This is a genomic window from Streptomyces sp. NPDC003635, from assembly GCF_053587635.1.
On the sequence record NZ_JBSFOK010000004.1, the window covers coordinates 1 to 56,783 of the forward strand.

General features: G+C 72.6%; 47 protein-coding genes and 1 riboswitch (1 of these 48 running past the window's edge). Of the genes, 32 read left to right on the forward strand and 15 right to left on the reverse strand.

The annotated features are described in order from the left end of the window. Positions 1-91: 91 nt before the first annotated feature. A complete protein-coding gene (locus ACWDRW_RS05295; protein ID WP_451720388.1) occupies positions 92-979 on the reverse strand; it encodes a DUF4429 domain-containing protein in 888 nt (295 codons plus the stop codon). Between the two features lie 272 nt (positions 980-1,251). Here ACWDRW_RS05295 and ACWDRW_RS05300 point away from each other — a divergent pair, with 272 nt between their 5' ends. Together ACWDRW_RS05300 and ACWDRW_RS05305 are read left to right on the forward strand one after the other, a co-directional pair. Then, complete coding sequence (locus tag ACWDRW_RS05300) at positions 1,252-2,535, forward strand: hypothetical protein (protein WP_451720391.1); 1,284 nt, start codon at positions 1,252-1,254, stop codon at positions 2,533-2,535. A gap of 132 nt (positions 2,536-2,667) precedes the next feature. Further along, the gene (locus tag ACWDRW_RS05305) at positions 2,668-3,195 is read left to right on the forward strand and encodes a DoxX family protein (RefSeq protein WP_451720394.1); all 528 of its coding nucleotides are present in this window, start codon (positions 2,668-2,670) and stop codon (positions 3,193-3,195) included. Between the two features lie 34 nt (positions 3,196-3,229). Here the strand turns inward: ACWDRW_RS05305 and ACWDRW_RS05310 are convergent, their stop codons facing one another. Together ACWDRW_RS05310 and ACWDRW_RS05315 are read right to left on the reverse strand one after the other, a co-directional pair. Continuing rightward, entirely contained in the window at positions 3,230-3,484 is a 255-nt protein-coding gene (locus ACWDRW_RS05310) for a hypothetical protein (RefSeq protein WP_451720397.1), read from the reverse strand. Then, positions 3,471-4,919 carry a PspC domain-containing protein gene (locus ACWDRW_RS05315; RefSeq protein ID WP_451720400.1) on the reverse strand — a complete coding sequence of 483 codons (1,449 nt, stop codon included), beginning with the start codon at positions 4,917-4,919 and terminating at the stop codon, positions 3,471-3,473. The genes ACWDRW_RS05310 and ACWDRW_RS05315 overlap by 14 nt, the downstream gene beginning before the upstream one ends. A 180-nt stretch (positions 4,920-5,099) precedes the next feature. Here ACWDRW_RS05315 and ACWDRW_RS05320 point away from each other — a divergent pair, with 180 nt between their 5' ends. Further along, positions 5,100-6,392 carry an ATP-binding protein gene (locus ACWDRW_RS05320; protein WP_451720403.1) on the forward strand — a complete coding sequence of 431 codons (1,293 nt, stop codon included), beginning with the start codon at positions 5,100-5,102 and terminating at the stop codon, positions 6,390-6,392. Then, on the forward strand, positions 6,389-7,099 hold the full coding sequence (locus ACWDRW_RS05325; protein WP_451720406.1) for a LuxR C-terminal-related transcriptional regulator: 711 nt from the start codon (positions 6,389-6,391) through the stop codon (positions 7,097-7,099). Before ACWDRW_RS05320 ends, ACWDRW_RS05325 begins: the two co-directional genes overlap by 4 nt. A 12-nt stretch (positions 7,100-7,111) precedes the next feature. On the opposite strand, the gene ACWDRW_RS05330 is transcribed toward ACWDRW_RS05325, so the two are convergent. Continuing rightward, positions 7,112-8,173, reverse strand: a complete 1,062-nt coding sequence (locus ACWDRW_RS05330) for an NlpC/P60 family protein (protein WP_451720409.1) — start codon at positions 8,171-8,173, stop codon at positions 7,112-7,114. A gap of 415 nt (positions 8,174-8,588) precedes the next feature. Here ACWDRW_RS05330 and ACWDRW_RS05335 point away from each other — a divergent pair, with 415 nt between their 5' ends. Next, positions 8,589-8,942, forward strand: a complete 354-nt coding sequence (locus ACWDRW_RS05335; protein WP_451720412.1) for a hypothetical protein — start codon at positions 8,589-8,591, stop codon at positions 8,940-8,942. On the opposite strand, the gene ACWDRW_RS05340 is transcribed toward ACWDRW_RS05335, so the two are convergent. Further along, positions 8,920-9,927: a tellurite resistance/C4-dicarboxylate transporter family protein gene (locus ACWDRW_RS05340; protein ID WP_451720414.1), complete on the reverse strand. Its 1,008-nt coding sequence runs from the start codon at positions 9,925-9,927 to the stop codon at positions 8,920-8,922. The genes ACWDRW_RS05335 and ACWDRW_RS05340 overlap by 23 nt on opposite strands. Positions 9,928-10,157: 230 nt before the next feature. Next, positions 10,158-11,360 (reverse strand): NlpC/P60 family protein, encoded by a 1,203-nt coding sequence (locus ACWDRW_RS05345; protein ID WP_451720417.1) that lies wholly within the window; start codon positions 11,358-11,360, stop codon positions 10,158-10,160. Positions 11,361-11,368: 8 nt separating this feature from the next. Next, positions 11,369-11,539: riboswitch (cyclic di-AMP (ydaO/yuaA leader) on the reverse strand. 267 nt (positions 11,540-11,806) lie between these two features. Here ACWDRW_RS05345 and ACWDRW_RS05350 point away from each other — a divergent pair. Together ACWDRW_RS05350 and pcrA are read left to right on the forward strand one after the other, a co-directional pair. Continuing rightward, positions 11,807-12,883: a ScyD/ScyE family protein gene (locus tag ACWDRW_RS05350; protein WP_451720420.1), complete on the forward strand. Its 1,077-nt coding sequence runs from the start codon at positions 11,807-11,809 to the stop codon at positions 12,881-12,883. A 63-nt stretch (positions 12,884-12,946) separates the two neighbouring features. Next, the gene (gene pcrA / locus ACWDRW_RS05355) at positions 12,947-15,424 is read left to right on the forward strand and encodes a DNA helicase PcrA (RefSeq protein ID WP_451720423.1); all 2,478 of its coding nucleotides are present in this window, start codon (positions 12,947-12,949) and stop codon (positions 15,422-15,424) included. Between the two features lie 31 nt (positions 15,425-15,455). Here pcrA and ACWDRW_RS05360 read toward each other — a convergent pair whose 3' ends face one another. Together ACWDRW_RS05360 and ACWDRW_RS05365 are read right to left on the reverse strand one after the other, a co-directional pair. Continuing rightward, complete coding sequence (locus ACWDRW_RS05360) at positions 15,456-16,943, reverse strand: M23 family metallopeptidase (protein ID WP_451720934.1); 1,488 nt, start codon at positions 16,941-16,943, stop codon at positions 15,456-15,458. A gap of 215 nt (positions 16,944-17,158) precedes the next feature. Continuing rightward, entirely contained in the window at positions 17,159-18,022 is an 864-nt protein-coding gene (locus ACWDRW_RS05365; RefSeq protein WP_451720426.1) for an esterase/lipase family protein, read from the reverse strand. A gap of 572 nt (positions 18,023-18,594) precedes the next feature. Between ACWDRW_RS05365 and ACWDRW_RS05370 the strand changes: the two genes are divergently transcribed. Then, a complete protein-coding gene (locus tag ACWDRW_RS05370; RefSeq protein ID WP_451720429.1) occupies positions 18,595-19,011 on the forward strand; it encodes a cobalamin B12-binding domain-containing protein in 417 nt (138 codons plus the stop codon). A 68-nt stretch (positions 19,012-19,079) separates the two neighbouring features. Here ACWDRW_RS05370 and ACWDRW_RS05375 read toward each other — a convergent pair whose 3' ends face one another. Together ACWDRW_RS05375 and ACWDRW_RS05380 are read right to left on the reverse strand one after the other, a co-directional pair. Further along, positions 19,080-20,717: a DUF5691 domain-containing protein gene (locus ACWDRW_RS05375; protein ID WP_451720432.1), complete on the reverse strand. Its 1,638-nt coding sequence runs from the start codon at positions 20,715-20,717 to the stop codon at positions 19,080-19,082. Between the two features lie 47 nt (positions 20,718-20,764). Beyond that, the gene (locus tag ACWDRW_RS05380; protein WP_451720435.1) at positions 20,765-22,120 is read right to left on the reverse strand and encodes an SWIM zinc finger family protein; all 1,356 of its coding nucleotides are present in this window, start codon (positions 22,118-22,120) and stop codon (positions 20,765-20,767) included. 133 nt (positions 22,121-22,253) lie between these two features. Here ACWDRW_RS05380 and ACWDRW_RS05385 point away from each other — a divergent pair, with 133 nt between their 5' ends. The 8 genes from ACWDRW_RS05385 to sucD all read left to right on the forward strand — a co-directional run bounded on the left by ACWDRW_RS05385 (position 22,254) and on the right by sucD (position 32,899). Beyond that, positions 22,254-23,384 carry an ATP-binding protein gene (locus ACWDRW_RS05385; protein WP_451720438.1) on the forward strand — a complete coding sequence of 377 codons (1,131 nt, stop codon included), beginning with the start codon at positions 22,254-22,256 and terminating at the stop codon, positions 23,382-23,384. A 97-nt stretch (positions 23,385-23,481) separates the two neighbouring features. After that, positions 23,482-25,842, forward strand: coding sequence for a DUF5682 family protein (locus tag ACWDRW_RS05390; protein ID WP_451720441.1), 2,361 nt, complete (start codon positions 23,482-23,484; stop codon positions 25,840-25,842). Then, entirely contained in the window at positions 25,839-26,000 is a 162-nt protein-coding gene (locus tag ACWDRW_RS05395; RefSeq protein ID WP_451720444.1) for a hypothetical protein, read from the forward strand. Before ACWDRW_RS05390 ends, ACWDRW_RS05395 begins: the two co-directional genes overlap by 4 nt. Further along, positions 25,997-27,160 (forward strand): VWA domain-containing protein, encoded by a 1,164-nt coding sequence (locus ACWDRW_RS05400; RefSeq protein ID WP_451720446.1) that lies wholly within the window; start codon positions 25,997-25,999, stop codon positions 27,158-27,160. The genes ACWDRW_RS05395 and ACWDRW_RS05400 overlap by 4 nt, the downstream gene beginning before the upstream one ends. 142 nt (positions 27,161-27,302) lie before the next feature. Continuing rightward, on the forward strand, positions 27,303-28,283 hold the full coding sequence (locus tag ACWDRW_RS05405; protein WP_451720449.1) for a hypothetical protein: 981 nt from the start codon (positions 27,303-27,305) through the stop codon (positions 28,281-28,283). A gap of 113 nt (positions 28,284-28,396) precedes the next feature. After that, on the forward strand, positions 28,397-30,322 hold the full coding sequence (locus ACWDRW_RS05410; RefSeq protein ID WP_451720451.1) for a hypothetical protein: 1,926 nt from the start codon (positions 28,397-28,399) through the stop codon (positions 30,320-30,322). Positions 30,323-30,805: 483 nt separating this feature from the next. Then, positions 30,806-31,987 (forward strand): ADP-forming succinate--CoA ligase subunit beta, encoded by a 1,182-nt coding sequence (gene sucC, locus ACWDRW_RS05415; RefSeq protein WP_451720454.1) that lies wholly within the window; start codon positions 30,806-30,808, stop codon positions 31,985-31,987. Positions 31,988-32,014: 27 nt separating this feature from the next. After that, positions 32,015-32,899, forward strand: coding sequence for a succinate--CoA ligase subunit alpha (gene sucD, locus ACWDRW_RS05420; RefSeq protein ID WP_451720457.1), 885 nt, complete (start codon positions 32,015-32,017; stop codon positions 32,897-32,899). 70 nt (positions 32,900-32,969) lie between these two features. Here the strand turns inward: sucD and ACWDRW_RS05425 are convergent, their stop codons facing one another. After that, a complete protein-coding gene (locus tag ACWDRW_RS05425) occupies positions 32,970-34,103 on the reverse strand; it encodes a helix-turn-helix domain-containing protein (protein ID WP_451720460.1) in 1,134 nt (377 codons plus the stop codon). A gap of 96 nt (positions 34,104-34,199) precedes the next feature. Here ACWDRW_RS05425 and ACWDRW_RS05430 point away from each other — a divergent pair, with 96 nt between their 5' ends. Further along, positions 34,200-35,783, forward strand: coding sequence for a cell division protein PerM (locus ACWDRW_RS05430; RefSeq protein WP_451720463.1), 1,584 nt, complete (start codon positions 34,200-34,202; stop codon positions 35,781-35,783). 110 nt (positions 35,784-35,893) lie between these two features. Here the strand turns inward: ACWDRW_RS05430 and ACWDRW_RS05435 are convergent, their stop codons facing one another. Further along, entirely contained in the window at positions 35,894-36,739 is an 846-nt protein-coding gene (locus tag ACWDRW_RS05435; RefSeq protein ID WP_451720466.1) for a hypothetical protein, read from the reverse strand. Positions 36,740-37,035: 296 nt separating this feature from the next. Here ACWDRW_RS05435 and purN point away from each other — a divergent pair, with 296 nt between their 5' ends. Further along, a complete protein-coding gene (gene purN, locus ACWDRW_RS05440; protein WP_451720468.1) occupies positions 37,036-37,653 on the forward strand; it encodes a phosphoribosylglycinamide formyltransferase in 618 nt (205 codons plus the stop codon). Continuing rightward, positions 37,650-39,215, forward strand: a complete 1,566-nt coding sequence (gene purH, locus ACWDRW_RS05445; RefSeq protein ID WP_451720471.1) for a bifunctional phosphoribosylaminoimidazolecarboxamide formyltransferase/IMP cyclohydrolase — start codon at positions 37,650-37,652, stop codon at positions 39,213-39,215. The genes purN and purH overlap by 4 nt, the downstream gene beginning before the upstream one ends. A 110-nt stretch (positions 39,216-39,325) precedes the next feature. Here the strand turns inward: purH and ACWDRW_RS05450 are convergent, their stop codons facing one another. Next, the gene (locus tag ACWDRW_RS05450; RefSeq protein ID WP_451720474.1) at positions 39,326-39,922 is read right to left on the reverse strand and encodes a hypothetical protein; all 597 of its coding nucleotides are present in this window, start codon (positions 39,920-39,922) and stop codon (positions 39,326-39,328) included. Positions 39,923-40,197: 275 nt separating this feature from the next. On the opposite strand from ACWDRW_RS05450, the gene ACWDRW_RS05455 reads away from it, so the two are divergent. The 6 genes from ACWDRW_RS05455 to ACWDRW_RS05480 all read left to right on the forward strand — a co-directional run bounded on the left by ACWDRW_RS05455 (position 40,198) and on the right by ACWDRW_RS05480 (position 46,404). After that, positions 40,198-41,055, forward strand: coding sequence for a bifunctional methylenetetrahydrofolate dehydrogenase/methenyltetrahydrofolate cyclohydrolase (locus ACWDRW_RS05455; RefSeq protein ID WP_451720477.1), 858 nt, complete (start codon positions 40,198-40,200; stop codon positions 41,053-41,055). After that, positions 41,042-41,686, forward strand: coding sequence for a DUF3017 domain-containing protein (locus ACWDRW_RS05460; protein WP_451720480.1), 645 nt, complete (start codon positions 41,042-41,044; stop codon positions 41,684-41,686). Before ACWDRW_RS05455 ends, ACWDRW_RS05460 begins: the two co-directional genes overlap by 14 nt. Before the next feature lie 608 nt (positions 41,687-42,294). Then, a complete protein-coding gene (locus ACWDRW_RS05465; protein ID WP_451720483.1) occupies positions 42,295-43,563 on the forward strand; it encodes a DUF2690 domain-containing protein in 1,269 nt (422 codons plus the stop codon). Between the two features lie 341 nt (positions 43,564-43,904). Further along, positions 43,905-44,894, forward strand: coding sequence for a malate dehydrogenase (locus tag ACWDRW_RS05470; RefSeq protein WP_451720486.1), 990 nt, complete (start codon positions 43,905-43,907; stop codon positions 44,892-44,894). 117 nt (positions 44,895-45,011) lie between these two features. Next, positions 45,012-45,779, forward strand: a complete 768-nt coding sequence (locus tag ACWDRW_RS05475; RefSeq protein WP_451720489.1) for a hypothetical protein — start codon at positions 45,012-45,014, stop codon at positions 45,777-45,779. A 61-nt stretch (positions 45,780-45,840) separates the two neighbouring features. Then, positions 45,841-46,404: a DinB family protein gene (locus ACWDRW_RS05480; protein WP_451720492.1), complete on the forward strand. Its 564-nt coding sequence runs from the start codon at positions 45,841-45,843 to the stop codon at positions 46,402-46,404. A 2-nt stretch (positions 46,405-46,406) separates the two neighbouring features. On the opposite strand, the gene ACWDRW_RS05485 is transcribed toward ACWDRW_RS05480, so the two are convergent. Then, the gene (locus ACWDRW_RS05485) at positions 46,407-47,156 is read right to left on the reverse strand and encodes a hypothetical protein (RefSeq protein WP_451720495.1); all 750 of its coding nucleotides are present in this window, start codon (positions 47,154-47,156) and stop codon (positions 46,407-46,409) included. A gap of 230 nt (positions 47,157-47,386) precedes the next feature. On the opposite strand from ACWDRW_RS05485, the gene ACWDRW_RS05490 reads away from it, so the two are divergent. The 5 genes from ACWDRW_RS05490 to ACWDRW_RS05510 all read left to right on the forward strand — a co-directional run bounded on the left by ACWDRW_RS05490 (position 47,387) and on the right by ACWDRW_RS05510 (position 54,561). Further along, complete coding sequence (locus ACWDRW_RS05490) at positions 47,387-48,886, forward strand: aldehyde dehydrogenase family protein (RefSeq protein ID WP_451720497.1); 1,500 nt, start codon at positions 47,387-47,389, stop codon at positions 48,884-48,886. A gap of 78 nt (positions 48,887-48,964) precedes the next feature. Next, the gene (locus tag ACWDRW_RS05495; RefSeq protein ID WP_451720500.1) at positions 48,965-50,494 is read left to right on the forward strand and encodes a GMC family oxidoreductase; all 1,530 of its coding nucleotides are present in this window, start codon (positions 48,965-48,967) and stop codon (positions 50,492-50,494) included. Beyond that, positions 50,494-51,669: a quaternary amine ABC transporter ATP-binding protein gene (locus tag ACWDRW_RS05500; protein WP_451720502.1), complete on the forward strand. Its 1,176-nt coding sequence runs from the start codon at positions 50,494-50,496 to the stop codon at positions 51,667-51,669. The genes ACWDRW_RS05495 and ACWDRW_RS05500 overlap by 1 nt, the downstream gene beginning before the upstream one ends. Next, positions 51,669-53,606 carry an ABC transporter permease gene (locus ACWDRW_RS05505; RefSeq protein ID WP_451720505.1) on the forward strand — a complete coding sequence of 646 codons (1,938 nt, stop codon included), beginning with the start codon at positions 51,669-51,671 and terminating at the stop codon, positions 53,604-53,606. Before ACWDRW_RS05500 ends, ACWDRW_RS05505 begins: the two co-directional genes overlap by 1 nt. A gap of 1 nt (position 53,607) precedes the next feature. Continuing rightward, positions 53,608-54,561 (forward strand): ABC transporter substrate-binding protein, encoded by a 954-nt coding sequence (locus ACWDRW_RS05510; RefSeq protein WP_451720508.1) that lies wholly within the window; start codon positions 53,608-53,610, stop codon positions 54,559-54,561. A 194-nt stretch (positions 54,562-54,755) separates the two neighbouring features. On the opposite strand, the gene ACWDRW_RS05515 is transcribed toward ACWDRW_RS05510, so the two are convergent. Further along, a complete protein-coding gene (locus ACWDRW_RS05515) occupies positions 54,756-55,280 on the reverse strand; it encodes a carboxymuconolactone decarboxylase family protein (RefSeq protein ID WP_451720510.1) in 525 nt (174 codons plus the stop codon). Between the two features lie 46 nt (positions 55,281-55,326). Here ACWDRW_RS05515 and pdxR point away from each other — a divergent pair, with 46 nt between their 5' ends. Next, complete coding sequence (pdxR, locus tag ACWDRW_RS05520) at positions 55,327-56,724, forward strand: MocR-like pyridoxine biosynthesis transcription factor PdxR (protein ID WP_451720512.1); 1,398 nt, start codon at positions 55,327-55,329, stop codon at positions 56,722-56,724. A gap of 39 nt (positions 56,725-56,763) precedes the next feature. After that, a protein-coding gene (locus ACWDRW_RS05525) for a hypothetical protein (protein ID WP_451720515.1) crosses the window boundary here: on the forward strand, positions 56,764-56,783 show its start. It continues 343 nt past the right edge of the window; 20 of the gene's 363 nt are visible here — the first part of the coding sequence; the start codon lies at positions 56,764-56,766; its stop codon lies off the right edge, out of view.

Consider the following 56,783-nt stretch of genomic DNA (forward strand, 5'->3'; position numbering starts at 1 on the left):
AAGTACATCCAGTACGAGGGCTTGCACCCGGCACGCCGAGAGCACGCACCGGACGCCGCTCCTTGACGGGCAAACGTTGCCTGACGCGGCACTAGAAGCCCCTGAGCACCGCCGCCTTGGTCATGGCGAACTCCTCGTCCGTGAGCACCCCGTCGCGGTGCAGCTCGCCCAACTCCCGCAGCCTGCGCAGGAGTACGTCGTGATGGTCGGCCTGGGGCGGCACGGCGGCGGTGAGCGGCCGGGCGCGCTCGGCGTACGCCGCCCCGGCGCGGGTGGAGGGGTGCGGCAGGCGGGCGGTCACCGCGGTGGCGACCAGCGCGGTGAGCAGGTCGCGCCGGGCGCTGCCCCACAGGTCGAGGGCGTAGGGATCCTTCTCGGGCGGGAGTTTGGAGAACGCCGTCTCCCGGGTCACGAACCGCAGGAAGCCGTCCTCGTAGCCGGAGTTGGGCAGCCACTCGACGTCGACGACGTCGGCGATGTTGAGGATCCGGGGCCCGGTGGCCCGTTTGACCCGGTCCGAGGTGTCGTTCCAGTCGACGCGCACCTGGATCCCGTCGAAGGAGACCACGCCGTCGGAGGAGCGCACCGAGACCGGGACCGGGGGACCGGGGAGCAGATAGGCCTTGGTGGGCTCGTTCGGGATCTGGTCCAGCAGCAGGGCATGGCGGATCTCCTCGGCCACGTACTCGGCCACCCCGGCGCGGTCCACGTCCACCGCGAGCCGGTACGGATCCGCGGCCTCCGGCAACCGTCCGCCGGTGGCCTGAAGCAGCGGGTCGGCGCCCTCGCGCAACCGCAGCCGCAGCCGCCCGCGCTTGCGTTCGGGCTCGAAGACGACCCCGGCGACGGCCTCCAGCGGCACGGCGATCTCCCCGTACGTCTGCCGGAACAGCGGCACCGAGCGGTGCAGACCCGGCGTGATCCTGACCGTGGTGCCGTCGAAGGCCCAGGTCCCGTCGCGCTGGATGATCTCGGCCATAGGGGAATTCTCCCAGCCGGGTCAACACGGCGGCCGCTGTGTCACACCCGCTTCGGCCTCGGCGCGCGGGACCTGCCGGGCGAGCGGATGTTCGCTCGGTCATGCTCGCGCTCGTGTGAGCTGGGCGGTTGGTCCGAGGCTCCCCTCGATCCCGTCCCCGGCCCTCCCACGGACCGGACCTGGCGGGCGCGGCCGGGGTGGCGTAGGGCACAATTCGCTGGCGTCGCACTGGAGTTGTTGCGGCACGGAGCGCGGGGAAGGCGGCATCGGACGTGGCGGTGCAGGAGGCGAGACAGGGCACGGACCCGGGTACGGGCGCGCACGCGGGTGGCTGCGCCTGCGGGGACTGTCCGCACGGAGCGCGTGCGGGGCACCGGCGCGCGGTCGCCGAATTCCTGCTGATGCGGGACGAGTTCGCGGCCGGACAGGGCCTTCCCGCGGCCGTCGCGCACTCGGCCTCGGCGTCCCGGCAGTGGGTCTCGGAGGAGCTCACGCAATCCGCCGAACTGGTCGCCGAACGCGGCCGTGCCGAGGGCGAGGCCTGGCTGTCCCGCCTGTGGCGGCACACCGCGTACACGGTGTGGGCCCTGGTGGTCGTGCTGCTTCTGGCGCAGGCGCTCACCGCGATCGGCGCGGGCTGGACGAGCGCCCGTACGGCCGGACTGCTGGCCGGGGCGGTCACGGCGGGCGCGCTGACCGCGGCCTCCTGGTTCCACCGTGCCCGGGGCGGAGTGCTGGCCCCCGTCATCGGTGAGGACAACCGGCTGTCCACCTCCCGCGCGGTCGCGGCGGCCTGGGTGCTGTTCCTGGCGTACGCGGTGCTCGTCCTGGTGGGCCGCCTCGCCGCCGCTTCCGACCCCGCCGAACGCGACGCGCTGATCTCGGGCTTCGAACTGGCCCGCGGCGCCGGGGTCGTGACGGTCCTGGCGGTGGTGTGCGCGGTCGCGATGCTGGTCCGCCGGGTGGTGGGGCTGCGTGTGCTCGGCCAGCGCCTGCAGAAGGCGCGGGCGGACCGCCCCCGCGCCGCCGATCTCCTGACGGACGACGCGGGCCGGGGCACGTTCGCCGATATCCAGTACGTGGTGATCAGCGCGGTGGCCCTGCTCTTCGCCGCCGTACGCCTCGCCCGCCGCCCCGACCAGCTCCCCGACCTCCCCTGGGGCCTCGCCGTCGTGGTCCTGATCTCCGCGGCGACCTACCTCGCCGGAAAGTACGCCGAGGGCGGCCGACCGGTCATCCTCTCCGTGGTCCGCTCCCGCGAGGCCGGCGATCTGGACGGTCCCATCCGCACGGGCGACGACATCGAGATCCGCGGCGCCGGCTTCGTACCGCCCGGCGCCGGCACCGCCGAACGTCTCTCCCGCATGGTCGTCCGCATCGGCCCCGTCAACGTCCACGTCCCGCTGATCCCGGTCAGGGGAGGCTTCAGCAACCCCACCGACACGGTCCTGACGGTCCCGGTCCCGGCGGACGTGGAACCGGGACGGGTCGAGGTGCAGGTCGTGACGGCCGCGGGGGTCGAGACGGGGCGCTACGCGATCGATGTGACGGAGTGAGCGCGTCCCGTTTGGACAGGGGCGAAAAACCGTCAACCCGGAGAAAATGGTCTGGTCAGGATTGAGCGGGCCCCACGCGGTGTACGTATCGTCCCTTGAGGGGCACGTCCCGACGGGCGAGAGGCGGCACCGATGACTCACGGCTTCCGTACCGACACGCACTCCCCCTATCTGGACGGCCGTCGTGACTGGCGTGACCTGGCCTCCCAGTACGCCCTCCTCCCGCTCCGCATCTTCCTGGGCGTCACCTTCGTCTACGCCTCCCTCGACAAGATCCTCGGCGGAGAGTTCCTGAAGGACTCCGGCTCCGGCTCCATCGGCGACCAGATGCGCGCCGTCCGTGACTCCTCCGCCATCCCCTCCCTGGTCGACCTCGGTCTGGAGAACCCCGTCGCCTTCGGCTGGGCCATCGCCCTCGGCGAGCTGGCCGTCGGCATCGGCACCCTCCTCGGCCTCTTCGCGCGTATCGCGGCTCTCGGCGGTGCCCTCCTCTCGCTCAGCCTGTGGCTGACGATGAGCTGGGCCGCCGATCCCTACTACTTCGGCAACGACCTCCCGTACCTGATGGCCTGGCTGCCCCTCATCCTCGCGGGCGCTCCCTACCTGTCCCTGGACGCGATGATCCGGGCTCGCAAACGGCAGCGCGCCGGTTACGTGTAGGCGGCGGGCCCGGTCGCCCGGGCCCCGCCCCGGGTCAGAGCCGAGCCTCCCGCTCCGGACGCGGCGCCCCCGCACCGCCCGCCGAACGGCCCGCCCGGCGGTTCCTGCGTATGCCCCGGGCCAGGAGCGCGATCGCGCCCGCCAGAACCAGGCCTCCCATCACCAACGGGATCACCACGAACCACGGGGTCTCCCAGGCGTCGCCCGCGTCACCGAAGTAGATGAGGCCCGCCAGCGCCAGGAAGGCGCCCGCGACCAGCCGCCCGGGCTGGAACTCATGACACCGCACGGCTCACCTCCGCCTGTCCCACGCCCACATTGAGGTCGAGTTCGATGGTGCCCGCGGGCTCGGACCCCTTGTCCGGCTTCAGCGTCACGTCCTTGTGCTTGTCCGGCGCCACGTCCACGTCCTCCTTGCCGTCGCCCGGGAGCTGGATGTCGCCCACGCCCACGTCGATGCTCACCTTCACCGTCACCTCCGGCGGCACGATCACCTTCAGCTGACCCACGCCCACTTCGGCGCCGGTGGTCACCGTCTTGCCCTTGGCGACCTCCAGCCCGCGCAGATCGAGCGTGCCGACGCCCGTGCCGAGGTCGTAGCGCGGCTCGACGGCCGCCGCCGTGGCCGGCTTCCACGTCGTGCGTATCCACTCGGTGCCGATGTCCTTCGGCAGGGCGGCCGAGGCGGCCAGCAGGCCCGCGGTGACGACCGCCAGGAAGATCGACCCGGCTCCCGTGCGGCCCCGGAACGCGCTGACGGCGATGCCGAGACCGAAGACGACCAGCGCGCAGGACAGGCCGGTCTGGAGGCTGGTGCCGAGGGGACGGTCGTCCCACGTCACCCGGGTGCCGATACCGCCCGCGACCAGCGCCAGCAGGAAGATCCAGCCGCCGATCCAGCGCTGCCCCCGCCGCTTGGCCGGCTCGGTGGGCCGGGCGCGCAGATCCTCCCGGAGGTGCACGTAGTCCGGGCCGAGGCTGATGTTCACCGCCGCCGCGATGTCGCGGTCGCGGGAGTCCCGGGGCCCCCACAGATAGCCGGTGCCGCCGTCGTGCGTGCCGTCCTTGACGATGGGGTCGCGCCACCAGGAGGGGTAGGCGGCGGGCACCGGCGGCGCCTGGGCCTCCGGCGGAGCGTCGGCGACGGCCTGCGCGGCCAGCGGATCGGGGTCCGCGCCACCGCGCTGCCGCGACCAGTACCCGGCGCCCGCGAGCAGCAGCGAGAGTATGACGGCGAAGCTGAGCACCCCGCCGTTGGTCATCATCGTCAGGAAGACTCCACAGCCGACCAGCGCGAACAGCACCGCCGTCAGCGCCTGGCCGTCGACCCGGCCGGTCAGGAGCCGGCGCACCTCGTTCTGCTCGTCGTCCTCGTACGGGATGAGGAGCCAGGCGAAGCCGTAGAAGATCAGGCCGAGGCCGCCGGTCGCGGAGAGCACGGCGAGGGTGATCCGGAAGATCACCGGGTCCATGTCGCACTGCCGGCCGAGCCCCGCGCACACCCCCGCGAGCATCTTGTGCCGCCGGTCCCGCCGGAACCGGGCGGGCGGCTCCGCGCCCCCTCCCTCTTCCTGCCCGGGCGCCCGCCCGTGCGTGTGCGAGCCTCCGCCCGCGCCGGGAGCCGGGTCCGCGGCGGGCGCGGCATCCTGCGGCCCGGCGCCCGCTGCGGGGCGCGGGCCGGAGCCGGGTCCCGGACCCGTCGCGGCGTGCTCGTGATCAGTCATGCGTCCATGGTGACGGGCGCGGCGCCCCGGCGGCAGTGGGAACGACCCTGGCCGGACCCTGATATCGCCCCTGAGCCGGCGCCCGGGACGCGTTCGACCCGGCACGCGGCGCGAAGATCGGGGGAGTCTCGGGGGTCAACCCTGATGCTCCGCCCGGTCGGGCGTGTGACCATCGATGGCATGTCGGAAGCCGCAAGCGCGCCCCTCGTCGAGCCGCGGCCGCCGCGCAAGCTCTACCGCAGCAGCGACGGACGCTGGCTCGGAGGCGTGGCGCGGGGGCTCGCCGGGCATCTCGGGCTGCCCGTGATCTGGGTGCGGCTCGTCTTCGTCGGACTGTTCATGGCGGACGGCCTCGGCGCGCTGCTGTACGCGGCCTTCTGGTTCTTCGTGCCCCTCGGCGTCGGCGGTGTCGCCGGGCAGAAGCCGCCCTCCCTGGTCACCGCGGAGACCTCGGCGGACGGTCGGCGCAGACTGGTCGCGCGCAAGCCGGACAAGGGCCAGATCGTCGCCCTGCTCCTCATGGTCGTGGTGGCCATGATCTTCGTCAGCAGTGTGAATCTCGGCAGCGGCGCCCAGGCCTACCTCCTGCCCGCCGTGCTCGTCGCCGCGGGCGTCGCCCTGGTCTGGCGGCAGGCGGACAACGCCCGCCGGGCCCGCTGGATGGAGGTCGGCCGCCGCCGGCGCACCCTGACCCTGCTGCGCGCGGCCGGCGGAGTGCTGCTGGTCACCGCCGGTGTCTCCGGCGTCTTCGTGCTCCAGGGATCCGCCGCCCACCTCGGCTCCGTGCTCCAGGCGGCCCTCGCGGTCCTCGTCGGGATAACGCTCCTCGCGGGGCCGTACCTCGTGCGCATGACCCAGGACCTCTCCGAGGAGCGCCTGATGCGTATCCGTGCCCAGGAGCGCGCGGAGGTCGCGGCCCACGTCCACGACTCGGTGCTGCACACCCTGACCCTGATCCAGCGCAACGCGGAGAACGCGAACGAGGTGCGCCGCCTCGCCCGCGCCCAGGAGCGCGACCTGCGCACCTGGCTCTACAAGCCCGAGGGCACCGGCAAGGACGAGGCCGACGAACCCACCACGCTCGCCGACGCGGTCCGGCGCAACGCCGCCGAGGTGGAGGACAAGCACGGCGTCCCCATCGAGGTCGTCGTCGTGGGCGACTGCCCCCTCGACGAGAGGATCGGCGCACAGATGCAGGCGGCGCGCGAAGCGATGGTGAACGCCGCGAAGTACGGTGGCGAGGGCGGCGCCGTGCAGGTCTACGCAGAGGTCGAGGGAAAGACGGTCTTCGTGTCCGTCAGGGACCGCGGCCCGGGCTTCGATCTCGACTCGATACCCGCCGACCGCATGGGCGTCAGAGAATCGATCATCGGCCGGATGGAGCGCAACGGCGGCACGGCACGGCTGCGCCAGGTGCCCGACGGCGGCACGGAGGTCGAACTGGAGATGGAGAGGGCGGAGAAGACGTCATGAGCGACGAGGCGAACGGTACGGCGGAGGCCATCGGCAGTGCGGGCGAGCGCCGCGTCCGTGTGGTCCTCGTCGACGACCACCGTATGTTCCGCACGGGAGTCCAGGCCGAGATCGGCCGGACCGAGCAGACCGGCGTCGAGGTCGTAGGGGAGGCCGCGGACGTCGACCAGGCGGTCACGGTCATCACCGCGACCCGCCCCGAGGTCGTCCTCCTCGACGTGCATCTGCCGGGCGGCGGCGGAGTCGAAGTGCTGCGCCGCTGCGCTCCGTTGATGGCCGACGCCGAGCAGCCGGTGCGGTTCCTCGCGCTGTCCGTGTCGGACGCCGCGGAGGATGTGATCGGCGTGATCCGGGGCGGCGCGCGGGGCTATGTGACCAAGACGATCACCGGTACCGACCTGATCGACTCGATCTTCCGGGTGCAGGAGGGCGACGCGGTCTTCTCGCCCCGGCTGGCCGGCTTCGTCCTGGACGCCTTCGCCTCCACCGACGCGCCCCCGGTCGACGAGGACCTGGACCGCCTCACCCAACGCGAGCGGGAGGTGCTGCGGCTGATCGCCCGAGGCTATGCCTACAAGGAGATCGCCAAGCAGCTCTTCATCTCGGTGAAGACGGTCGAGTCCCATGTCTCGGCGGTCCTGCGGAAGTTGCAGCTGTCCAACCGGCACGAACTGACCCGGTGGGCGACGGCCCGGCGGCTGGTCTGACGGCCGGGCGCCTCACACCACCCGGGTCGCCCCCGCGAAGGGCATCTCGGTGATCGGCGCCAGGCGTACGGGAGCGGACGGGTTCGGGGCGTGGATCATCTGGCCGTTGCCGACGTAGATGCCGACATGGCTGATCCCGGAGTAGAAGAACACCAGGTCGCCCGGGAGGAGTTCGGAGCGGGAGACCCGGCGTCCCGCGCCGATCTGGGAGTAGGTCGTGCGGGGCAGTGAGACGCCGGCGGCACGATAGGCGGCCTGGGTCAGCCCGGAGCAGTCGAAGGCGTTCGGGCCGGTGGCGCCCCACACATAGGGGCTGCCGAGCTTCTGGTAGGCGTAGGCGACCGCGTCCGCCGCGCGGGAGGTGGGCGCCTGGGCGGTGGCGGAGCCGGGGGCCGTCAGCCCCGCGCGCTCCTGCGACACCCCGCGGGAAGCCCGGCCGGTGCCCTCGTCGAGTTCCGCGCGCTCCTCGGCCGACAGCCGCGACAGCAGCCGGTTGGCCGCGTCCAGCTTCCCGGTGATCGTCTTCTTGTGCCGCTTCAGCTCCGCCTGCCGGGACGTGAGCGAGGCCAGCTCGATGTGCGCGGCGCCGCGCAACTGCTCGATCTCCCGCAGCTGCTTGCGGACGTCCGCGACGGACGCCCGCTGCCGGGTGCCGACCCGCTCGACGAACTCGGCGCCGTCCAGATACCGCTCGGGGTCCTCGGAGAGGGCGAGCTGTACGGCGGGGTCGAGACCACCCTCGCGGTAGTGCGCCGCCGCCATCGAACCGAGCGCGTCGCGGGCGGAGTTGAGCTTGTCCGTCTTGCGCGCGGCCTCGTCCCGCAGCGACTTCAGCCGCGCCTCGGCCGCCTCGGCCTTCTCCTTGGCGCCGTTGTACTTCTCGGTGGCGGTCTCCGCCTCCTGGTACAGCCGGTCCACCTTCGCCTTGACCTGCGCCGGAGTCAGTTCGGGCTCGGCGTGCCCGGTCCCGTCGAAGCCCGTCGCGGTGGCCGCCCCCGCGAGGGCGACCGTCGCGGCCGCACGGACGGTGTTGCCGCCGGCCGAGCGCTGTCGGGGCTTGCGGTGCGCTGCCACGTGGACTGCACGTCCTTTCGCACGACTGCTACGACCGCCCTGAGCTGCACGTCCGGCGGCGGCCCGCACAGGGGGAGCAGGCCACCGCCGGACCTTCTCGGCGGTGGTGGCCGACTGCCGCCCCTGGCCCGGGCGGCGGTGGGGAGCCGGTCACCTGGGGGAGGACGCTAAACCTGGGTGTGTCGGCTCGGTAACGCGTTGTGCGGAACTGCCAAGAGGGGATCGTGCGGTGACCGTAGGTGACCGTGATCCGTGATCGGGGCGGTCGCCTTCACGCTGTGCGATGACCGAAGTGGTGGTTTCGGGGGCGGGTGGGAGTGGCGGGGTGCTATGGAGCGCATATATGCAAGATCGGTCGCCGTGGGGGTGGGCCGGTGTCGGGCGCCCCACGGGCCCCTGATTAGGCTCCGGCCTCATGGACGTACTCATCCATCTCTTCGTCGGCCTGCACATCATCGGCATCGCCTCGCTCCTGGGCGGCTTCCTCACCCAGATGAAGGCGATGGGCCAGGGCACGGCGCGATTCGTGCCGGCGATGCTGCACGGCGCGGCGACGATGCTGGTCACCGGCGTGATCCTGGTCGGGCTGAACCAGGCGGACGACCAGACGGTCGACAACGTCAAGATCGGCGTGAAGCTGGCCCTGCTGATCGTGATCCTCGGTCTCGTCTACGTGAAGCGGGACGACGAGAAGGTGGACAAGAACCTCTTCGGCCTGGTGGGCCTGCTCACCACGGCGAACATCTTCATCGCCGTGCTGTGGACGTGAGCTCGGCCTCCTCGGCCGCGGCGGCGGCGTAGGTCCGCTCCTCCCGCGCCGCCCCCACGGCGACGGCCAGCCAGGCCGCGACGGCGATCCACAGCAGGACCTCGCCGGGGGTCTCGAGCCAGGGCACATCGACGGCGGCGGCCACCGACAGGGTCGCCGCCGCCGTCATGCCGAGGGGGAACACGGTCGACCAGCGGCGGACGTCGTAGCGGGTCCGCGGGCGGACCAGCTCGGCGACGACGAGTACCGCGTACCAGGCCAGGTCGAGCACCAGCAGGGCGACGGTGACCGTGTGCAGGACGTCGTCGGCGTCCTCGTTCCACAGGTACAGCCGCGGCCCGTCGGCGGCGATCAGCTTGGACCCGGCGAGCGCCGAGATGGCCAACGCACCGCCCGCGACCCACTGGTCACCGGCGCCCTCGAACACCTGCCGCGGATCGAACAGGGCGAGGGCGCAGGCGTACAGGACGAGGCCCAGCCAGAACAGCACGAGCGCCGCGTGCGCGAGCCAGGCCGAGGACTCCGCCGCGGCGAGGACGGCGCCGAGCACCGCGAGCCCCTGAGTGGCCACACAGCCGAGGAACACCGCGCCGGGCATCGGGCGCCGCCAGCGCCGTACGACGTAGAGCAGGCCCGGCCACAGCAGCGCGGCCAGGGCCAGCAGCGCCTCGGCCAGGTGCTGCCAGCCCAGCAGGGAGAAGCGGGTGCCGAGCACGGTCGTCGCCGCGACGGCGGTGAGCGCGGCGGGCGTGCCGGCCTCCTGCCGCCAGCGCTCCGGCTGCCCCACCAGTCGTACGACGAAGTCCGCGGCGAGGCCCAGCCAGGCGACGCAGCCCACGGCCAGGGCGATCCGGGACAGGACCTCGTACCCGGTGAGATGCAGTCCGACCGAGACGATGCCGGTCGCCATCACCGCGGCACCGGCCGCCGGAGGACGCAGCGCCCACCAGGCGCGGAGTGAGCGAAGGGCAGAGGTGCCGGGCATGCGGCCGATGCTAAAGATCCCCGGGCGCGTTCCCCGCGGGCCACGCGCGCGTGGGGGACGAAAGCACCCACGCGCGTGAGGCGTGGCCTCCGGGGCCGGACGCGCGCAAGCGGGAGGCACCGAGAAGCAAGCCCCCGCGCCGTGCCTATCGGCTCCGGGCAGGCCGCCCGGGAGCGGGGATCCGGGCGGGGGCATCGGAAGGGACGCCCCCGCGCGCGTGCCGCCCAGGCTCAGGCGGGGCGGACCACGCTGTGGATCGAGCCCTCGCCGTCGTAGTAGATCGACTCCTCGCGCACGTACGTGCCGGGCTTCGGGGCGTGGATCATCATGCCGTTGCCGATGTAGATGCCGACGTGGGTGATGTCGTCGTAGAAGAAGACGAGGTCGCCGGGCCGGGCGTTGGCGAGGGAGACCGTGGTGCCGGCGTTGACCTGGTCGTAGGTGACGCGCGGGATGTCCACGCCCGCGGCCTTCCAGGCGGCCTGGGTGAGGCCCGAGCAGTCGTAGGAGTCCGGGCCCGTGGCGCCCCAGACGTACGGCTTGCCGATCTGCGCGCGGGCGAAGGCGAGCGCCTTCTCGGCCTTCGTGGCGTAGGAGGAGTCCGCCGTGGCGTCGGTCTCGCTGGTGCCGGTCGAGGTGGAGCCGGTCGAGGCGGAGCCGGAGCCGGTGGAGCCGCTCTCCTGCTGCTGGGCCGCCTCCGCGGCCTCCTCGCGGCGCTGCTCCTCCGCCGCCTGCTGCTCAGCCAGCTCGGCCGCCTTGCGCGCGGCCTCCTCCTGCTTCTTGCGCTCGATCTCCGCGAGCCGCGCCTTCTCCTCGGCCGTGAGCTCGGAGAGCAGCTCCCGCGCGTCGGAGAGCTTCTTCTGGACCGTGGACTTGGCGGTCTTCAGATCGCTCTGCGACTCGTTCAGCGTCTGGAGGCTCTCGGTGGCCTCCTGGCGCTTCTTCATCGTCTCGGACTGCTGCGTGATGTAGTCGTCGACCGCTTCCTTCTGACGGCCGGTCATCCGGTTCATCAGCTGGGTCTGGTCGAAGTAGTCCTGCGGGGTGTCGGCCAGCAGGAAAGTCGCGGTGTCGGGGGCGGAGGCACCGGTCCGGTACTGCGCGGCGGCGAAGGAACCGAGTTCCTCCCGCGCGTCGTTGAGCTTCTGGGTGCGCTTGGCGACGTCGTCGAGGAGCGTGTCGACCTGCTTGCGCTGCTTGGTCGTCTTCTCCTTGGCCGCGTTGTACTTCTCGGTCGCCGTCTCCGCCTGGCGGTAGAGGTCATCGACCTTCTTCTCGACCTCTTCGAGACTCGGCTTGTCGTCCGTGGCCGGGCTGGCGTTGGCCGTCTGGGACAGCAGGGCCACGGAGGTGAGAGCGGCGGTGGCCAGAGCAGGGGTGCGTATGCCTGCTACGCGCGTACCGGCGGGACGCGACTTGCGGTGCGACGCCAAGGGAGGCGACTCCTTCCGTACTCCGCCTACCGAGTTAGCTGTCGGGTTCGGGCGGGTGGTTAGGAAGGGTTGCCCTACGACCACGTCCCGGTGAGGGAGTTGGGTCGATTCACCCCAATGTCGGTGGGTCCCCGGCTCCGGTTGCCGTGGGCGGGCAACGGACTCGGCGGAGGCCGCGCGGCCCGGCGGGGTTCGCCGGTGGGGGTCGTACGGCCTGCCCGGCACGGTAGCCAACTCGTGTGGCCCCTGTGAAGGTTGATGGGTGATATGCCCGATACATTTTCGTGACCTTGGGTCAGGGCTTTGCGCGGCGTGGTCAATACGGACGGATCTGCAGCGACATGTACGTATTTTCTTCGGAGTGACGTCTTCCGCCCGCTTCCGGACGCTAGCTTCCAGCCAGCCGCGGTCGTGTGAGCCGCGGTGGGTGAGTAGGGGGTACGGGCATGAGGAAGCGCACGTCACTCGTCGTCGCCACGGGCGTCGCGCTCGCCGCCACGGCGGGCGTCGCGCCCGCCGGCGCGAGCGGGGGAGGGGACGGCCGGCCGGTCGTCCGGGTGATCGCGAGCGGGCTCGACAACCCGCGCCAGCTCTCGTACGACCAGGGGCGGCTGTACGTCGCCGAGGCCGGCCGGGGCGGCGGGAAATGCATCGGTGAGGGGCCGGAGGGGGAGACCTGCGTCGGGCTCACCTCGGCCGTCACCAAGATCTACTGGGACGGGGGCGCGTGGAAGCACCACAGGGTGGTGAAGGGGCTGCCCTCGGGCGCCGCCCCCGACGGCGGCTTCGCCACCGGCGTCGACGGTGTCTCCGCCCGGTACGGCGAGGTGTGGGGCGTGGAGACCTTCGTGCCGCCGGAGGCCGGGGTGCCCACGAGCCCGCCCTGGAACACCCTCGGCAAGCTGCTGCGCATCGGCCACGGGAAGGCGAAGATCGCCGCCGACGTGTCGGCCGTGGAGCTGAAGTACAACCCGCACAAGGCGAGCCTGGAGTCCAACCCGTACGCCGTCCTGGCCCTCCCGGACGGCCGGAAGATCGTCGCGGACGCGGCCGGCAACGACCTCGTCGAGATCTCCAAGTCCGGCAAGGCCCGTCCCCTCACGGTCTTCCCGGACCACAACGGCCGTGAGTCCGTCCCCACGTCCCTGGCGCTCGGCCCCGACGGCAAGCTCTACGTCGGCGAGCTGAACGGCCTCACCGAGAAGCCCACAGCGCGCGTGTGGCGCGTCGACCCCTGGAGCGGCAAGATCCTCGGCTGGAAGTCCGGCTTCGGCCCGATCAGCGGCCTCGCGGTCAACGGCGGCGGCGACCTCTACGTCAGCCAGCTCTTCGGCGGCGTAGTGACGAAGGTCTCGAACGGCAGGCGTACGCACGTGAAGGTGCCGTTCCCCGCGGGCGTCGCCGTCGACCCCCACGACGGAAAGGTCTACGTCTCGGCCTGGTCGGTCGCGGACCGTGACGGCACTGTTCTGGAGGGCGAGAAGACCCCGGGCGGCCAGGTCTGGAAGATCCTCGGCTTCTGAAACCAGCCGATCTCCTCAGGGTGGCGGCGGGCTGTCAGTGGGGCGCCCTAGACTCGGAGAGCGATGAGCAGCCTCTTTGATGACAGCTTCCTGGCCGATCTCCAGGGTCCTCGGGCCCACGAGGAAGAACCGCCGCCGCCCGAGGACGAGCACGCTCCGGAGCCCGTTCCGGACGATCTGTTCGGCGGAAAGTTCGACGTGCCGCCGGACCGGGACGCCTACTACCGCGACGGCGCCCCGCGTCCGGCGATCGACGCGGCCGCGCTCATCGAGGGGCTCAACGAGAACCAGCGCGCGGCCGTCGTCCACTCCGGCACCCCCCTGCTCATCGTGGCGGGCGCCGGCTCCGGCAAGACCCGGGTGCTCACCCACCGCATCGCCTATCTGCTCGCCGAGCGGAGCGTGCACCCCGGCCAGATCCTCGCGATCACCTTCACCAACAAGGCCGCGGGCGAGATGAAGGAGCGCGTCGAGCAGCTCGTCGGCCCGCGGGCGAACGCGATGTGGGTGATGACCTTCCACAGCGCGTGCGTGCGCATCCTGCGCCGGGAGAGCAAGAAGCTCGGCTTCACGTCCTCCTTCTCGATCTACGACGCCGCCGACTCCAAGCGGCTGATGGCCCTCGTCTGCCGGGACCTGGACCTCGACCCCAAGCGGTACCCGCCCAAGTCCTTCAGCGCCAAGATCAGCAACCTGAAGAACGAGCTGATCGACGAGGAGGACTTCGCCGCCCAGGCGACCGACGGCTTCGAGAAGACCCTCGCCCAGGCGTACGCGCTGTACCAGTCGCGGCTGCGGGAGGCCAACGCCCTCGACTTCGACGACCTGATCATGACGACGGTCAACCTCCTGCGCGCCTTCCCGGACGTGGCCGAGCACTACCGCCGCCGCTTCCGCCATGTACTGGTGGACGAGTACCAGGACACCAACCACGCCCAGTACGCCCTCGTGCGCGAACTGGTCGGCACCCGCGAGCACCCCGTCGACGTCCCGCCCACCGCGGACGACATCCCGCCCGCCGAACTCTGCGTCGTGGGCGACGCCGACCAGTCGATCTACGCCTTCCGCGGCGCGACCATCCGCAACATCCTCCAGTTCGAGGAGGACTACCCGGACGCGACGACGATCCTGCTGGAGCAGAACTACCGCTCCACCCAGACGATCCTGACCGCGGCCAACGCCGTCATCGAGCGCAACGAGTCCCGCCGCCCCAAGAACCTGTGGACCAACGCGGGCGCGGGCGCGCGCATCACCGGCTATGTCGCCGACACCGAGCACGACGAGGCCCAGTTCGTCGCCGACGAGATAGACCGCCTCACGGACGCGGGGGACGCGAAGGCCGGCGACGTCGCCGTCTTCTACCGCACCAACGCCCAGTCCCGCGTCTTCGAAGAGATCTTCATCCGCGTCGGCCTGCCCTACAAGGTCGTCGGCGGCGTCCGCTTCTACGAGCGCAAGGAGGTCCGGGACGTCCTGGCCTACCTCCGCGTCCTGGCCAACCCGGAGGACTCGGTCCCCCTGCGGCGCATCCTGAACGTCCCCAAGCGGGGCATCGGCGAGCGCGCCGAGGCGATGATCGACGCCCTCTCCCAGCGCGAGAAGATCAGCTTCCCGCAGGCGCTCAAGCGCGTGGACGAGGCGTACGGCATGGCCGCCCGCTCCACCAACGCCGTCAAGCGGTTCAACACGCTGATGGAGGAGCTCCGTACGATCGTGGAGTCCGGCGCCGGACCCGCGACCGTCCTCGAAGCCGTCCTCGAACGCACCGGCTACCTCGCCGAGTTGCAGGCCTCCACCGATCCGCAGGACGAGACCCGCATCGAGAACCTCCAGGAACTCGCCGCCGTCGCCCTGGAGTTCGAGCAGGAGTCCGAGGAAACCCCGGGCGGCCTGGCCGACTTCCTGGAGCGGGTGGCGCTCGTCGCCGACTCCGACCAGATCCCCGACGAGGACCAGGACGGCTCCGGGGTCATCACCCTGATGACCCTGCACACCGCCAAGGGCCTGGAGTTCCCGGTCGTCTTCCTGACCGGCATGGAGGACGGCGTCTTCCCGCACATGCGTGCCCTCGGCCAGACCAAGGAGCTGGAGGAGGAGCGGCGGCTGGCGTACGTCGGCATCACCCGCGCGCGGGAGCGGCTCTACCTGACGCGGTCGTCGATGCGCAGCGCGTGGGGGCAGCCGTCGTACAACCCGCCCTCCCGCTTCCTGGAGGAGATCCCGGCGCAGCACGTGGACTGGAAGCGCACCGGCGCCACCGCGCCGATGTCCTCCGGTCCCGCGTCCGGTGTGGCGGCCTCGCTGTCCTCGTCCCGCTCCCGCTCGGCGGCGTCCGGCGCCTCCGGCTTCGCCACCCGTCGTACGTCCGAGAAGCCGGTCGTCGCGCTGGCGGTCGGGGACCGGGTGACGCACGACCAGTTCGGGCTCGGCACGGTGATGGCGGTCAAGGGCACGGGCGCGAACGCCGAGGCGACGATCGACTTCGGCGACACCAAGCCGAAGCGGCTGCTGCTGCGGTACGCGCCGGTGGAGAAGCTGTAGCCCTGAGCGGCGGGGTGGCCGGGGCTGGGCTTTAGGAGGGGTCCAGCCCGTGGCTGCGCAGCCAGGCGAGCGGGTCGATGGCCGAGCCGCCGCCGGGGCGCACCTCGAAGTGCAGGTGCGGGCCGGTCGAGTTGCCGGAGTTCCCGGAGTACGCGATGGCGTCGCCGGCCTTCACGGTCGTACCGGAGGCGACCTGGTAGGTGGAGAGGTGGCAGTACCACGTCTCCGTGCCGTCCATCGCGGTCACGATCATCATGTTGCCGTAGGCGGCGTTCCACTGGGTGCGCACGGTGCCGTCGGTCGCGGCCATCACCGTGGAGCCGTACGACACCGGGAAGTCGATGCCGCTGTGCACCGACATCCAGTTGATGCCGGCCTGGCCGTAGTAGGCGCTGAGTCCGTGCTGGGCGACCGGGAGCGCGAACTTCGGGCGCAGCCGCTCCTTGCGGGCCGCTTCCTCGGCCGCCTTCTTCCGCTCGGCCTCCTGCTCGGCCTTGAGGTCGATGCGCTCCTGCGTCCGGCTGGCCCGGTCGGCGAAGTCGTCGGCCCCGGCGGACAGGCTTTCCAGCTGGGTGTCCAGCTTGTTGTTCGCGGTCGACGGCTTCACGGCCTGGGTGGTGTCCGAGGCGGTCGTCGCGGTGTCCTTCTCGTCCGTCAGGGTTCCGACGGAGGCGGCGGCGATCCCGGCCACGCCCATGACGCACGCCGACGGCACGGCGATCGTCAGCAGCGCGGAGCGCTTGGCGGGGGGACGGCGGCGGGAGCGTCCCGCGGCTCGGGCGGCGGTGCGGGAGCCCGGGGCCGGGGCGGTCTCCTCCTCCTCGTCGAGGAGGGACGTGACGGCGGGGAGTTCACCGGTGGCGGTCAACTCGTCCTCGCCGGAGGCGGTTTCCTCGTGGGACGGCCGGTACTCGTGGTGGTGCTGCTCGCCGTAGGGCGTCTCCTCCGCCGAGACCTGCTCGAAGGTGGCCGTCGCCTGCTGGTCGAACGATTCGGCCCGGTGCTCGTAGTCGTCGGCCCCGGTGGCGGCGCCGCCGGAGTTCCACTGCGTGGCGTCGTAGGCGCCGGTGTCGAAGGTCTGCGTGCCCCATTCCCAGTGCTGGGTCTGGTCGGCGGTACCGGCGGACTGATCGGGCTGCTGCCAGGCGTTCGCGTCCCAATGGCCGCCGGTGTCGGGGCCGGTGGACTGCGGCGGTACGACGGACAGGTGCTGGTACTCGGCCGACCAGGCGGTCGTCTCGTACGCGCCGGTGTCGTAGGCGGCGTGGTGCTGGGCCGCGTACGCGTCGTAGTGCGGAGTCTGGTGGCCGCCCGTCCACTGGCTCGCGTCGTAGGAGCCGGTGCCGTCGCCCGGCATGGTGCCGAACAGCGGGTCCGTGTCGAAGGTCCCGGTGGTCTGCTGAAAACCGGTGGCGTCGTAGTGACCGTGCGTGGTGAAGTCGCCGTACGGGGCTTCCTGGGTGCCGTACGACGCGTAGTGCGCCGAGTCGGCCTCGGAAGCCGGAGCCGGGGTGGTCATGGTCCCCGACGGGTGACGGTCGTTCACCAACTTCTCTTTCGCCTCGACAACAGGGGCTGGCAGAGCAGTGCGGCGACTGTACCCGGCGGTACGCGGGCACGACAATCTTCGGCAGGTTTCGTGCTTCCGGGAAACGGGCATTCGGCCGTGTTTCGGGGGACTGCGGGCGCGACTTTGGGCTTGTGTTCGAAGAGTGTTCGATGTGACGGCGGTGGCTAAGCCACCGTCAGCCCACCCGCGCGGGCCGCTTCCGCGCCTTTGGACGGCTCCGCGTCGAGGGCCTGGCGTATCCCCGCGGCCACGGCCGGGTGCACCGGCAGGGCGAGGTGCCCGACCCCGCTCACCCGCACGTTCTGCGCCAGCAGGTCGGGGTGGTCGACGCAGGCCGTCTCCAGCGGGTCCATCAGATGGTCCAGGTCGCTCCAGAAACCGACGAAGTGCGTACGGCAGCCGGGCGCGGGCAGGGCCAGCTCCTCCAGCACCGCCGAACCGGGGCGCATCTGGCGCACGATGGGGTGCGCGTTGGCCAGGGGCGCCACCTTCGTGCCCGCATGCGGCGTGCCGAGGGTGACCAGGGTCCGCACGCGCAGGTCGCCGCCGAGCCGCTGGACGTAGTAACGGGCGATGAGTCCGCCGAGGCTGTGTCCGACGACGTCCACCTGCTGGCTGCCGGTGCGCGCGCAGATCTCCTCGATGTGCCGGCCGAGCAGCTCGGACGCCGTGCGGATGTCACAGGTCAGGGGCGAGTAGTTGAGCGACTCGATCTGGTGCCTGCCGTGCTGGGCGAGGCTGCGGCGCAACAGCAGGAACACCGAGCGGTTGTCTATGAAACCGTGCAGCAGTACGACCGGGGGCTTCGTCTCCGTCGGCAGCTGCGGTGTGTCGGGGCCGCCCGGTGCGGGGAGCGCCGCCCTGCGCTCCTGGGTGATCCCGGAGGGGTAGAGGAGGAGGTGCCCGGCGAGGATCGCGATCTCGAGGGCGGTGGCCTTCAGGAGCGCCAGGGAGAGTCCGGCCAGTCGGCTCGGCAGGAGCCGCTGACAGAGCGGGAGAAAGGGCAGAACAGCCTTGGTGACCTTCATGGCCGACCTCCTGTCGGCACACCCGAGGACCCCTTGATCCCCCGTGTGCCCTCATGGGAAGTCGCGGCGAGGCACGTCGACGGTGCGCGAGCGGGCCGCGCGGGGTGAGCGCGGCGTATGGCGTGCGTGACGCCGGTGACGTGACGAGGCTCTCCGCCGGTGTGGCGACGAGGCTCCCCGCTGTCGTGCCGTACCTGCCCTGCGTGCTCTCCGTGCCCTCGCCGACGCGCCGCACCATCACGGCGCGCGGCCTGCGTCGCGGCGGTGCGGCGACCTCGTTGCGGCTCCCAGTGCGCGAGTTCCGGCTGTGGCCCGGTGGCCGCCTCTGTCCGCGGCCCGTGTGCCGCAGAGGTTCGGAACGGTGCGCGGCTAACGTGTCCCACCGTGTGATTTCCCCCTCGGTATCCACCGCGAAACTGCCGGTTGCGGGATGCTGGCGATAACGTTCGTTCACTTCCCCGGGCGGTGTGGCGCGGGGCGTCCGTGCCACGACGGGTTCCGCGTGTACGGCGAGCGAGATGTGTGCGGTACTTGTCGGTACGGATGGATGTAGTCGCTTCATGGAGGCAGTGATGGGTGTGGCAGCCGGTCCGATCCGCGTGGTGGTGGCCAAGCCGGGGCTCGACGGCCACGATCGCGGGGCGAAGGTGATCGCGCGGGCGCTGCGCGACGCCGGTATGGAGGTCATCTACACCGGGCTCCACCAGACGCCCGAGCAGATCGTCGACACGGCGATCCAGGAGGACGCCGACGCGATCGGTCTGTCCATCCTCTCCGGCGCCCACAACACGCTGTTCGCCGCGGTGATCGCGCTGCTCAAGGAGCGGGACGCGGCGGACATCCTGGTCTTCGGCGGCGGCATCATCCCGGAGGCGGACATCGCTCCGCTGAAGGAGAAGGGCGTCGCGGAGATCTTCACGCCCGGGGCGACGACGCAGTCGATCGTGGACTGGGTCCGGGCGAACGTGCGCCAGCCGGCCGGGGCCTGAGCCGTACGTCCTGGTGCGCGGCCCGTCGGCGCCGGGCCGCGCGTTCCGCGCCCCGGCGCCGGCCCGCGTCAGCTCGGCGGCCGGGGGTTCGTCAGTTCCTCCAGCATGGTCGCGCGTAGGCGCAGGGTCGTGACGAGGCGCTGGAACGCCTCCGCCCAGTACCCGCCCGCCCCCGGCGACGCGTCCTCCGCCTCGTCCGGTACGGCCAGTAGTCCGTCGAGGCGGCTTGCCTCCGCCGGGTCGAGGCAGCGCTCGGCGAGCCCCATCACTCCGCTGAAACTCCATGGGTAACTCCCGGCGTCCCGCGCGATGTTGAGCGCGTCGACGACCGCCCGTCCGAGCGGCGGCGCCCAGGGCACGGCACACACCCCGAGCAGCTGGAACGCCTCGGACAGCCCGTGCCGTGCGATGAACCCGGCCACCCACTCGGCCCGCTCGGCGGCGTCCAGCGTGCCCAGCAGCTTGGCCCGCTCGGCCAGGGAGACCGCGCCGGGCCCTCCGGCCTCCGGCGCCGACGGCGTCCCGAGCAGCGCCCGCGCCCACGCGCCGTCCCGCTGGCGTACGGCCGCCCGGCACCAGGCCGCGTGCAACTCGGCCTGCCAGTCGTCCGCCACGGGCAGCGCCACGATCTCGGCGGGCGTACGGCCACCCAGCCGCCCCGGCCAGGTGCCGAGCGGCGCCGCCTCCACCAACTGTCCCAGCCACCACGACCGTTCCCCGCGTCCCGCCGGAGCCTTGGGCACCACACCGTCGCGCTCCATGCTCGCGTCGCACTCGTGCGGCGCCTCGACACTGATCGTCGGGGTGTCCCGCATGCGGTCGACGGTCACGCACGCCCCGGCCCGCACCGCCATCCGCCCGGCCAGCGCGGACTCCGGCAGCGCCGACAGCAACTCCGCCGCCGTCGCCCGGACATTGCGGCTCCGGTCGGCCAGTGCCTGCTCCAGGAACGGCTCGTCCGGCGGGGCGAGTCCGGTCCGCAGCGAGTCGAGGAACATCAGCCGGTCCTCGGCCCGCTCCGTCGCCCAGGTCGTCTCGAGCAGCTCCCGCGCGGCGGCGGGCTCCCGGGCGCGGATCGCCGCGAGCAGTGCGACCCGCTCGGCGAACAGCCCTTCCTGCCACAGCCGTCGGACCCGGTCCTGCTCGTCCGGTCCGGGCAGTGCCGTGCCTCCGCCGGGGGTCGCGCGCAGCGCGAACCGCCAGTCCGGGTTCAGCCGGGCCAGCCAGACCGCGCGGGGGCCCGCGAAGCGCAGCGCGGCCGGGCGCAGGTCGGTCCGGCCCCGGGCCGCGTCCAGCAGGGCGGGCAGCATCTGCGGGGGCGCCGCGTAACCGTGGGCGTTGGCCGTCGTGAGCCATTGCGGCAGTAGTTCCACGAGGTCGGGCGCCGTGCCTCTGCGCCCGCCGCCCGTACTGGCGGCCCGGTCGGCCAGCAGCAGCGCCAGTCTGCGGGCCGCCGGCTCGGGCAGCGCGGGGCGCGGATCCTCGGGGGCGGGCTCCGGCCGGTCGGCCGCACGGGCCGGCAGCAGGCCCGCCCTTCGCCGTACGGTCTCCACGGCCGCCGCGTCGAGCAGCGCCACCGGAGCCTCCTTGGCCGGGGAGCCGGTGTCGGCGGCCTGTGCCTGCCCGCCCGGTGGGGTGCGGCGGTCGGTGCCGAGCAGGGCCGTGGTGACGAGCTCCTCCCAGGCGGGAGTCGGGGTGCCGTTCATGAGGGTCCCTTCTGCGGAGTGGGACGGGCAAAGGGCCGGGACTCGGCTCAGCACAGCGACACCGCCTCACCGGGCCCCTGCGGCCAGGCCGCGAGCGGGGTGAAGCCGCGGTGGCCGCACTCGCCGAAGACCTTGACCGGGGCGCCGCCGGAGAGGGCGACCAGCTTCCACAGGCCGGGCCGGGACCGGGCCGCGGGGGTGAGCGGCAGGGCCGCGTCCGCGTCGGCGTCCGCCAGCTGCCAGGACTCGCCGTCCGGGGTCGGTATCACCCGCTCCAGCGTCACCGGGACCGAGTCCAGCCAGGGATCGTCCCGCAGCGCCTCGCCGTAGCGGGCCGCGGCCTCGGCCGTCGTCACTCCCCGCGGCCGCAGCCGCGTCGGTACGGGAGCGGCGAACCGCTCGCCGAGGGACGCCCGCAGTTGTCCGGCGCCCGGATAGGGGGCGACCTCCGCCTCCAGCGACAGCCCGACCGGCAGTGCCAGCTCCGGGGCGCGGCCCGCGGCGCCGTAGGAGAGGAGGAGCGCGGTGCGGGCCGAGTCGGCGCCGTGCAGCCAGATCCGGCGGGTCGTCAGCCGTGTGTCCGCCGTGTCGTACTGGGCGAGCACCAGCCAGCGGTCGCGGATCGGCGGGCCGTCCGGCGTGGCCGGCAGTCCGATACGGGAGCGAACCGTGGCCGCCAGGCCCTCCGGCAGCCGCTCGCGGTGCAGCCAGCCCTGGTCCAGGAGATGGAGCAGCGCGCACTCCTCCAGCAGCCGCACCGGCCAGCCGGGACCCGACGAGGGGATCGCCCCCAACTCCCGGACCCGCGCCGCGAGCCCCGAGGCCTGGGCGTCGACCATCCGGGCCGCCGTCTCCTCCCACAGCCCGTACCCCGCCTGCTCCGCGCCCGCGAGGCCGCCGCGCAGCAGGTCCGCGAGGCGCTGCTCCAGCTCCGTCGCCCCCGCGGTGACCTTCTCGGCCCGGCGCTCCGCCCGCCGCCGCGCCGCCTCCGGATCAGCCGAGCCGGCCGGAGCGGATCCCTCGCCCTCCGCCCGCTTCTGCTCGGCGCGCTTCTTCCTCCCCTCGATCCACTCCCGCGCCCAGTCCGGCGGCTGCCCCTGCGGCACCGAACCGTCCCCGCCCGCCCACAGCAACAGCAGCCCGAGCGCGTGCTTGCACGGGAACTTCCGGCTCGGACAACTGCACTTGTACGCCGGACCCGCCGCGTCCGCGATGTCCACGACCGTCTGATACGGCTTGCTGCCACTGCCCTTGCACAGCCCCCACACCGTCCCCTCGTCGGAACTGCCCGCCTCGGACCACGGCCCGGCCGCGCCGAGTTTGCCGCCCGCTTTGCGTGACGCGGCGTCAGGCGCCAGTGCCAGCACCTGTTCCGCGCTCCAGCGCACCCCCTGCTGAGTCATGTCATCGAAGGTAGATCCCCCCACTGACAATCGGTCCGGCGAGCGCGTTTGCGCAGGTCAGGGCCGATTGTCAGTGGCGTGGTGCACGGTGGGTGACAGATCCGAACCGGCTGAGCTGGAGGGGGACTTCGCCATGACCACATCCGTGAGCCCGCAGACCGAGACCGCCCGTGAGAGCGCCCCGACCGAGGCGTTGCGACCGCACGCCGAGGACGCCTTCGCGGCCGAACTGTCCGCGCTCGCCGCGCAGGACGACCGCCCCCGCCCGGCGCGCTGGAAGCTGTCGCCGTGGGCGGTGGCGACCTATCTGCTCGGCGGCACACTGCCGGACGGCACCGTGATCACTCCGAAGTACGTGGGGCCGCGCCGCATCGTCGAGGTCGCCGTCACCACCCTCGCCACCGACCGCGCCCTGCTCCTGCTCGGCGTGCCCGGCACCGCCAAGACCTGGGTGTCCGAGCATCTGGCCGCGGCCGTCAGCGGCGACTCGACCCTGCTGGTGCAGGGCACCGCCGGCACCCCGGAGGAGGCCATCCGGTACGGCTGGAACTACGCGCAGCTGCTCGCGCACGGGCCCAGCCGCGACGCGCTGGTGCCGAGCCCGGTCATGCGCGCCATGGCGGAGGGGATGACGGCCCGCGTCGAGGAGCTGACCCGGATCCCGGCCGATGTGCAGGACACGTTGATCACGATCCTGTCGGAGAAGACCCTGCCGATCCCGGAGCTGGGCCAGGAGGTGCAGGCGGTGCGCGGCTTCAACCTCATCGCCACCGCCAACGACCGCGACCGCGGGGTCAACGACCTGTCCAGCGCCCTGCGCCGCCGCTTCAACACGGTCGTGCTGCCGCTGCCGGAGAGCGTGGACGCCGAGGTCGACATCGTCTCCCGGCGCGTCGACCAGATCGGACGGTCCCTCGATCTGCCGGCCGTGCCCGACGGCGTCGACGAGATCCGGCGGGTGGTCACGGTCTTCCGGGAACTGCGGGACGGGGTGACCGCCGACGGCCGCACGAAGGTGAAGTCGCCCAGCGGCACGCTGTCCACGGCCGAGGCGATCTCCGTCGTGACCAACGGGCTGGCGCTGGCCGCCCACTTCGGCGACGGCGTGCTGCGGCCCGGTGACGTCGCCGCGGGCATCCTCGGCGCCGTGGTCCGCGATCCGGCGGCGGACCGGGTCGTCTGGCAGGAGTACCTGGAGGCGGTCGTCCGCGAACGGGACGGCTGGACCGACTTCTACCGCGCCTGCCGGGAGGTGAGCGCGTGACCTCGTATCAGGGGGACGGTGTGAGGGCCGGTTTCGGCAAAGGGGACGGGATGAGCGGGGACGACACTCGGTGGCCGTGCCGGGCGAGGGGGACGGTGTGACGACGGAAGGTGACCGCACCGGCGTCGGGCCGCTGCTGCTCGGCGTACGCCATCACGGGCCCGGGTCCGCGCGGGCCGTGCGGGCGGCGCTGGAGGCGGCCCGGCCGGGCGTGGTGCTGATCGAGGGGCCGCCCGAGGCCGACGCGCTGATCCCGCTCGCGGCCGAGGAGGACATGCGTCCGCCGGTCGCCCTGCTCGCCCACGCCGTGGACGAGCCCGGCCGCTCGGCGTTCTGGCCGCTGGCCGAGTTCTCCCCGGAGTGGGTCGCGATCCGCTGGGCCCTGGACCACGGGGTACCGGCCCGCTTCATCGACCTGCCCGCCACGCACACGCTCGCCTGGGACAATGAGGGGGCAAAGGCGCCCACCGAGGCACCCTCGGGGGACGACGGCGCCGACCCCGCCGAGCAGCGAGGCACGGCCGTGCGGATCGACCCCCTCGCCGTGCTCGCCGAAGTCGCCGGCTACGACGACGCCGAGCGCTGGTGGGAGGACGTGGTCGAGCACCGGGGAGCCGGCGCCGGGGACCCGCTCGCGCCGTTCGCCGTGCTGGCGGAGGCCATGGCGGCGCTGCGGGAGGTGTACGGCAGCGGCGGGCACGAGCGGGACCTCGTGCGGGAGGCGTACATGCGGCTCCAGGTGCGGGCCGCGCAGAAGGAGTTCGGAGAAGAGGTGGCCGTCGTGTGCGGCGCGTGGCACGTGCCCGCGCTGGGCGAGCGGACCACCGTCGCCGCCGACCGGGCCCGGCTGAAGGGGCTGCCCAAGGTCAAGGCGGACATGACCTGGGTGCCGTGGACGTATCGCAGGCTGGCGCGGGCCAGTGGTTACGGGGCGGGCATCGACTCGCCGGGCTGGTACGGGCATCTGTTCCGCGCGAGGGACCGGCCCGTCGAACGCTGGCTGACCAAGGTGGCGGGGCTGCTGCGGGCCGAGGACCGGATCGTGTCCTCCGCCCACGTCATCGAGGCGGTCCGGCTCGCCGAGACGCTCGCGGTGATGCGCGGCCGCCCGCTGCCCGGCCTGAGCGAGACGACCGACGCGGTGCGGGCGGTGATGTGCGACGGCTCGGACGTACCGCTGGCGCTGGTGCACGACCGGCTGGTGGTGGGCGATGTGCTGGGGGAGGTGCCGCCGGACGCGCCCGCCGTACCGCTGCAACGGGACCTCGACCGGGTTCAGCGCCGGTTGCGGCTCAAACCGGAGGCGCTGGAGCGCGAGTTGGAGCTGGACCTGCGCAAGGACACCGACGCCGGGCGCAGCCGGCTGCTGCACCGGCTGCGGCTGCTCGGCATCCCGTGGGGGGAACCGGTCGCCTCCCGGGGGAGCACGGGCACGTTCCGGGAGACCTGGCGGCTGCGCTGGGAACCCGAGCTGTCGGTGCGGATCGCCGAAGCCGGGGTGTGGGGGACGACCGTACTCGCCGCCGCGACCGCCAAGGCCGAGTCCGACGCCGTCTCCGCGCCGGGTCTCGCCGATGTCACCGCGCTCGCCGAGCTGTGTCTGCTGGCCGAACTGCCGGACGCGTTGCCGACGGTGATGCGGGTGCTCGCGGACCGGGCGGCGCTCGACACGGACGTCGGTCATCTCGCCCAGGCCCTCCCGGCCCTGGTGCGCTCCCTGCGCTACGGCGATGTGCGCGGCACCGGCACCGGGGCGCTCGCGGAGGTCGCGGCCGGCCTGGCCGAGCGGATCTTCGTCGGCCTGCCCCCGGCGTGCGCCGGGCTCGACGCGGACGCCGCCGAGGAGATACGGCGCCATGTGGACGCCGTGCACGGGGCGGTGGGCCTGCTCGGCGACACCCCCGCCCCGGGCCACGGGGATCTGCGCGCCCGCTGGCAGACGGTGCTCAGGGTGCTGTCCGTGCGGGACACGGTGCCCGGCGTGATCCGGGGACGGGCCGTCCGACTCCTGCTCGACGAAGGGGAGCTGGCGCAGGACGAGGCGGCGCGGCTCATGGGCCTCGTGCTGTCGCCCGGAACCCCACCCGGGGACGCGGCGGCCTGGATCGAGGGCTTCGTCGGCGGCGGCTCGGGCGGCGGGATGCTGCTCGTGCACGACGAGCGCCTGCTCGGCCTGGTCGACGCCTGGCTGACCGGGGTGCCCGCGGACGCGTTCACCGACGTACTGCCGCTGCTGCGGCGCACCTTCTCGGCGTACGAGCCGGGGGTGCGCAGAACACTCGGCGAGCTGGTGCGGCGCGGACCGGGGCAGCGGTCGGGGGTGGCGGCCACGGGTTCGGGGGTACCGGGATTCGCGGCCGAGCTCGATCCGGCGCGGGCGGAAGCCGTGCTGCCGGTGGTGCGGCTGCTGTTGGGGCTGAAGACGGACGACGACGAACTGGTGGGGGTGGCGCGATGACGGCCAAGAGGCTGAGCGAGCGCGGGGAGCGGGCCCGAGCGGCGCAGGCCGTAGGACCGCGGCACGGGCAGGGACCGGAGGCGGTGGGCCGGCGGCCCGCGACGACCGTGCCGGTGGTCCCGCTCTGGGAGCGGTTGGGCGGAGGGGCACGCGGATGACGACGGAGCTGACGGACCCGGCGCGGGAACGGCTGCGCCGCTGGCGGCTCGTGCTCGGCGGGGACACCGCCGACGGCACCGGATGCGCGCTGTCCGGCCAGGACGCCGCGATGGACGGGGCACTCGCCGCGCTCTACGGCAAGGGGGACAAACCCCGGACGGGGAAGGACCGTTCGGCGGGGCTCGGTGCGTCGGCGCCGTCCGTCGCGCGCTGGCTCGGGGACATCCGCACCTACTTCCCCTCCTCCGTGGTCCAGGTCATGCAGCGCGACGCCATCGACCGGCTCGGCCTGTCCACGCTGCTCCTGGAGCCGGAGATGCTGGAGGCGGTGGAGGCCGACGTGCATCTCGTCGGCACCCTCCTCTCCCTCAACAAGGCGATGCCGGAGACGACGAAGGAGACGGCACGGGCCGTCGTGCGCAAGGTCGTCGAGGATCTGGAGAAGCGGCTCGCCACCCGTACCCGGGCCACACTCAGCGGCGCCCTCGACCGCAGCGCGCGGATCAACCGGCCGCGCCACCACGACATCGACTGGAACCGCACGATCGCCGCCAACCTCAAGCACTATCTGCCGGAGTACCGGACGATCGTGCCCGAGCGGCTCGTCGGGTACGGGCGGGCCTCCCAGTCGGTGAAGAAGGAGGTCGTGCTGTGCATCGACCAGTCGGGGTCGATGGCGGCCTCGGTGGTGTACGCGTCGGTGTTCGGGGCGGTGCTGGCCTCCATGCGGTCGATCGACACCCGGCTCGTCGTCTTCGACACCGCGGTGGTCGACCTCACCGATCAGCTGGACGACCCGGTCGACGTGCTGTTCGGCACCCAGCTCGGCGGCGGTACCGACATCAACCGGGCGCTGGCGTACTGCCAGTCACAGATCACCCGGCCCGCCGAGACGGTGGTCGTGCTGATCAGCGACCTCTACGAAGGGGGCATCCGCGACGAGATGCTGAAGCGGGTGGCGGCGATGAAGGCGTCCGGAGTGCAGTTCGTGGCGCTGCTCGCGCTGTCCGACGAGGGGGCGCCGGCGTTCGACCGGGAACACGCGGCCGCGCTCGCCGCGTTGGGCGCGCCGGCCTTCGCCTGTACGCCGGATCTGTTCCCCGAGGTGATGGCGGCGGCGATCGAGAAACGGCCGATACCGGTGCCGGATCCGGCGTAGCTCGAGGCCGGTAAAAGGGACATGAGTGCGCATCGGTCACAGGGGGCTTGCGTAACCTCGGGAGTCCCGTGCGAGGATCGACGCTCGTCACGCCCGGAGCGTCACACGCCCAGTTCCGCCGCACGGGAGGACCCACCCCCTCTTGACCTCGTCAGCAGCCCTGCCCGGTGCCGCTGTGCGCTTCTGGCGCACGGCGGCCGGACGGCGTGCGCTGTATCTGGCGCTGCTGGTGGGCGGGTTGTTCGCACTCGGGCTCCTCGGCGGGCAGCGGGCCGAGGCGGCGGAGGACGGTCCCACGGCACTGTCGGACGCGTCGGCGGCCGCTGTGTCGGTCGAGGCGCACACGCCCGAGCTCGAGCTCCCCGAGCCCTCGGCTCCCGAGCGGCCGACTGCTCAAGCGGCTGACGCTCACGACCGGCCGGCGCCTCAAGCGGCTGACGCTGAGCGGGGCCCTCGTCCCGTCACCGAGCGCGTGGTCCCGGCCGCCCCAGAAGGCCTCGCCGCCCCCGAAGCCTTCGTCCCCGCCGTTGCCGAGCGTCTCGTCCCGGCCGTCGACGAGCATGTCGTACGGCCGGTCGGCGAGGTCGTCGGGGCGGTGACCGACGGCTTGGAGGAGGCGCGTTCCCAGGCGCCGACGCTCCCGCCCCTGTCGCCGCCGCCCGGGCTGCCCGTCCTGCCGGAGCTGCCCCTGCTGCCGGGGCAGACCCTGCCCGCACCGGACCTCACGGCACCCGGCGCCACGGCGCCGGAGCCGACTCCGGCTCCTGCCCCACCCGGCGATGGGGAGAACTCCGGGGGACCTGCCGAGGACGGGTCGAGCGCGTCGTACGGACCCCGGTTCAGCACCTCGTACGACGCCCCCGAGCCCCACGCCTCGGCGGGGGCCCACCACCGTGCCGACTCCGTCGGACCCTCCCCCGCGCAGCACGCGCCCGGGGGACATCCGGGCGGTGCGCCGGACCACCGGGCGACCGTCGACAACGGCACGCCCCGACACGGCGACGCCCATGGCCTCGCCCTGAACGACCGGACCCCGCTGCTGCTGCTGGCCGGTGCCGCGGCGTGCGCCGACGCGGACGAGACCCGGGACGAGACCCGGGACATTCCCGTTTCCCCTGCCTAGAGCAGACCTTTCCCGCGCAGTGGACCTGCCGCGCGGGGGCGGAACAGGTCTGCCCGGAATGTCCCCCCATCTCGCTGATGTCTCGGAATCCCCCTTAAGGATCTGACGCACGTATGAACAAGAACATCCGCCGTTCCATCGTGATAGCCGCCGGTGTCACCGGCGCGTGGGCGCTGGGCTCCACCGGCGCCAATGCCTCCGAACTGCCCTTCTCCACCCTGTCCGTGCCGGACGCCACGGCCGACCCGGTCGGCGACACCGTGGAGGGTGTCGTCACCGGCGTGACGGAAGAGGTCACGGAAGGCGTTAACGGGACTGTCGCCTACGCCTCGCAGAGGACGGCGTCCGTCGAGGCCACCGCCGAGAAGGCGGCGAGCACGACGAGGACCGCCAAGGCGAGCACGGCCGCTCAGGCGAAGGCCGCCCAGCTCAAGGGAGGTGCCGCCCAGCTCACCGAGGGCGTGAAGGCGGCCCGCGCCACCCAGGCCGCGCAGCGGACGGCCGAGCACGCGACGGCGACGGCCACCGGGAGCGCCCGCCCGGCCGTGGCCGATGTGGCGCACCTGGCCCAGGCCGGGCCGCAGACGCCGGACACCCCGGACGCCGTGGACTACCTCTTCGGCCCCCTCGCCGCCTTCGCCCCCGAGCTGGAGCAGGCCCTCGCCGCCGCGCAGATTCGGATCCAGGGCACCCGTACGGCGGCAAGCGCCCAGGCACAGGGCGTCGAGGGCGTCGTACGGACGACGGCTCAGCAGACCGTCGCCGGAGCCCAGGGCCGCGTGGCCGGCGTCGCCGCGACCACGGCCGCGGAGGCCCGGACGGTCAGGGGTGCCGCCGAGGCGAGCGTCTCCGCCGTCCCCGGCCACGTCACCGGCACGGTCGGGACCGTACGCGAGCAGGCGCTCGGCACCGCCACTCCGGTCCTCGACGAGACCGCCGCCGCAGCCGTCCCCCCGCTCGTCGCCTCCGCCGTAGAAGGAGCCCTCCCCACTGTCACCGGCACAGTCCACGGCGTCACGCCCGTCGCCGAGCGGGCGGTCACCGGGGTCGCCCCAGCCGTCGGGCACGCGGTCCAAGGCGTGCGGCCGGTCGGTGGCCACGTCGTCGACGGCGTGACGCCCCTCGCGGGAGGAGCCGTGAACGGAGTCGGTGGCGCCGCCGGATACGCGGCCGGGGGTGTGGGCGGCGCCGCCGGCTACGCGGCCGGTGGAGCCGCCACCACCGCCGGGCAAGCCGGCTCCGCCGTCGGCACCACCGCCGGGCAGGCCGTCGCCGGTGTCTCCGCGACCGCCGGACAGGCCGTATCCGCCGCCACCGCAATGGCCTACGGCGTCGTCGCCGACGTCCGGCCGGTCGCCCACGGCGCCGCCTCCGACGTGCACGCCACCGCGACCCGCACCACCTCCGACGTGCACGCCACCGCCACCCGCACCGCCACCAACGTGCACGCCACCGTGACCGGTGTTGACTCCGGTGCGCGCCCTCTCGTCACCGGCACCACCTCCGACGTCCGGGCCGTCGCGGACGGGGCGCTCGCCGACGTGTACCCCATCGCCTACGGCGCACAGTCCGCCGTCGAGGGCGTTCTCGCGGACGTGCCGCCGTACGCCACCGGTCTGGTCGGTCAGGTCGTCGTTGATGCGGAGCAGGCCGTGCTGCCGCCCGTCGCGCGGACCGCCGTGCGGGGGGTCGCGCCCGTGGCCGGGCAGGCCGTGGCGGACGCCGCCGCGCTGGCGTACGGGGTCGCGGGGGATGTCCAGGGCCTCGCAGGTGAGGCCGGGCCCTTCGCCCGCGGGGTCGCCGGGCACGGGCCGGCGTTCGCCGAGGGTGTCGTCCAGCCCGTGACGGATGTCGTCCAGCCGGTCGTGCGGGCCGGGGAGACGTTCGCGTACGGCGTGACGGGTGAGGTCGGGCCCTTCGCCGGGCACGTGGTCCCCGTCGCCGAGGACGTGACCTCCACGCCGCTCGCCGACCACGCCGTCAGCGGCGTGCGGAGCGTCGCCCACTCGGTCACCCCGGGGTACGCGCGACACCTCTGAAACCGATCTCCGTGAGGCGACAGGACCCGGACGGCCGAAAGCCGTCGGTGATGTCCGGCCGGGACCTCACGGGCGGCCCGGGCGGTCCCCATTGGGGTGGGGAACGCCCGGGCGAAGCCCTCTGGGCCGTACCGTTTCGGGCCCTTACGGGCTGCTCAAGGGGCCTCACCGGGTCAAACCCCAGCCCGGTGAGGCCCTCCCCGTCGCAAATCCCGAGCCCGGCGCAGCCTCCCCGTCACAGACCCCCGCCCCTCACACAGGGCACCCCGTGCCAGTGAGCGCGGCATCATGTGACAGGTATCACCGCTCAGGTGTGACCCGCGATTTAGAGGCCCCCCGGAACCAGCGATAACCTGCGAGACGGACATGCCGCGCGCTCGGACACCGTGTGCGCCTCCCTTGTGACAGCGGACGTCACGTTGCCCTTCGCGGCACGCCCACGCATCCAACGAACCGCGAGATCACTGATAGGGACGGAAGCGCGTGGACCTGTTCGAGTACCAGGCGAGGGACCTCTTCGCCAAGCACGATGTACCGGTGCTGGCCGGTGAAGTCATCGACACGCCTGAGGCGGCCCGCGCAGCCACTGAGCGCCTCGGTGGCAAGTCCGTCGTCAAGGCCCAGGTGAAGGTCGGCGGCCGCGGCAAGGCCGGTGGCGTGAAGCTCGCCGCCACGGTCGACGAGGCCGTCGAGCATGCGAACAACATCCTCGGCATGGACATCAAGGGCCACACGGTCCACAAGGTGATGATCGCCGAGACGGCCCCGGAGATCCTGGAGGAGTACTACGTCTCCTTCCTCCTCGACCGTGCCAACCGCACCTTCCTCTCCATCGCCTCCGTCGAGGGCGGCATGGAGATCGAGGAGGTGGCGGCCACCCGTCCGGAGGCCGTCGCCAAGACGCCGATCGACCCGATCGACGGCGTGACCGAGGAGAAGGCCCGCGAGATCGTCGAGGCCGCGAAGTTCCCGGCCGAGGTCGCCGACAAGGTCGTGAACGTCCTCGTCAAGCTGTGGGACACCTTCATCAAGGAGGACGCCCTCCTGGTCGAGGTCAACCCGCTGGCGAAGGTCGCCTCCGGCGAGGTCATCGCCCTCGACGGCAAGGTGTCGCTCGACGACAACGCCGAGTTCCGTCACCCCGACTTCGAGGAGCTCCACGACAAGGCCGCGGCCAACCCGCTCGAGGCCGCCGCCAAGGAGAAGAACCTCAACTACGTCAAGCTCGACGGTGAGGTCGGCATCATCGGCAACGGCGCGGGTCTCGTCATGAGCACCCTGGACGTCGTCGCGTACGCCGGTGAGAACCACGGCAACGTCAAGCCGGCCAACTTCCTGGACATCGGCGGTGGCGCCTCCGCCCAGGTCATGGCCAACGGCCTCGAGATCATCCTCGGCGACCCGGACGTCAAGTCCGTCTTCGTCAACGTCTTCGGTGGCATCACCGCCTGTGACGAGGTCGCCAACGGCATCGTCCAGGCCCTGCAGCTCCTCGAGGACCGTGGCGAGAACGTCACCAAGCCGCTGGTCGTCCGCCTCGACGGCAACAACGCCGAGCTGGGCCGACAGATCCTCACCGACGCCAACCACCCGCTGGTCCAGCGCGTCGACACCATGGACGGCGCGGCCGACAAGGCCGCCGAGCTGGCCCACGCCGCCAAGTAAGCACTCAGGACGAGGACAGAACACACCATGGCTATCTGGCTCAACAAGGACAGCAAGGTCATCGTCCAGGGCATGACCGGCGCCACCGGCATGAAGCACACCAAGCTCATGCTCGGCGACGGCACCACCGTCGTGGGCGGCGTGAACCCGCGCAAGGCGGGCACCTCCGTGGACTTCGACGGCACCGAGGTACCCGTCTTCGGGACCGTGAAGGAGGCCATCGAGGCCACCGGTGCCAACGTCTCCGTCATCTTCGTGCCGGAGAAGTTCACCAAGGACGCGGTCGTCGAGGCCATCGACGCCGAGATCCCGCTGGCCGTCGTGATCACCGAGGGCATCGCCGTGCACGACACGGCGTCCTTCTGGGCGTACGCCGGCAAGAAGGGCAACAAGACCCGGATCATCGGCCCGAACTGCCCCGGCATCATCACCCCGGGTCAGTCGAACGTCGGCATCATCCCGGGCGACATCACCAAGCCGGGCCGTATCGGCCTGGTCTCGAAGTCCGGCACGCTGACGTACCAGATGATGTACGAGCTGCGGGACATCGGCTTCTCGACCGCCGTCGGCATCGGTGGCGACCCGATCATCGGCACCACGCACATCGACGCCCTGGCCGCGTTCCAGGACGACCCCGACACCGACCTGATCGTGATGATCGGTGAGATCGGTGGCGACGCCGAGGAGCGCGCGGCCGCGTTCATCAAGGAGAACGTGACCAAGCCGGTCGTCGGCTACGTCGCGGGCTTCACCGCCCCCGAGGGCAAGACCATGGGTCACGCGGGCGCCATCGTCTCCGGTTCGTCGGGCACCGCCCAGGCGAAGAAGGAGGCCCTGGAGGCCGCGGGCGTCAAGGTCGGCAAGACCCCGACGGAGACGGCGAAGCTGGCGCGGGAGATCCTCTCCGCCTGAGCCGTCCCGGCCGCCTGACCGATCGTCGACGGGCCCGCCCCCCACACGGGGAAGCGGGCCCGTCGGCGTGCTAGCGGGCCTGCGGCACCAGCCGCTCCGGGCCGCTCGCCGTCTCCTCCCTCAGCTTCACGCGCAGCTCCTGCTCCGACTCCGACAGCGGACCCGGGGCCACCCGCGGGGGCACCCCCTGCACGGTCTCGCCCGGGGGCACCGGGGGCTCGTACCGGGTCGGGGCCGTGCGGAGCGTGAGGGCGGTCGTGCCGATCAGGGCGACCGTGAAGGCGATGGCGGCCCGGGTCCAGAAGCTGGCCCGGCGCTCGCTGCCGGTCCGTACCGTCGGCGGCTTGGCGGCGCGCAGCCGCTCCGCCGCGGCCACCTCGGCGAGACGCCGGTGGAGCTCGGCCGGATCCGCCAGCTCCGGCAGCCGTTCGGCCACGGCCTCACGGGCGTGCACGAGCCGGTTCGCCGCGGCCGGCGTGCTCGCCTCGGTCTCCGCCGCCATCTCCGGCAGATCGAGGCCGACACCGTCGTAGAGCAGCAGCGTGCGCCGGTACGGCGGCGGCAGGGTCAGGAGTACGTCCAGCAGGGCGCGGTCGGAGGCGTCGGCGGGCGGGGGCTCGGGGTGCCGGTAGCGGGGGCGGAAGCGGTGCCAGGGGGAGAGGGCGTACTCGTACGCCGTCGCTCGCACCCAGCCCGCCGGGTCCCGGTCGACGGCCACCTCGGGCCAGCGCTGCCAGGCGAGTTGGAAGGCCCGCTCCACCGACTCCCGCGCCAGCTCCCGACGCCCGGTGAGCAGATAGGCCTGTCGTACGAGGGCGGGGGCGCAGAACGCGTACAGCGCGTCGAAGGCCTGAGCGGGCGTCAGATCGTCGGGGGTCCGGGCGGACACCGGCTCGGGAGGGAGCGCGAGCACGTCGCGCGCGGGCTCGGCCGACTGCGTTCGTACGGGGATCTCGACGGCCTCCGTGTCCGGCTCGGCCGGGGCTTCCTGACCCGTCGTCGGCCTGCTCAGCTCGCTCAGCAACCGTGCGTACGCCACCCTCTTCCGGCCGCGCGGAGTCGTACGGCCGGTCTCCCAGGCGCGGACCGTCTCCCGGGTGACGCCGATCCGCGCCGCGACCTGAGCCTGCGTCAACGACTGTGCCTCGCGCAGGCGTCGGCGTTCCTTGGGCGGGGGAAGCGGAGTTGCAGGGCTCTGCGTCACAGGGCGCCCCTTCGTACGAAAAAGTACATAAATGTATATTGGGCGACACGGCGGGGGTTCGCCTGTTACGACGGCAAAGCGCGTGTCGTTGGGAGCATGGCGGGCGTGATCCAGATGACCGCTCGTCGATCGCCGTTGTCGTCCCTGCTCACCCGGTTGCGCGACCGATCGCCCGGACTGGCCGCGAGCCTCCTGGGTGGTGCGGTGGCCGCGGGGCTCGGTCTTGGCTCGTTCGCCGTCCTGGTGATGGTGCTGTGGATCAGTTCGCCGTATCCGGACAGCGGGCCCGGGGGTGCGCTGCATGTGGCGGCGGCGCTGTGGCTGCTGGCGCACGGCGTCGAACTGGTCCGCGCCGACACCCTGTCCGGGGTCCCCGCGCCGGTGGGCGTCACGCCGTTGCTGCTGGTCGTGCTGCCCGTGTGGCTGGTGCACCGGGCCGCGCGGGACGCGGTGGAGGGGGAGGAGGCCGTGGTCTCCGGCCGCACCGCCTGGGCGGGCGTCGTGCTCGGCTATCTCGCGGTGGGCGCGGCCGCGGCGGTGTACGCGGCGGGCGGGGTGCTGCGGCCGGACTGGGCATGGACAGGGGTGTGCGTGCCGCTCGTCGCGGTGCCGGCGGCGGGGGCGGGGGTGTGGACGGCGTACGGCCGGCCGCGGGACGCGGTGGACGAGGCGCTGATCCTGATGCCCGCGGGGGTGCGGCGGCTGTTCGTCGGGCCGGAGGCGAGGGGGCGTCTGGACGCGGCGGCGCGGGCGGCCGGGGCCGGTGTGGCCGTGCTGGTCGGGGGCGGATCGTTGCTGCTGGCGGTGTCGCTGGTCTGGCACGGGGGTGCGGCGCGCAGCTCGTTCCTCCAGCTCACGGAGGGGATGTCCGGGCAGTTCGCGGTGCTGCTGCTCTGTCTGGCGCTGATGCCCAACGCGGCGGTGTGGGGCACGGCGTACGCCCTGGGCCCCGGCTTCTCCCTGGGCACAGGCCACGTCGTAGGTCCCCTGGCCTCCTCACCGGCCGCGCTGCTCCCCCCGTTCCCCTTGCTGGCAGCGGTCCCGGCCCCGGGCCCCGGAACAGCGCTCCACTGGGCGGTGGGGGCGATTCCGGTGGCGGCCGGGGTGACGGTGGGGTGGTTCGTGGGGCGGGGGAGCGTAGGTGAGGGGGTCTGGTCCCGGCGGCGGACGGCTGGGGTTGCCCTGTTGGCGGCGTCGTTGTGCGCGGTGGTGACGGCGGGGCTCGCCGGGATGGCGGGTGGGCCGCTGGGGGCGGCGGCGCTCGCGGGGTTCGGGCCGGTGTGGTGGCAGGTGGGGGCGGCGGCGTGGGTGTGGGGCGCGGTGGTGGGGGTGCCGGTGGCGGTGGGGGTGCGGGGTTGGCGGCGCCGGGGGAGGGGCGGCGAGCGGGGGCCGGGGGGCGGGAGGCCGAGGGTCGCGAAGCCCAGGGCGGGGGAGGAACGGGACGCCGGACGGAGCTGGTTCGCGCGGAAGGCGGGGAAGGAGGGGACGGCTTCGCAGGAGGAGCGGAAGCCGTCCTACGACACCGAGTCCTTCGAGCCGTACGACGTCCTGCCCACGGAGCCGGAGCCGGACGCCGCACCGAAGCTGACGCCTTGGCCCACCGACGACCCGACCCGCGAGGCCCGCTGGGCGGCGCTCCGGGAGGCCTCCGGTCAGGGGGACGCCCCCGAGACGCCGTGAGTTCTCCGCTCCCGCCGCCCCTGCCCGTCCCGCCCTCCGAGGGCTGCCGCCCTTCGACCGCGCTGCCAAGGCGCTCCGCTCACGGGCTGGACGCGTGCGCCCCGGTGACGTCAGCTGTTGGCGCCCAGTACTCCCCGCAGCCCCTCCGGCAGGAGGTCTTCGCAGGACTGCTTCGCCTCGTTGGTGAGGGCGTCGTTCGTGCAGGTGTAGTAGTCGCTGTACACCAGCTTCGCCGTGAAGCCCGCCGCCACCAGGACGATGGCCAGGGACGCGGTGACCAGGCCGCTGATCGCCGCCGTCGTCTGGGGGCGGCCGGTCGGCTGCGGGGCCGGGGTGTCGGGGTCGGGGGTGCGGGGCTTGGCGCGGAGGGCGCTGATGCCCCAGTACAGAGCCAGCGCGCCGAGCAGTAGAGCGACGTACGGCCAGCTGAACAGTGCGAAGAAGAAGGCCCACATACCGCACAGCAGGGCGTACCGCGCGCGGCGCTGGGCCGGGTCCGTCGGATCCCAGCGGGTGTTCGTGCCGGGGCTGTTGCCGCCCCCGCCGCCGCTCGGGGTCTCGGGCCCCGCGCCGGGGCGCTCGCCGAAGTTCCCGGAGGACCGGCCGGGCTGGCGGTCGCTCCACTGGCTGCCCCAGGGTGAACCCCCGTCGCCGCCCTCACTGTCACCCGAGCCCGACCCGGAGGCCGGTCGACGCGGCTGCCACGGACGGTCGGGCGTGCCCTCCGGCGGCGGAGCGAACGGGTTGTCATCCCCGGGCCGGGCCGGCCGGGAGGCGCCCGGCTGGGACGACCCGGCGCTGTCCCCGCCCCGCTCGTCGCCGTCGTTGCCGTTGTCGCCGCCCGACGGCGCGTCCGGCGGCGAGGCGGGCCGCTCGCGCAGCAGCACGCCGTGGCGCTCCCCTCCCTGCACCGACTGCGGGGGGAGCGTGAGGAGTCGCAGGCTGCGGTCCGGCATCAAGTGAGCGTCTTCCCCTTGGTGAGTACGGCTGTCTCTTACGAGTGCGACCAGGTCCGTCACTTTGCAGAACGCTCCGCCCTCGGACGGCGTTCCCGACCCGGCCCCTCCCAGACGCTACCTTCCGGCCACGCCCCCGTCCCGTGGGGGCCGCCCGGTGTGCCGGTATCGTTGCTGACGGTCGGCCGCTTCGTAGGCTTCCCCGTATCCGGGGGCCCGAAGCATTCGTACGAACGTACAGAGTCGCGAGCGTACCCGGCCACCGTACCGACGTACCCCCGAGAAAGGCCCTCACCGTGGCTGCCAAGCGCCTAGTCGTGCTGGTCTCCGGATCCGGCACCAACCTCCAGGCGCTGCTCGACGCCATCACCGCCGAGGGCACCGAAGCGTACGGCGCCGAGATCGTGGCGGTCGGCGCCGACCGCGACGGCATCGAGGGCCTGGCCCGCGCCGAGCGCGCCGGCATCCCGACCTTCGTACGAAAGGTCAAGGACTACGGCACCCGCGAGGAGTGGGACGCCGCGCTGGCCGAGGCCGTCGCCGCCCACCGGCCCGACCTCGTCGTCTCCGCCGGGTTCATGAAAATCGTCGGCAAGGAATTCCTCGCGCGGTTCGGCGGGCGGTTCGTCAACACCCACCCCGCTCTCCTCCCCAGTTTTCCCGGCGCCCACGGCGTCCGTGACGCGCTCGCGTACGGCGCCCGGGTCACCGGCTGCACCGTCCACTTCGTCGACGACGGCGTCGACACCGGACCGATCATCGCCCAGGGCGTGGTGGAGGTCCGGGACGAGGACGACGAGAGCGCTCTGCACGAGCGCATCAAGGAAGTCGAGCGCAGGCTGCTCGTCGAGGTCGTGGGGCGGCTCGCCCGCAACGGCTATCGCATTGAGGGACGAAAGGTAGTTATCCAGTGACCGCCGAGAGCAACCAGCGGCCCATCCGTCGCGCACTGGTCAGCGTCTACGACAAGACCGGGCTCGAGGAGCTCGCCCGCGGGCTCCACGAGGCGGGCGTCGAACTCGTCTCCACCGGGTCCACCGCCTCCCGGATCGCCGCCGCCGGCGTCCCCGTCACCAAGGTCGAGGAGCTCACCGGCTTCCCCGAGTGCCTGGACGGCCGCGTCAAGACGCTGCACCCGAAGGTCCACGCCGGCATCCTCGCCGACCTGCGGCTCGACAGCCACCGGCAGCAGCTCGACGAGCTGGGTGTGGCGCCGTTCGACCTGGTCGTCGTGAACCTCTACCCGTTCCGCGAGACCGTCGCCTCGGGCGCGTCGCCTGACGAGTGCGTCGAGCAGATCGACATCGGCGGTCCGTCGATGGTCCGCGCCGCCGCCAAGAACCACCCGTCCGTCGCGGTCGTCACCAGCCCCGAGCGGTACGCCGACGTCCTGGCCGCGGTCAAGGAGGGTGGCTTCGACCTGGCCGCCCGCAAGCGGTTCGCGGCGGAGGCCTTCCAGCACACGGCGGCGTACGACGTCGCGGTGGCGAGCTGGTTCGCCGACGAGTACGCCCCCGTCGACGACTCCCGCTTCCCCGACTTCCTCGGCGCCACCTGGGAGCGCGAGAGCACCCTCCGTTACGGCGAGAACCCGCACCAGCCGGCCGCGCTGTACGTGGACGGCACCGGGGGCGGTCTGGCCCGCGCCGAGCAGCTGCACGGCAAGGAGATGTCGTACAACAACTACACGGACACGGACGCCGCCCGCCGTGCCGCGTACGACCACGACGAGCCGGCCGTCGCGATCATCAAGCACGCCAACCCCTGCGGCATCGCGGTCGGCGCGGACGTCGCCGAGGCGCACCGCAAGGCGCACGCCTGCGACCCGCTGTCGGCGTTCGGCGGAGTGATCGCCGTCAACCGTCCGGTGTCGAAGGAGATGGCGGAGCAGGTCGCGGAGATCTTCACCGAGGTCATCGTCGCGCCGGACTACGAGGAGGGGGCGCTGGAGGCCCTCACCAAGAAGAAGAACATCCGTGTGCTGCGCTGTCCCGAGGCTCCGGCCGCCCCGGTCGAGGTCAAGGCGATCGACGGCGGCGCGCTGCTCCAGGTGACCGACCGACTCCAGGCCGAGGGTGACGACCCGGCGAACTGGACCCTGGCCACGGGCGAGGCCCTGTCGGCCGACGAGCTGGCCGAGCTGTCCTTCGCCTGGAAGGCCTGCCGGGCGGTGAAGTCCAACGCCATCCTGCTCGCCAAGGACGGCGCCTCGGTGGGTGTCGGCATGGGCCAGGTCAACCGGGTGGACTCCTGCAAGCTGGCGGTGGAGCGGGCCGGTGCGGAGCGCGCCCGCGGCTCGTACGTCGCCTCGGACGCCTTCTTCCCCTTCCCGGACAACATCGACGTCCTGGGCGAGGCCGGCGTCAAGGCGATCGTCCAGCCGGGCGGCTCGGTCCGCGACGAGCAGGTGGTCGAGGCCGCGAAGAAGGCCGGGATCACGATGTACTTCACGGGGACGCGGCACTTCTTCCACTGACCCGCAAGGCGACTGAACGCGGCACGGGTGCCCCGCTTTCGTGGGGCACCCGTGCCGCGTTCAGGTGCAACCGCCTGACGAAGCCCTGGATCAGGACTGGCGCGAGGCGGTCAGAACCGCGGGCGCTGGAACCACTGCGCGCTGGCCCGCTTGGCCGCGAACACGATCAGCAGGATCGCGACCGCGATGATCAGCAGCCCGATGCCCCACGCGGCGATCATGAAGATGCCGGTGACGATCGCGAACGAGCCGTAGACGATGGAGCAGACCCGGACGCCGTTGCCGCCCTTGGCGTACTGGAGCAGCAGCGCGAGGCCGAGCAGCGCGAAGATGCTCGCGAGGCCGATGAAGAAGACGAGGATGCCCTTGCCGAGGTCGGCGATGGCCTCGGCCTGCGAGTTACCGCTGAGGTCGGCCTCCGCCACGATCTCGTCCCACTCGGTCAGGCTGTAGCCGTACAGCCCGGCGATGACCGCGTGCGCCAGCACGATGATGCCGAGCATGATCTGCGCGGCGCGCGTGATGCCGGGCATCTGGACCGGGCCGGCCGGCGGGTAGCCGTAGCCCTGCATCGGAGGAGCGGACGGGTAGGCCCCGTACTGCGGCGGGGTCCCGGGCGGGGCCTGCTGCGGGTAGCCGTAACCGGGGGCCGGGGGCTGCTGCTGGGGCGGGGGCCCGTACGGGCTGTTCGGGTCGCCGAAACTCATGGCGGTGTTCCTCCGTGTGACCGAAAGGTGCGGGGACGTCGAGCGGCACGGTTCGGAGGAAGGTTCAACAGATGCGGTTCGTCCCCCCGGTACTGCCCGCGGCACTGTGGCGACAATCGTTCTTCAGTGGCCGGTTCGTTGTCCAGCCGCAATCCCTATGTGTTGTGCAAGTGCAACCTCGCTGATCATGGGCACGACCCCGACGCGGATACGGCCGGACCGGCGGCCGGGACCCGGATTGGAACCGGGACCCCGTCATCCGCGAGGATGGGCCCATGACCGCCCAGATTCTCGATGGCAAGGCCACCGCAGCCGCGATCAAGTCCGATCTGACCGCCCGCGTGGCGGCGCTGAAGGAGAAGGGCGTCACGCCCGGCCTCGGCACGATCCTGGTCGGGGAGGACCCCGGCAGCCAGAAGTACGTCGCCGGCAAGCACCGCGACTGCGCCCAGGTCGGCATCGCCTCCATCCAGCGCGAACTGCCCGCCACCGCCACGCAGGAGGAGATCGAGGCGGTCGTCCGCGAGCTGAACGAGGACCCGGCCTGCACCGGCTACATCGTCCAACTGCCGCTCCCCAAGGGCATCGACGAGAACCGCATCCTCGAACTGATGGACCCGGACAAGGACGCCGACGGCCTGCACCCGATGAACCTCGGCCGCCTGGTCCTGAACGAGCCGGCCCCCCTGCCCTGCACCCCCAACGGCGTGCTCACCCTGCTGCGCCGCTACGGCGTGGAGATCAAGGGCGCCGAGGTCGTGGTCGTGGGCCGTGGCGTGACCATCGGCCGCCCGATGCCCCTGCTGCTCACCCGGCGCAGCGAGAACGCCACGGTGACCCAGTGCCACACGGGGACGCGGGATCTGTCGTCGCACCTCAAGCGCGCCGACATCATCATCGCCGCCGCCGGTTCCGCCCACCTGATCCGCCCCGAGGACGTCAAGCCGGGGGCGGCCGTCCTCGACGTCGGTGTCTCGCGCAGCGCCGAGGGCAGGATCGTGGGCGACGTCGACCCGGGCGTGGCGGAGGTGGCGGGCTGGATCTCCCCGAACCCCGGCGGCGTCGGCCCGATGACCCGGGCCCAGCTGCTGGTCAACGTGGTCGAGGCGGCGGAGCGCAGTGTCGCCCGATAACCAGGAGAACGCGGCGGTGGACCCGGCCGAGGCGCGGGAGAGGGCCGGTGCGGCGGACGCGGGGGCGCGGGACGCCGCCCCCGGGCTGAGTCGTGACGCCGCCGAGGGGCGGGATGCCGTGGGGTCCCGTGACGCCGCCGACGTGTCCGACGAGATCGAGACGCGGGACCCTGTCAGCGCCCTCGACGAGATCGAGGTGCGGGACCCCATCAGCGCGCCCGACGCCGAGGGCCGGCCGCGCCGTGCGACCCGCCGCTTCCCGCTGTTCACGCGGGACACGGCCCGTCCCGAGGGCGGCGGCCGGGCGGCCCCCGGGGACGCCCCGGCGCCGGCCCGGCAGTGGCCGATCCTGCTGGTGCTGGTCCTGGTCGGCCTGGGTCTGCTGCTGACCGCCCTGGACACCTTCCGCGTCGGCACGCTGCTGATCGGTGTCGCGCTGCTGCTCGGCGGGGCGCTGCGCTGGCTGCTGCCCGACGTCGGCATGCTCGCGGTCCGCTCCCGCTTCACCGACATCGTCACGTACGGCGTGCTCGGCACGGCGATCGCCCTGCTGGCGCTGATGGTGCAGCCGGACCCGTGGCTGGAGATCCCCTTCCTGAAGGACACCCTGCACTTCACGGTCAGCAACTGAGACGCGCGTACGACGACGGCCCGTCCTCTCCCCCGAGTAAGGACGGGCCGCCGTCGTCTTCACCTTCGTGCACCGGGAAGGGCCTGTTCAACGACTGTCAGTGCGCTGTGGCACAGCGGTGACCGTTCCGGAACGTCGGGAACCGAAGCGACATCGCGGGCCGTCATCCGAGTCGTCCGGTTCGGCCTCCCGCCGGGCCGGGCTCGCCCGATCCGTACCGGAGGCAGGGCGGTGATGCTGGGGTGAACAGGCCGGATTCGCGTGCCCTGAGTGACCGTACATGTGCGTTCTGTGTGGCGATGTGTTGACAAGTTTGCGGATTTGGAAGGAAGTCGTTCGACAGTCGGGCTAGCGTGGCCAATCGGGACGGTCCGGGACGTCCTGCACGGCTGTCAGCGCTTGCCGCGGGGGGAGAGCGGCCGCAGGGGAACGGGCGGTGGGAGACTGGACCGCGGCCCGGTGGGCGTGCGACCGTGCATGCCCACGGCCCCCTTGCTCCCGTGCGCCCCCACCCGGGGACCTGAGATCCTGACTGGGCGACACGCGCGGGGGAAGAGACAGCACGGACCGGGGGGAAGAGGGGGGAAGCAATGCCTCGTTGGAGGGCCTTGCCGGATGAACTGGATCCGCAGGTCAGGGAGTTCGCCAGCCAGCTGCGCCGGCTGGTGGACCGCAGTGGACTGAGCGTCGCGGCGGTCGCCGACCGGACGGGCTACAGCAAGACGTCCTGGGAGCGGTATCTGAACGGGCGGCTGCTGGCGCCCAAGGGTGCGATCGTCGCACTCGCCGAGGTGACCGGGACCAATCCGATTCACCTCACCACCATGTGGGAGCTGGCCGAGCGGGCGTGGAGCCGTTCGGAGATGCGGCACGACATGACCATGGAGGCGATCCGGATCTCCCAGGCGCGCGCCGCGCTCGGGGAGTTCGGCGCGCCTCCGGCGAACGCCAAGGGCGGCAGGACGGCCCGCAAGAGCGGCAGCGCGACGGCGACGCCGGGCATCGCGGGACCGGCGGGAGTGGCCCCCACGGTGCCGCCGCAGTCGACGGGACCGGGGGCGGGGACCGTCCGGGACTCGGGCGCGATCCGGGACTCCGGTGCGGTCCGGGATGCGGGTGCGGTCCGGGACTCCGGTGCTGTTCGGGACGCGGCGGAGGAGTCGGCGTCGTCGTCGGGCGGCAACTCGTGGGGCGTCGCGGGCTACCGGGGTCCGTCGAGGGCGGGCGCGAGCGGCACGGGCGGAAGCGGGATCGGCGGAACGGGCGGCGGTACGAGGCCTTCGGCGCCCTCCGCCTCCTCCGCTCCCTCCACCCCCTCCGCTCCTTCCTACGGCGAACCGCCGCGGACGCCGCGGCCGGGCGCCGGGCCCTCGGGCGAGGGCAGGGGCAAGCGGCGGCTGACGATGTTCCTCGCGGGCGTCGTGGGCGTGCTGGTCGTGGTCGCGGCGGCCTTCTTCCTGACGGACCGGGGCGACGGCAAAGAGAACGAGGGCGGTGCGAAGTCCCCGTCGCCGACGGTGACGACGGACCAGAACCTCCCGCCCGGGGTGAAGTGCAGCGGGGACTCGTGCACGGGCAAGGACGCCGAGAGCATGGGCTGCAGCGGCGACCTGGTGACCACGGCCAAGACGGCCACCGTCGGCACCGCGGTCGTGGAGGTCCGCTACAGCGAGACCTGCAATGCGGCCTGGGGTCGCGTCACGCAGGCGGCGGAGGGCGACGAGGTCCGGGTGACGGTCGGCAAGACGGAACAGACCGGAAAGATCACGGTCACCGGCGACACCATCGCGTACACCCCGATGGTCGCGGTCAAGGACGCGGGCGACGCCACGGCGTGCGTGACCCTGGCGGCGGGCGAAGAGGGCTGCACGCAGTAGGAGCGCGGCTGAGTGGGGGTGCGGTCGTCGACCGGCGCGGCGGGGGTGAAAGAAATCCCCCCGCCGCAGGAATAGTTCCGGCCGACGCGGGCACGCGCTCCGTACCCCCACGGGAGTCCGGCACCCCGGTACCCCCACCAGGCGGCCGCCCAGGTCCTTCCCTCTCCCGGATCGGGCGGCCGCCCCTTTTTCGGGGGTCTGTGGGGTGGGCCACACCGACCTGGACGTCCGGCATCCCGGATGCGCGATAGCCTGACCGCTGGATCTCTCTTGACGCCAAGAGATCGATCAAACGTCCGGGGCAGGGACGCCCCACCGCCAGCTGTCATACGGAGAACGCCATGACCCGCACTCCCGTGAACGTCACCGTCACCGGCGCGGCCGGCCAGATCGGTTACGCCCTGCTCTTCCGCATCGCCTCCGGCCAGCTGCTCGGCGCGGACGTGCCGGTCAAGCTGCGCCTCCTGGAGATCACGCCCGCGCTGAAGGCCGCCGAGGGCACGGCCATGGAGCTGGACGACTGCGCGTTCCCGCTGCTGCAGGGCATCGAGATCACCGACGACCCGAACGTCGCCTTCGACGGCTCCAACGTCGCCCTCCTCGTCGGTGCCCGCCCCCGCACCAAGGGCATGGAGCGCGGCGACCTCCTCGAGGCCAACGGCGGCATCTTCAAGCCGCAGGGCAAGGCCATCAACGACCACGCGGCGGACGACATCAAGGTCCTCGTGGTCGGCAACCCGGCCAACACCAACGCCCTGATCGCCCAGGCCTCCGCCCCGGACGTACCGGCCGAGCGCTTCACCGCGATGACCCGCCTCGACCACAACCGCGCGCTGACCCAGCTCGCGAAGAAGACGGGCTCGACGGTCGCCGACATCAAGCGTCTGACGATCTGGGGCAACCACTCCGCCACCCAGTACCCGGACATCTTCCACGCCACGATCGCGGGCAAGAACGCCGCCGAGGTCGTCAACGACGAGAAGTGGCTGGCCGACGACTTCATCCCGACCGTCGCCAAGCGCGGTGCGGCCATCATCGAGGCCCGTGGCGCCTCCTCCGCCGCCTCGGCCGCCAACGCCGCCATCGACCACGTCTACTCGTGGGTCAACGGCACCGCCGACGGCGACTGGGTGTCCATGGGCATCCCGTCGGACGGCTCCTACGGCGTCCCGGAGGGCCTCATCTCCTCCTTCCCCGTCACCTGCAAGGACGGCAAGTACGAGATCGTCCAGGGCCTGGAGATCAACGAGTTCTCCCGCTCCCGCATCGACGCCTCCGTCGCCGAGCTGGCGGAGGAGCGCGACGCCGTCCGCGGCCTCGGCCTCATCTGAGCCCCACCGCGTAAGTCCACAGGCCCCGTTCTGGTTTCCGCCGGAACGGGGCCTGTGGCCCGTTCTGCCGCTACCGTCGGAAAAGCGTTGCCGGCACGGCGAGTCGGGGGGTTCGCGATGAGCGGATGGGGACACGACCCGAGCGAGGAGCGCGGCCAGGCTCACTGGTCGTCCGCGGAGACCCAGACCTACGGCGGTTTCGCCTCCGCCCCCGCACCCTCCCCGCCTCCGTCCCGCGCCCCCCGGCTGCTCCTGGCCCTCCTGGCCGCGGTCGTCCTGGGCGTGGGCGTAGGCGCCGGAGTCTGGGCCCTCCTCCAGGACGACGGTGGCACCGCACCCGTCGCCACCCCGCCCGCGGACGTCGCCACCGCACCCGTCGCCACCCCGCCCACGGACGTCGCCACCGCCCCGTCCTCCTCCGCAGCGGCCACCCCGGGCTACCGCCGCGCCCAGGATCCCGTCGGCTACACCCTCCTCGTCCCCGAGGACTGGATCCGCCGTCAGCAACAGGGCCAGGAGGCCCCGGTCGTCTACTACGACGCCCCCGACGACGGCCGCCAACTGCAGATCTTCAAAGTCAGCGAGCGCACTTACGAGGAGTCCCTGGCGCAGGCCGAGACCGCCCCCGGCTACGGCTTCGCCGCCCGCACCGGCTACCGCGCCCTCGCCCGTGACTCGGGTCCCGGCTTCGAAGAGCTCACCTACCGCTACGACGACGAGGACAAAGGCCCCCGCCTGGTCGTCGACCACCGTTTCGAGGCCGCCGACGGCACGCCGTACGCGATCCGCGCCAGCGGCCCCGAGGACCTGCCCCCGGACCAGGTCCGTGCCCCCCTCACCACCGCCCTGACGTCGTTCTGCCCCACGGGGGCGAACTGCCCGTGACGATTCGGGCATGTCCAGGGAACCGGCTCGGGTGTCCGTGCTTCCGCCTAGGGTGCCTCGCATGAGTGAGCACAGCGAGATCCCGCTTGAACCCCCGATCGCCGGGGACGAGGCCGACACCCTGGTCGGCTCCCTGGAGCGGCAGCGCCGCATCTTCGCCTGGAAGTGCGAGGGTCTGGACGCGGCGGGCCTGACCGCGCGGCTCGCGCCGTCGGCCCTGACCGTGGGCGGGCTGCTCAAGCATCTGGCGCTCGTGGAGGCCGAGTACTTCACGGTGCGGCTGCTGGGGCAGGACCCGGGCCCGCCGTGGAACGACGTGGACTGGGACGCCGAGCCCGACTGGGAGTGGCGTTCGGCCGCCCGGAACAGCCCCGAGGAGCTGTACACGCTCTGGCGAGAGACGGTGGCCGGCTCCCGCGCGAACATACGCAAGGCGCTCGCGCAGGGCGGCCCCGACCAGCTCGTCGCCCACAAGTCCCGCGACGGCGAGTCCCCGAGCCTGCGCCGCCTGCTCATCGACATCGTCGAGGAGTACGCCCGCCATCTCGGCCAGCTGGACCTGATCCGCGAGTCGATCGACGGCCGGGTGGGGGAGGACCCGCCGGAGGACTACCGGCCCTTCTGACCTCACACGCTCCGCAACTCCTCCTCCAGCCTGTCGACGTCGACCGACTCGTCCGCCGGAGGGGTCTCGGACGGGACCGGTTCGTCGTAGGCGGAGAAGGCCAGCGTCACGTCGACGCCGTCGCCCCGCTGGGTCGCCTCGACCAGGAGGTGCGGCGCGTCGGAGGTGACGTACAGCGTGGTGCGCGCGCCGTCGAGATCGCCGGTGAGCGGTACGACCTCGGTGCCGTCCCGCGTGGTCTCCTCGCCCTTCTTCAGGGCGGTTGCCCCGGGTGAGGAGCCGGTGCCGACGTCCCGCTGGAAGTTGTTCAGGTCGCAGGTGTCGGCCATGCCCTTGAGCAGCGCGTCCTCCGTGGAACCGTGCAGGTAGCGGTTCTCGAACAGCTCCGCGACCGCGGCGCCCTCGCCGCCCGGCACCTGCGCCTTCCAGAACGCGGTGTCGGGCTTCAACCACACCTCTTCGCCGCGCTTGACGATCTCGACGCTGCCACCGTCCGCGCCCATCTCCATCGTGCCGGCGCAGTTGCCGTCCCGGTCCAGGGACAGATCCATCGAGGTCGGCTGGGTTCTGCTCTTCTCCGCCTCCGCGCCGCGGTCCGTCAGTTTCAGACGGACCGACTTCGCGTCCAGGAGGTTGCGCTCCGCCTCGTCGGCGAGCTGCCGCGCGCTGGGATCGTCACCCGCGGCCGCCGCCGGGGCCAGCAGCAGCGTCGCGCTCACCGCGACGGCCGAGATCAGCGCCCGTCCGGCCATGGACGTCACCTCCGTGGGTGCGCGACCCCCGTGGTGCGCGGCCTCCGTGGCCCGCATCACGCCCTCAGCGTACGGTTCGCCCTATTTGCCCGCATGTTCAGTGACGCCGCCCACTTTCGGCCTCGATTTGCGCATGCCCGCGACGGGCTCTGGGCAGGTGGTGCCGGTCCCCGAAGGTGACACCTCTGTCACTCAGGGGCACTGAACAGGAACGGAAGGCAATACCGATCATGGCAAGGCAGCACGAACGACGGACGATCCATGTCGACGGCGAGTGGCGGGAGTCGATCTCCGGGGCCACCCGCGACATCATCGACCCAGCGGTCGCCCGGCCCTTCGCCGTGGTCGCCGAAGGCGACGAGAAGGACACCGACCTGGCGGTCGAGGCCGCCCGGCGCGCGTTCGACGAGGGGGAGTGGCCCCGCACCCCCGTCGCCGAACGCGCCGCCCTCCTGCGCCGCGTCGCCGACCTCCTGGCCCGCGACCGAGAGGAACTCGGCGCCCTGGAGAGCCGCGACGCGGGCAAGACCCTCGAGGAGGGCCGTGTCGACATCGACTGCGTCGCCGACGCCTTCCGCTACTTCGCCGACCTCGTCGCCGCCGAGGCGCCGGGTCGGGTGGTGGACGCGGGCTCGGTCGACGTCCACAGCGTCGTCGTGCACGAACCGGTCGGCGTGTGCGCCCTGATCACGCCCTGGAACTACCCCCTCCTCCAGGCCAGTTGGAAGATCGCGCCCGCGCTCGCCGCCGGCAACACCTTCGTGGTCAAGCCGAGCGAGATCACTCCGATGACGACCGTCGCGCTGATCGACCTGCTGACGGAGGCGGGCCTGCCCGCCGGAGTCGCGAACATCGTCACGGGCCCCGGCCACTCCGTGGGCGCCCGCCTCGCCGAGCACCCCGTCGTCGACCTCGTCTCCTTCACCGGCGGCCTGGTCAGCGGTGTCAAGGTGGCGCAGGCGGCGGCCGTCTCGGTGAAGAAGGTCGCCCTCGAACTCGGTGGCAAGAACCCCAACGTCGTCTTCGCCGACGCCTGCGCCACCGAGGAGGGCTTCGACACCGCCGTGGACCAGGCCCTCAACGCCGCCTTCATCCACAGCGGCCAGGTCTGCTCGGCCGGCGGTCGCCTCATCGTCGAGGAGTCGGTGCGGGAGCGCTTCGTCACCGAACTCGCCCGCCGGGCCGCCCTTATCCGGCTGGGCCGGGGCAGCGATGACGGCGTCGAGTGCGGCCCCCTCGTCTCCGAGCAGCAGCGCGCGAAGGTCGAGTCGTACGTCGCCTCCGCGCTCGCCGAAGGCGCGGTCCTGCGCACCGGCGGCAAGCGCCCGGAAGGTCTCGGCGAGGGGTACTTCTACGAGCCGACCGTCCTCGACGCCTGCCACCGCGAGATGAAGGTCGTCCGCGAGGAGGTCTTCGGTCCGGTCCTCACCGTCGAGACCTTCCGCACCGAGGACGAGGCCGTCGCGCTCGCCAACGACACCGAGTACGGCCTCGCGGGCGCCGTCTGGACCGCCGACGCGGGCCGCGCCCGCCGGGTCGCCGGGCGGCTGCGCCACGGCACCGTCTGGATCAACGACTTCCACCCCTACCTCCCGCAGGCGGAGTGGGGCGGCTTCGGCAAGAGCGGCGTCGGCCGTGAGCTGGGCCCGTCCGGGCTCGCCGAGTACCGCGAGAGCAAGCACGTCTACCAGAACCTCGCGCCCAAGCCCGTCCGTTGGTTCGCGGGCTGACCCCCCGGCGAACCAGGCCGGCCGCTTCCCGAAGCCGGCCGCCTCCTTCCTCCCCGCATCCCCATGGAGCGATCCCCCATGTCCGAGAACACGCATGTCTACGACTACGTCGTCATCGGCGGCGGCACCGCGGGCTCCGTCATCGCCTCCCGGCTGACCGAGAACCCCGATGTCACCGTCGCCGTCATCGAGGGCGGCCCGAGCGACGTCGACCGTGACGACGTCCTGACCCTGCGCCGCTGGATGGGCCTGCTCGGCGGCGAACTGGACTACGACTACCCGACCACCGAACAGCCACGCGGCAACTCCCACATCCGGCACAGCCGCGCCCGTGTCCTCGGTGGCTGCTCGTCCCACAACACCCTGATCGCGTTCAAGCCGCTGCCGTCCGACTGGGACGAGTGGGAGGAGGCCGGCGCCAAGGGCTGGGGCGCCGTGCCGATGGAGGCGTACTACGCCCGGCTGCTGAACAACATCGTCCCGGTGGACGAGAAGGACCGGAACGCCATCGCCCGCGACTTCGTCGACGCGGCCCAGTCGGCGCTCGGTGTCCCGCGGGTGGAGGGCTTCAACCAGAAGCCGTTCACCGAGGGCGCCGGCTTCTTCGACCTCGCCTACCACCCCGAGGACAACAAGCGGTCCTCCGCCTCGGTGGCGTATCTGCACCCGGTGATGGACGAGCGCCCGAACCTGACGATCCTGCTGGAGACCTGGGCGTACAAGCTGCGACTCGACGGGACCCGGGCCGAGGGCGTGCACGTCCGCGCCAAGGACGGCGAGGAGTTCTTCGTCCGCGCCCGCAACGAGGTGCTGCTGTGCGCGGGCGCCGTGGACTCGCCCCGCCTGCTGCTGCACTCGGGCATCGGCCGCCGCGAGGACCTTGAGGCGCTCGGCATACCCGTCGCCCTCGACCTGCCGGGCGTGGGCGAGAACCTGCTCGACCACCCCGAGTCCGTGATCGTCTGGGAGACGAACGGCCCCATCCCGGAGAACTCCGCGATGGACTCCGACGCGGGCCTGTTCGTGCGCCGCGACCCCGAACACGCGGGCCCCGACCTGATGTTCCACTTCTACCAGATCCCGTTCACGGACAACCCGGAACGCCTCGGCTACGAACGCCCGGAGTTCGGCGTCTCGATGACCCCGAACATCCCCAAGCCGAAGTCCCGCGGCCGTCTCTACCTGACGAGCCCGGACCCCTCGGTCAAGCCGGCCCTGGACTTCCGCTACTTCACCGACGAGGACGACTACGACGGTCGCACGCTGGTCGACGGCATCCGCATCGCCCGCGAGATCGCCAGGACCGAGCCGCTGGCCGGCTGGCTCAAGCGGGAGGTCTGCCCCGGCCCGGAGGTCGTCGGCGACGCGGAGCTGAGCGAGTACGCCCGTAAGGTCGCGCACACCGTCTACCACCCGGCGGGCACCTGCCGGATGGGCGCCGAGGACGACGAACTCGCCGTGGTGGACCCGCAGTTGAGGATCCGCGGCCTGGAGGGCATCCGGATCGCGGACGCCTCCGTCTTCCCCACCATGCCCGCCGTGAACCCGATGATCGGCGTGCTCATGGTCGGGGAGCGCGCCGTCGACCTGATCGGTGGTGAGGCGTGATGAGTACTCCGGTCTTCTCCGTACAAGGGCTCTGGAAGGTCTTCGGGCCGAAGGCGGACCGCGTCCCGGCGGACCCCGCACTCGCCGCACTGGCCCCCGCCGACCTCCGCGCCCGCACCGGCTGCACGGCCGCGGTCCGGGACGTCTCCTTCGACGTCCACAAGGGCGAGGTCTTCGTGGTGATGGGCCTGTCCGGCTCGGGCAAGTCCACCCTGGTCCGCTGCCTCACCCGGCTCATCGAACCGACCTCCGGCACGATCGCCATCGACGGCGAGGACGTCCGCGCGATGGACAAGTCCCGGCTGCGCGAACTGCGCCGCCACCGGGCCGCGATGGTCTTCCAGCACTTCGGCCTGCTGCCGCACCGCACGGTCCTCGACAACGTGGCGTACGGCCTGGAGATCCAGGGCGTGAGCAAGGCCGAGCGCCGTGAACGCGCCGCCGAGGTCGTGGCGAAGGTCGGCCTGGCGGGCATGGAGAGCCGCAGGCCGAGCCAGCTCTCCGGCGGCCAGCGCCAGCGGGTGGGCCTGGCCCGCGCCCTGGCGGCCGACCCCGAGGTGCTGCTCTTCGACGAGCCCTTCAGCGCCCTGGATCCGCTGATCCGCCGGGACATGCAGGAGGAGGTCGTCCGCCTGCACCGCGAGGAGGGCCGCACGATGGTCTTCATCACCCACGACCTCAGCGAAGCCCTCAAGCTCGGCGACCGCATCGCCCTGATGAGAGACGGCGAAGTCGTCCAGCTGGGCACGCCGGAAGAGATCGTCGGCTCCCCGGCCGACGACTACGTCCGCGCATTCGTCCGCGACGTCCCTCGCGAGCAGGTCCTGACGGTCCGCACGGCGATGCGCCCCGCGTCCGCCCACGAGGCCGGCAACGGCCCGGCGGTCCCCCCGACCGCCACGGTGTCGGAGGCCATCGAGGCGGTGGCCCGAGCGGGCACCCCGGCACGCGTGGTGGACGAGGGCCGCTGCGTGGGCGTGGTGGACTCGGACGGCCTGCTGGACGTGGTGGCGGGGGTCACCCCGAGAACGGGAGCCGACGGGGCGGCCGTCGCGTCCCCCGTGGCCGCGGGCAGTCGTGCCGCTGGGGCGGCACCCGTCCCGAAGCAAGGCGCACCCCGCCGGCCCGGGCAGGCGACCTTCCCCGACGCCGACACCACTCCGGAGCCGGTCTGATGGCAACGATCACCGCACCGACCCCGGGCACCCTCCCGCGCCTGCTCCGGAACAGGCCCGCCACCAAGCTCGCCGTCCTGGCCCTCGCCGCCGCGATCCTCGTCCCCCTCGCCCACGCCCGCTGGGGCGGTGGCACCTGGCCGAGCGCCCTCACCGTCGACCTCACCAACCCGCTCACCACCACCAGCGACTGGATCATCGACAACAGGGACAGCCACCCCCTGTTCCTGTACTTCCTCGGCCACGTCAGCAACGCGGTCGTCCTCGCCGTACGCGCCGTCTACCTGCTCCTCCTCGCCGCGGGCTGGGCAGGCACCACCGCCCTCGCCGCCCTCGTCGCCTGGCGCACCGCGGGCCCGAGGCTCGCCCTGGGCACCGCCGCGGCCTTCCTGACCTGCGGCGCCCTCGGCATGTGGATACCGACCATGCAGACCCTCGCCCTGATGGTCGTCGCGGTCCTCGCCTCCGTCGCCGTAGGCGCCGTCCTCGGCCTCGCCGCGGGCCTGTCGGACCGGACGGACCGGGCCCTGCGTCCGGTCCTGGACACCATGCAGGTCCTCCCCGCCTTCGCCTACCTCCTCCCGGTCGTCCTGGTCTTCGGCATCGGCGTCCCCGCCGCCGTCCTCGCGACCGTCGTCTACGCCGCCCCGCCCATGGCCCGCCTCACCGCCCTGGGTCTGCGCGGCGCCGACCAGGAGGTCCTGGAGGCGGTGGACTCCCTCGGCGCGACCGCCCGCCAGCGCCTGTTCACCGCCCGCATCCCGCTGGCCCGCAAGGAACTCCTCCTCGGCGTGAACCAGACGATCATGATGGCGCTGTCCATGGCCGTCATCGCCTCCGTCATCGGCGCCGGCGGCCTCGGCGACCGCGTCTACCAGGCGCTGGCCTCGGTCGACGTGGGCGCCGCCCTCGCGGCCGGCATCCCGATCGTGCTGCTCGCGGTCGTCCTGGACCGCGTCACGGCCGCCGCGGGCGACGGCACCGAGCGCCGCACGGGCCGGGCGGGACAGGCGTACGCCCTGATCACCGTGCTCGCCGTCGCCGTTGCCGGACGCCTCACGGGCCGGCTCGACTGGCCCGAGGCCTGGGAGCTGAACATCGCCGAGCCGGTCAACCGGGCCGTCGACTGGATGACCGCCCACCTCTACTCCGGCGTCCCCGTCCTCGGCGGCACCGCGGACTGGGCGGCCCACTTCACCACCTGGGTCCTGGACCCCGTACGCGACGGCCTTCAGTGGCTGCCCTGGTGGGCCGTGCTGCTCGTCGTCGCCGCCCTCGCCTGGCTGATCGGCACCTGGCGCACCGCGCTCACCGCGACCCTCGCCATGGCCGCCATCGGCGTCCTCGGCGTGTGGGAGCCGTCGCTCGACACGCTGTCCCAGGTGCTCGCGGCCGTCGCGGTGACCCTCGTCCTGGGCGTGGCCGTCGGTGTGGCCGCGGCCCGCAGCGATCGTGTGGACCGCGTCCTGCGCCCGGTGCTGGACGTCTTCCAGACGATGCCGCAGTTCGTGTACCTGATCCCGGTCGTCGCCCTCTTCGGCGTCGGCCGTGCCCCCGCGGTCGCCGCGGCCGTCGTGTACGCGCTGCCCGCCGTCGTCCGCATCACCGCGCAGGGCCTGCGCCAGGTCGACCCCGCGGCGCTGGAGTCGGCCCGCTCGCTCGGCGCCACCCCCGCCCAGCAGCTGTGGCAGGTCCAACTCCCGCTCGCCAGGCGCTCCTTGCTGCTCGCGGTCAACCAGGGCGTGGTCCTGGTTCTCGCGGTCGTCATCATCGGCGGCCTGGTCGGCGGTGGCGCGCTCGGCTACGACGTCGTCTTCGGCCTCGCCCAGGGCGACCTGGCGACGGGTCTGGTGGCCGGTGCCGCGATCGTCTGCCTCGGCCTGATGCTCGACCGGGTCACCCAGCCGACGGAACGCCGACCGAAGAAGGGAGTGTGACATGCGCGTCCGTATCACCACGACCGCCGCGGTGGGCGCCCTCCTGCTGCTCACCGGCTGCGGCGCCGCCGACATGACCCAGCAGGCCTCGCCGTTCGCGAACGCCCAGGGCGCGAAGACCGTGACCCTCTCGGTGCAGTCCTGGGTGGGCGCCCAGGCCAACGTGGCCGTCGCCCAGTACCTGCTGGAGCACGAGCTCGGCTACCGCGTCGACACCGTCCAGATCGACGAGGTCCCCGCCTGGGACGCGCTCAGCCAGGGCCGGGTCGACGCGATCCTGGAGGACTGGGGCCACCCCGACCAGGAACAGCGGTACGTCAAGGACAAGCGGACCATCGTGAACGGCGGCGGACTCGGCGTCACCGGCCACATCGGCTGGTACGTCCCGACGTACTTCGCGAAGCAGCACCCCGACGTCACCGACTGGAAGAACCTCAACAAGTACGCCGACCGGCTCCGCACCCCGGAGAGCGGCGGCAAGGGCCAGCTGATGGACGGCTCGCCCTCCTACGTCACCAACGACAAGGCACTGGTGAAGAACCTCGACCTGGACTACCAGGTGGTGTTCGCCGGTTCCGAGGCCGCCCAGATCACCCAGATCAGGCAGTTCGCCAAGGAGAAGAAGCCCTTCCTGACCTACTGGTACGCCCCCCAGTGGCTCTTCAAGAAGGTCCCCATGACCGAGGTGAAGCTGCCGGCGTACAAGGAGGGCTGCGACGCGGACCCGGAGAAGGTCGCCTGCGCCTACCCGCACACCCCGCTGCAGAAGTACCTCAACGCCGACTTCGCCAAGGACGGCGGCCGGGCGGCGGACTTCCTCAAGAAGTTCAAGTGGACGACCGAGGACCAGAACGAGGTCTCCCTCATGATCGCCGACCAGAAGCTGACCCCCGAGGAGGCGGCGAGGAAGTGGGTGGACGGCCACGAGTCCACCTGGCGGTCGTGGCTGTCCTGACGGTCACTTCAGCGGCGCGGCGGTCCCTTCGGCCGCCCGCCGCCGCAACCACGGCCCGAACGTGACCCGCGTGGCCCCCGGCCCGCAGCAGGGGCCGGGCAGGTCGGGGGTGCCCCCACGCCCTCAAGGCAGTGGGGGAGGGACGGCCTGGGCCGGTCGCCGGGGCAGGGCCCGGAGGATCTCGCTCCGGTCCGTCACCGCCGGCCCGGCCGGTAGTGCCCCGGCGTCATCCGGCAGGTCACGCCGAACCGGTTCCAGGCGTTGATCACCGTGATCGCGGCGATCAGCTGGGCCAGCTCGGCCTCCTCGAAGTGCGCGGCCGCCTTCGCGAACACCTCGTCCGGCACGAAACCGTCCGTGAGCACGGTGACCGCCTCGGTCAGGGCGATCGCCGCGAGCTCCTTCTCGGTGTAGAAGTGCGCCGACTCCGCCCAGGCCGAGAGCTGGATGATCCGCTCCACGCTCTCCCCGGCCCCGAGCGCGTCCTTGGTGTGCATGTCGAGGCAGAACGCGCACTGGTTGAGCTGCGACGCCCGGATCTTCACCAGCTCCAGCAGCTTCGGGTCCATGCCCCGCCGGGCGGCGGCGTCCAGCCGGACCATGGCCTTGTAGACCTCGGGAACATGCTCGGCCCACTTGAGCCGCTGGGGGTGCTCGGGGGCGTACTCGACGGAGGCGGTGGAAGCGGCGGGGGCGGTGTGATCAGTGGTCGTCGTCATGCCTCGACCCTACGAACCCAGAGGCCCAGGAGTATGGTCCATTTACATGGCGAACACGTGGGCCACTTCCTCGGCGCTGGGCATCGACCTCCACCTGGAGCCGGCCACCGGACCGGGGCTGCGCCGGGGCCTCACCGACGCCCTTCGCGAGGCGGTCCGCACCGGACGGCTGGCCCCCGGCACCCGGCTGCCGTCCTCCCGCTCCCTCGCCGCCGACCTCGGCATCGCCCGCAACACCGTCGCCGACGCCTACGCCGACCTCGTCGCCGAGGGCTGGCTCACCGCCCGCCAGGGCTCGGGCACCCGCGTCGCCGAGGGCCGCTCCACCCCTCCCACGACCGCCACTCCGGCCCGCCGCACCAGCCCCGGCCCCACCCACGACCTCGCCGCGGGCCGCCCCGACCTCTCCGCCTTCCCCCGTACCGAGTGGCTCAAGGCGGCCCGCCGAGCCCTGACCGCAGCTCCCCACGACGTCCTCGGCTACGGCGACCCCCGCGGCCGGATCGAGCTGCGCACCGCCCTCGCCACCTATCTCTCCCGGGCGAGAGGCGTCCGTGCCGACCCCGAACGCATCGTCGTGTGCGCGGGATTCGCCCACGGCCTGCGCCTCCTCGGCACGGTCCTGCGAGCCCGCGGCGCACGAACGATCGCCGTCGAGTCCTACGGACTCCCCGAGCACCGCAAGGTGCTGACCGGGACGGGCCTCGCGACCACCCCGCTCCCCTTCGACGAACTCGGCACGGATCCGGGCGCGTCGGCGGACGCAGGCGCGGTCCTGCTCACCCCCGCCCACCAGTTCCCGATGGGCGCCGTACTCCACCGCGCCCGGCGCGCCGCCGTCGTGGACTGGGCCCGGCGCACCGGTGGCCTGATCCTGGAGGACGACTACGACGGCGAGTTCCGCTACGACCGCCAGCCCGTCGGCGCCCTCCAGGGCCTGGACCCCGAGCACGTCGTCTACCTCGGCACCGCCAGCAAGTCCCTGGCCCCCGGACTGCGACTGGCCTGGCTGGTCCTGCCGCCGCACCTGGTGGAGGCGGTGACCGCGGCCAAGGGCGACGTGGACACCTGCGGGGTGCTCGACCAGCTGACCCTGGCCGAGTTCCTCACCCACGGCGCCTACGACCGTCACGTCCGCGCCTCCCGCCTCCGCTATCGGCGACGCCGCGACGCCCTGATCACCGCCCTCACCGAACGCGCCCCGGACGTGCGGGTCACCGGTATCGCGGCCGGCCTGCACGCCGTCCTGTGCCTGCCGCCCGGCACCGAGGCCTCGGTCGTCCAAGCCGCCCACTGGCAGGGGCTGTTCCTGCACGGCCTGGCGTACTTCCGCCACGAACAGGCCTGCGCCGACCCTCTCGACGCACTCGTCGTCGGCTACGCCACCCCGCCCGACCACGCATGGTCGGGGGCCCTCGAAGCCCTGTGCAGGGTGCTGCCGTAAGGTGATCGCCCAGCCGAGGGACACGGGGAGAGAACGGCAATGGCACAGACGAAGCGTCG

Excerpts from the sequence above, each read along its gene's own strand:
- ACWDRW_RS05320 (WP_451720403.1), top strand. The coding sequence starts at position 5,100 with ATGTCGGAAGCCGCAAGCGCGCCCCTCGTCGAGCCGCGGCCGCCGCGC.
- ACWDRW_RS05340 (WP_451720414.1), bottom strand. The coding sequence starts at position 9,927 with ATGCCCGGCACCTCTGCCCTTCGCTCACTCCGCGCCTGGTGGGCGCTG.
- ACWDRW_RS05490 (WP_451720497.1), top strand. The coding sequence starts at position 47,387 with ATGGCAAGGCAGCACGAACGACGGACGATCCATGTCGACGGCGAGTGG.
- ACWDRW_RS05515 (WP_451720510.1), bottom strand. The coding sequence starts at position 55,280 with ATGACGACGACCACTGATCACACCGCCCCCGCCGCTTCCACCGCCTCC.
- ACWDRW_RS05455 (WP_451720477.1), top strand. The coding sequence starts at position 40,198 with ATGACCGCCCAGATTCTCGATGGCAAGGCCACCGCAGCCGCGATCAAG.
- ACWDRW_RS05395 (WP_451720444.1), top strand. The coding sequence starts at position 25,839 with ATGACGGCCAAGAGGCTGAGCGAGCGCGGGGAGCGGGCCCGAGCGGCG.
- ACWDRW_RS05475 (WP_451720489.1), top strand. The coding sequence starts at position 45,012 with ATGAGCGGATGGGGACACGACCCGAGCGAGGAGCGCGGCCAGGCTCAC.
- ACWDRW_RS05485 (WP_451720495.1), bottom strand. The coding sequence starts at position 47,156 with ATGGCCGGACGGGCGCTGATCTCGGCCGTCGCGGTGAGCGCGACGCTG.
- ACWDRW_RS05375 (WP_451720432.1), bottom strand. The coding sequence starts at position 20,717 with ATGAACGGCACCCCGACTCCCGCCTGGGAGGAGCTCGTCACCACGGCC.
- ACWDRW_RS05435 (WP_451720466.1), bottom strand. The coding sequence starts at position 36,739 with ATGCCGGACCGCAGCCTGCGACTCCTCACGCTCCCCCCGCAGTCGGTG.
- pcrA (WP_451720423.1), top strand. The coding sequence starts at position 12,947 with ATGAGCAGCCTCTTTGATGACAGCTTCCTGGCCGATCTCCAGGGTCCT.
- ACWDRW_RS05315 (WP_451720400.1), bottom strand. The coding sequence starts at position 4,919 with ATGACTGATCACGAGCACGCCGCGACGGGTCCGGGACCCGGCTCCGGC.
- ACWDRW_RS05385 (WP_451720438.1), top strand. The coding sequence starts at position 22,254 with ATGACCACATCCGTGAGCCCGCAGACCGAGACCGCCCGTGAGAGCGCC.
- ACWDRW_RS05360 (WP_451720934.1), bottom strand. The coding sequence starts at position 16,943 with ATGACCACCCCGGCTCCGGCTTCCGAGGCCGACTCGGCGCACTACGCG.
- ACWDRW_RS05510 (WP_451720508.1), top strand. The coding sequence starts at position 53,608 with ATGCGCGTCCGTATCACCACGACCGCCGCGGTGGGCGCCCTCCTGCTG.
- ACWDRW_RS05335 (WP_451720412.1), top strand. The coding sequence starts at position 8,589 with ATGGACGTACTCATCCATCTCTTCGTCGGCCTGCACATCATCGGCATC.
- ACWDRW_RS05500 (WP_451720502.1), top strand. The coding sequence starts at position 50,494 with ATGAGTACTCCGGTCTTCTCCGTACAAGGGCTCTGGAAGGTCTTCGGG.
- ACWDRW_RS05370 (WP_451720429.1), top strand. The coding sequence starts at position 18,595 with ATGGGTGTGGCAGCCGGTCCGATCCGCGTGGTGGTGGCCAAGCCGGGG.
- ACWDRW_RS05305 (WP_451720394.1), top strand. The coding sequence starts at position 2,668 with ATGACTCACGGCTTCCGTACCGACACGCACTCCCCCTATCTGGACGGC.
- ACWDRW_RS05400 (WP_451720446.1), top strand. The coding sequence starts at position 25,997 with ATGACGACGGAGCTGACGGACCCGGCGCGGGAACGGCTGCGCCGCTGG.
- ACWDRW_RS05380 (WP_451720435.1), bottom strand. The coding sequence starts at position 22,120 with ATGACTCAGCAGGGGGTGCGCTGGAGCGCGGAACAGGTGCTGGCACTG.
- ACWDRW_RS05430 (WP_451720463.1), top strand. The coding sequence starts at position 34,200 with ATGGCGGGCGTGATCCAGATGACCGCTCGTCGATCGCCGTTGTCGTCC.
- sucD (WP_451720457.1), top strand. The coding sequence starts at position 32,015 with ATGGCTATCTGGCTCAACAAGGACAGCAAGGTCATCGTCCAGGGCATG.
- ACWDRW_RS05495 (WP_451720500.1), top strand. The coding sequence starts at position 48,965 with ATGTCCGAGAACACGCATGTCTACGACTACGTCGTCATCGGCGGCGGC.
- ACWDRW_RS05325 (WP_451720406.1), top strand. The coding sequence starts at position 6,389 with ATGAGCGACGAGGCGAACGGTACGGCGGAGGCCATCGGCAGTGCGGGC.
- ACWDRW_RS05295 (WP_451720388.1), bottom strand. The coding sequence starts at position 979 with ATGGCCGAGATCATCCAGCGCGACGGGACCTGGGCCTTCGACGGCACC.
- pdxR (WP_451720512.1), top strand. The coding sequence starts at position 55,327 with ATGGCGAACACGTGGGCCACTTCCTCGGCGCTGGGCATCGACCTCCAC.
- ACWDRW_RS05450 (WP_451720474.1), bottom strand. The coding sequence starts at position 39,922 with ATGAGTTTCGGCGACCCGAACAGCCCGTACGGGCCCCCGCCCCAGCAG.
- ACWDRW_RS05365 (WP_451720426.1), bottom strand. The coding sequence starts at position 18,022 with ATGAAGGTCACCAAGGCTGTTCTGCCCTTTCTCCCGCTCTGTCAGCGG.
- ACWDRW_RS05505 (WP_451720505.1), top strand. The coding sequence starts at position 51,669 with ATGGCAACGATCACCGCACCGACCCCGGGCACCCTCCCGCGCCTGCTC.
- ACWDRW_RS05480 (WP_451720492.1), top strand. The coding sequence starts at position 45,841 with ATGAGTGAGCACAGCGAGATCCCGCTTGAACCCCCGATCGCCGGGGAC.
- ACWDRW_RS05350 (WP_451720420.1), top strand. The coding sequence starts at position 11,807 with ATGAGGAAGCGCACGTCACTCGTCGTCGCCACGGGCGTCGCGCTCGCC.
- ACWDRW_RS05470 (WP_451720486.1), top strand. The coding sequence starts at position 43,905 with ATGACCCGCACTCCCGTGAACGTCACCGTCACCGGCGCGGCCGGCCAG.
- ACWDRW_RS05410 (WP_451720451.1), top strand. The coding sequence starts at position 28,397 with ATGAACAAGAACATCCGCCGTTCCATCGTGATAGCCGCCGGTGTCACC.